A 57100-nucleotide genomic window follows, 5' to 3' on the forward strand; every position below is an offset into this window, starting at 1 on the left:
GCCTGCGCGACCTGCTCGGCGTGCACGTGCCGCGCGACGCCTGGCAGCTCGACGCGCTGCCGGCGCACCTGCGCCCGCACTACGTCGTCGAGGACGGTGCCGGCGATCCGATCGCCACCGGCCGCGACCTCGGCGCCCTGAAGGACCAGCTCGCCGAGCAGGCCCGGACCGCGCTGACCGCCTCGGTCCGGGGGATCGAGCGCAGCGGGCTGACCGACTGGACCATCGGCGAGCTGCCCCAGCTGTACGAGCAGAGCGTCGGTGGCCAGCACGTGCGGGCCTACCCGACGCTGCACGACGACGGCGACTCGGTGTCGGTACGGTTGGCGGAAAGCGTTGCCGCGCAGCGGGACCAGATGTGGCGCGGCACCCGCCGGCTGATCCTGCTCTCGATCCCGTCGCCCGCGAAGTACGTGCTGGCCAACCTGTCGAACACCAGCAAGCTGGCGCTGTCCACGAACCCGGACGGTAGCGTACCGGCGCTGCTCGCCGACTGTACCGACTGCGCCGCCGACAAGCTGATCGCCGACGCCGGCGGCCCCGCGTACGACGAGGAGGGGTTCGGCCGGCTGCGCGACGCGGTGCGCGCCCACCTGAACCCGATGGTGCTCGGCGCGCTGACCGCGGTGGAGAAGATCCTCGCCGCGCACCGCCGGGTGCTCGCCCGCGTGTCCAACACCAACAACGTGCTGCTGGTTGCCGCACTCGCCGACATCAAGCAGCAGCTGGCCGGGCTGGTCCACGCCGGGTTCGTCGCCGAGACCGGCTGGCAGCGGCTCGCCGACCTGCCGCGGTACCTGTCCGCGGTGGACAAGCGGCTGGATCGGTTGCCCGCCAAACCGCAGCGCGACCGGGAGCAGATGACCCGGGTGCGTGAACTCGCCGCCGAGTACGAGGACGCTCGCGCGCAGCGGCCGCCGAGCGCGGAGCTGACCGCGATCCGGTGGATGCTGGAGGAGCTGCGTGTCTCCTACTTCGCGCAGAGCCTCGGCACCCCGTACCCGATCTCCGACCGCCGGATCGAACGCGCCCTCGACGCCCTCTGACCCGCCCGGCGACCCTCGTACCACGTCACCACGGCTCCCCGCCGGTCGAGTTCGAGGTGTTCTTCTAGCTGGGCGGAGATGTATCGAACTTGTCCTCGGGGAAGACGCGGCCGGAGACGGTGGCGTGGGCGGCGCGGCGCAGCGCGGCGAACAGCGCCTCGCCGAGCACGGAGCCGATGATCATGGATTCGGCCAGGTTGTCGCGGTCCTCGAGGGCGGTGAGCGTGGCCAGGTCGGTCTCGGCCATCCGCAGCGCAAGGTCGGCGTAGTCGTCGACGATGGCGGCCAGTTCGGGTCGACCGAGCCGGCGCAGCATCGCCAGCACGTCGGCGATCATCTGGACGTGCACCGAATCAGTGCGGGTGTAGCCGTGCCGCCGGAGCAGGGCGGCGGTCTCGGCGACTTCGTCCTCGTCGGCGTGCGGGCCGTGGGACCGCGGCGCGACCAGCGCACCGGACAGTCGTCCGAGCATGCTGTCGGTCGGTCGCTCGGCCGAATCGATCTCGGCCAGCATGGTGCGGACGGTACCGATGGGCAGGTCGCCGACCTGGACCATGGCGCGGATCAGCCGCAGCCGCCGGGCGTGCTCGGCGGTGTACGACACCTGGTTGGCGTGGGTGCGCTCGCCCGCCGGTAGCAGCCCCTCGCGCAGGTAGTACTTGATGGTCGGCACCGGGATGCCGGTGTCCTTGCTCAGCTCTCCGATCCGCACGGCTCCTTCATACCGCATCGCCGACCGGGTTGACATGGCAGCTATCAATACTCACACTATCCGCTATGGATAGCGGAGCTATCGATAGAGTTGATGTAGACAACGGGAGACGAAACTCCATGACGTCCGTGGTGACACCCGCCCCGCCGATCAGCCCGCCGCGCCGGTCGCACCGCGTCCGGTTCGCGCTGATCGCGCTGTTCAGCGCCGGTATCGTGCTCTCCTTCGTGCCGCGCTACCTCGGCTTCGACGCGTCCGAGGCGCGCGTCGGCATCCGCACCGACGTCCCGTTCCACTACCCGGCGCTCGCGGTGCACGCGATCACCGCCGGCCTCGCGCTGCTGATCGGGCCGCTGCAGTTCAGCGCCCGGCTGCGCCGCCGAGCGCCCCGGGTGCACCGGGTCATCGGCCGCGTCTACGTACCGGCCGTGCTGGTCGCCGGGCTGGCCGGGATGGTGGTGGCGGTGCTGACGACCTCCGGGCCGATCGCGGCGACTTCGTTCGTCCTGCTCGACGTGTACTGGCTGGGCACCACCATTGCCGGCTACCGGGCCGCGCGGGCGCGCCGGTTCCGGTCGCACGAGCGCTGGATGCGCCGCAGCTTCGCCGGCGCGTTCTCTGCGGTCATGCTGCGGCTGTGGCTCGGCGTCCTGATCGCGTTGCAGCTACCGCTGCTCGGGCCGCTCTACCACGGGTCGTTCGGGCACCTGTACAGCACCGCGTACGTGGCGTCCAGCGTCCTCGCCTGGATCCCGAACGTGCTGGTCATGGAGCTGTACCTGCGCCGACAGCGGCCGGCACGCTGACCCGTGCCGCGTCGGTGTCCCGCCGGAGCGACGCCGACGCGGCGCGGCAACGGCGAGCAGTGCGCCGGCGCCTCGGTACGGGCGGTGGAAGTCGAGTGATTTGCCGGGTGGCGCGGCGCGGGTGGCGGCAATATTCTTCGGTCGGATCCGACATTTCTGCAAACTCTTGCCTATGTGTGGAGGCGGTATGTCGCACGACCGAGCCGAGCTGGATCGCCGGACGCTGCTGAAGGCCACCCTGGGTACCGCGACGGTCGCGGTGGTCGGCGGTGGGCTGGGGCTGGCCAGTGCGGCCGCCGCGGGTGCCGATCCGGCGTCGACGCGCCGTACGAGCGCGGCGGCGATCCGGCCGAACAGCGAGCTGGACACGATCATCGGTTGCGACGAGTGGGGCGCGCGGCCACCGTCCAGCGCGATCCAGCTGAGCGGCAACGTCACCAACAAGATCATCGTGCACCACATGGCGTTCCCGAACAGCACCGACTACTCCGAGGCGCACGCGAAGCAGCTTGCCCGGGACTGCCAGGACCTGCACATGGACACCAACGGCTGGGCCGACACCGGCCAGCACTTCACCGTCAGCCGCGGCGGGTACGTGCTGGAGGGCCGGCACCGCAGCCTGGAGACGCTGACCGCCGGCAAGCAGCAGGTGGTCGCGGCGCACTGCCCGGGCGAGAACGGCAACGCGATCGGCATCGAGAACGAGGGCACGTACGTGACCGTCACGCCGCCGGCGGCGCTCGTCACGTCGCTGACCGCGCTGTGCGTCACCGTGTGCCAGCAGTACGGGCTGCACGCGTACGACATCTTCGGGCACTGGGACTTCCGGGACACCGAGTGCCCCGGCATCGCGTTCTACCGGATGTTCCCCGGCATCCGCCGCTCGGTGCAGGCCGGACTCGGGGAGTCCGCGTCGTCGGCACCGGCCCGGCGCTGGCCCGACATCTGGAAGTTCGTCGGCGGGCCGGTCGTCAAGCTGGCCCAGCACCTGCTCAACGCGCGCGGCTACCAGCTCGCCGCGGACGGCGTCTTCGGTGCCGACACCGTGTCCGCGGTGCAGGACTGGCAGGCCAGGAACTCGCTGCCGGTCGACCAGGACGCGACGCTGACCACCAGGACGTGGGAGACGCTGGTCGCGCCGCTGGCGCCCGGCGACACCGGCGAGCGGGTCCTCGGGGTCCAGCAACTGTTGCAGCACAAGGGGTACGACCAGGTGTCGGCGAGCGGCACGTACGACACCGCCACCGCCGCGGCGATCGCGAACCTGCAGGGGCTGCACCACGTGACGGTGAACGGGCTGGTCGGGCTCGAGACCTGGTGTGCGCTGTCCGGCGGCATCGTGCGCACCGCACTGATGGCGGGATGACCGGTGCCGCGGCCGGCTCCTACCCCTCCCGGCCGGCCGCGGCATCACCCGGCCCTCGCTGCCGGCGGCCCAGCGGTCCACGGCGCTGCGGGTGCCGAACGTTGCCGGGCTGGCTGGCGGTCCGCGGCGCTGCGGGTGCCGGATGTTGCCGGGCTGGCTAGCGATCGGCGGCGCTGCGGGTGCCGAACGAGCGGCCCAGCGCGCGTACCTCGGCCTCCAGCTCGGGCACCATGGTGCGGGCTCCGTGTGCCAGGACCGCGCCGGCGATCGGGCCGGTGTAGAGCGTGCGCAGCGCCTGCACGGCGGCGAGCGAGCGCGGCGCGTACACCTTGCGGGCCCGGCGTTCGATGCCGTCCACGATCGACCGCGCGCAGCGCTCGACGGTGATGGTGGTGTTGAGCGGGTAGGGCAGCTTGCGCACCACGGCGCGGAACGTGCGCAGGTCCTGTCGCTGGTCGCGGACCAGGTCGGTGTCGACCCAGATCGGGTGCGCGGTGCCGACCGCCACCCCGCGGTGCGCCACCTCCAGCCGTAGCGCGTTGCCGAACTGCTCGACGCCGGCTTTGGACGCGCAGTACGCCGCCATCCCGGGCAGCACGGTGAACGCGGCGGCCGAGGAGACCAGCAGCGCGTACCCGCGACTGTCCAGCAGCGCCGGCAGGGTGGCCGAGACGGTACGCATCACCCCGATCAGGTTCACCTCGACGGTCCGGGCGAGCGCGTCCGCGGGGTTGACCGCGACCGTGCCGTTGTTGGCGATGCCGGCGTTCGCGACGACGACGTCGATCCGGCCGTACCGCCCGATCGCGCCGGCCGCCGCGGCCTCCAGCTCGGCCTGGTTCGTCACGTCGCAGCCGAACCAGCAGTGCTCGCTGCCGAGCTCGGCGGCGAGGGCGGCGAGGCGGTCGGTCTCCAACCCGACGAGTGCCAGCCGGGCGCCGCGGGCGGCGGCGAGGCGGGCGATGCGCTCGCCGATGCCGCGGGCCGGCCCGGTGACGAGCACGACCGCGTCACGCAGGGATCGACGCATCCCGGTCTCCCTTCCCTCCGGTCGCCAGCGCGACGATGCTGCGGGCGAGCAGCTGCGGGCACTCCAGGGTGAGCATGTGCCCGCAGTGCGGCAGCACCGTGAGCTGGGCGCCGTCGATGTGTTCGGCCAGGTACCGGGCGTGCCGCGGTGGGGTGAGCCGGTCGTACCGGCCGACCATGACGTGCACCGGGACCGCGTCCAGCGCGCCGAGGTCGGTCCGCTTGTCGTGCTCTCGCAGCGCCGGGACGAACTCGACCACGGTACGGATCTGGCAGCCGAAGATCAGTTCGGTGCCGACCCGGACCACCTCCGGCGCGGTGATCGGCCCGAACAGCAACGGCGCCAGCGCCCGCCGGTACGCGGGCAGGACCGGTGCGGCGAACCGGCGGGCACCGTCCACGATGGACGAACAGGTGGCCAGCACGGTGCCGACCGGACCGCCGAACAGGGTCAGCAGCCCGCCGCGGTCCGCGGCCAGGTCGCCGGCGGAGGTGCCGACCAGCAGGACGCCGTCGACCCGGTCGGCGATCAGCTCGGGTCGGGTGGCGGCGAGTGCCAGCACCGTCATGCCGCCCATCGAGTGGCCGCCGAGCAGCAGCCGGCCGTGCGGCGCCAGCTGGTCGACGACCGCGCCGAGGTCGGCGCCGAGCAGGTCGATCGACAGCGCGGTGTCGCCGCGTCCGGAGCCGCCGTGGTGCCGCTGGTCGTACGCGACGACGCGCAGCCACGGCGCGATCCGGTGCAGCTGGGCGGTCACCGGACGCCAGGCCGCGGAGTTGAGGGTCCAGCCGTGCGCGAGGATCAGCGTGGTGTGTGCGTCGGCCGGCCCGCTGACGTGTGCCGCGAGCCGGGTCCCGTCGGCGGCGATCACGGTACGGGGGTCTGCGGCGGGCACGCGCTCGTCACCTCCTGTGCGGTGCGCAGGTGGTAGCCGCGCGGGTCGAAGCGCCGGGTCAGCTGCCGGAACCGCCAGGTGAACGACGGCCACAGGGTCGTGTTGCGCCCGTTGGCGTCCAGGTACCAGCTGGCGCAGCCACCGGTGTTCCACACGGTGCCGTCGAGCCGCCGTTGCAGCCCCTCGTTGTACGCGTGCTGCGCGCCGGCGTCGACCTCCACCGCGACGATCCCGTGCTCGTCCATCTTGGACAGTGCGGTCACCAGGTAGTTGAGCTGCGACTCGATGATGTAGATCATCGAGTTGTGGCCGAGCCCGGTGTTCGGGCCGATGAGCAGGAACAGGTTGGGGAAGCCGGCCACCGTGGTGCCCCGGTAGGCGGTCATCCCGTCGGCCCAGGCGTCGGCGAGCCGCGCCCCGTCGCGGCCGGTGACGGCGTCGGCGACCGGCGGGCGGGTCGCCTCGAAGCCGGTACCGAACACGATCGTGTCGACCGGGTGGTCGACCCCGTCGGCGGTCCGCACCGCGTGCGGCTCGATCCGCTCGATCCCCTCGGTGACCAGCTCGACGTTGTCGCGAGCCAGCGCCGGGTAGAAGTCGTTGGACAGCAGGATGCGCTTGCAGCCGATCCGGTAGTCGGGCAGCAGCCGCTCGCGTAGCGCCGGGTCGGCGACCTGGCGCTGCAGGTGCCCGCGGGCCATGGCGGCGACCGCGTCGAGCAGCCGGGGCCGCAGCGTCATGCCCACGGCGAGCGTCTCCCGGGCGGTGTAGATCCCGGCGCGGGCGGCCAGCCGGGTCGGTGGCAGGTGCTCGTACAGCCAGTGTTCCAGGGCGCTGATCGGCCGGTCGTTGCGCGGGATGATCCACGGCGGGGTGCGCTGGAAGACGGTGAGGTGCTCGACCTCCTCGGCGATGCGCGGCACGAACTGGATGGCCGAGGCGCCGGTGCCGATCACCGCGACACGCCGGCCGGCCAGGTCGTGGTCGTGCCGCCAGCGGGCGGAGTGGAACGTGGTACCGGCGAAGTCGGCGAGCCCGTCGATGGCCGGCAGCTTCGGTGCCGACAGCGGCCCGGTGCCGATCACCAGCACCCGCCCGGTGAAGCTGCCCCGCCCGGTACGCACGTGCCAGCGCGCGGTGGCCTCGTCCCACCGTGCCTCGACCAGCTCGTGCCCGAGCCGCAGGTGCGGGGCCAGGTCGTAGCGGGTGACCAGGCCCTGCAGGTACTGCTGGATCTCCGGTTGCGGGGAGAACGAGCGGCTCCATCGCGGGTTCGGCGCGAACGACAGCGAGTAGAGGTGCGACGGCACGTCGCAGGCGGCGCCGGGGTAGTCGTTGTCGCGCCAGGTGCCGCCGACGTCGTCGGCACGCTCCAGGACGACGAAGTCGTGCCGGCCGGCCTGGCGCAGCCGGACCGCCGCGCCGAGGCCGGAGAATCCGGCGCCGACGATCAGCACGTCGTGGTGTTCGTCCATCGATGGCCTACGCTTCCCGCTATTGACCGTTAGTCAATAAGCTAGGCTGGCGTTGCCGCGGCGTCAAGGGCGAGCGGGTCCGATTTGCCCGCACCGCCCCGCGCACCCGTGCTGGAGAGGGAGGCATGTCGTGACCGCGCCCCGCCGTACCCGGCTCGACCCGGACGCGCGCCGCGCCCAGCTGGTCGAGCTGGGCGTGCGAGCGCTGTCGAGGGCCAGCCTGTACGACGTCAACCTGGACGAGATCGCCGCCGCGGCGGGCATCTCCCGATCCCTGCTGTTCCACTACTTCGGCTCCAAGCGGCGCTTCCAGCTCGCCGTGGTGCAGGCCGCGGCCGCCGGGCTGCTGCAGGGCACCGACCCGGATCCGGCGCTGCCGGCGGACCGGCAACTGCGCGCCTCGATCGAGGACTCGGTCGACTACGTCTCGTCCCGCCGCGATCTGTACCTCTCCCTGGTTCGCGGCGCCGCGAGCGGCGACTCGGCGATGCAGGCGATCTTCGACCGCACCCGCAGCGCGCTGGTCGACCGGATCATGGGCGGTATCGCCGAGCTCGGCGGCGACCCCGACGATCCGTTGCTGCCGATCGCCGTCCGCTCCTGGCTGGCCTTCACCGAGGAGGCGATCATCTCCTGGACGCCGGGCGGCCCGGTACCGCGGGAGCGGCTCACCGAGTTCCTGGAGTCGTCGTTCTACCGCGCCGTGCTGGCCTGACCCGGTGCGCCGCGTCGCACCCTCGCCGCGTCGGCGTACCGGCCCGGCTCGCCGCGGCTCGCGCGGCGTCGCCGGTCAGCGGGCGTCGACGGTGGCGCCGCGCAGCAGCGGCCCCCACAGCAGGTCGGTGATGTCGCCGAGGTCGGTGACGTTGCGGGCGGTGGCCGCGGCGACCAGCGGGTTGACCACCGCACGCTCCTCGGCGGTACCGGCGTAGCCCATCTCGACGCTGCCGGTGCCGCCGCCCTGGCCGAACGAGTCCGGCGGCACGTCCTTGCCCTGCACGATCGGTATCTGCGGCAGCCCGCTCACCACGCCACCGTGCTGGGCGCCCCGGTCGTACCCGTCGTCGATGGGCGCTTCCGGGGCCGGCACCGGCGGGTGGTCGGGCAGCCCCCAGCACTTCGGCCCGATGTCGGCGCCGGAGACCGGCTCGTCGCCCGGCAGGTACTTGCCCGAGTCGCGGGTGATCTCCAGCGTGATGTGCAGCCGGCCGGTGTCGAACGCGCCCTCGATGTTGCTCTGCAGCTTGACGGCCGCGGCGGTCAGGCACGGGTACTCCGGCGAGTACTCGGCGAGCACGTCCAGCAGCGGCCGGCTGACCTGGCCGAGCTGGATCAGCCGGCCCTCGTGCCGCTGCAGGAACGGCGTCGCCGTGTCGGCCAGCCCGGTGGTCTCGGACCAGAACTCGGCCAGTGCGGCCCGCTGCTCGGACACGGTCGAGGCGGTCACGGTCAGGTTCGCCAGCACCGCCATCAGGTCGGGCAGCGCACCGGTGTAGGTGTCGAGCACGCCGGCGAGCTTGCGCACGTCGGCGCGGATCGCCGGCATGTTCGCGTTCACCGTCCTGAGGTACCTGTCCAGCGTGACCAGGGTGTCGCCGAGCTGGTCGCCGCGCCCGCGCAGCGCCGCCGCCAGCGCGGTCAGCGTGGCCGAGACCTTCTCCGGCGGTACCGCCTTGAGCAGCGGCAGCGCGCGATCGAGCACCCGCTCCAGCTCCACCGCGGACGCGGAGCGGTCCTGGTGTACGACCGCACCGGCGGCGATCGGGGTGCCGGCCGGGTGCGCCGGCGGGGTGAGCGACACGTACTTCTGCCCGAACAGCGTCTTGGGCAGCATCGACGCCGACACGTTGGCCGGGATCCGCGGTACCGAACCGGGATCGAGCGCGACGGTGAGCCGGGCGGTGCGCCCGTCCGCCGCGATGTCGCGTACCTGGCCGACGACCACGCCGCGCAGCTTCACGTCCGCGTGGCGGTCCAGCTGCAGCCCGGTGTGGTCGGTCACCACGGTGACCGTGACGGCCGGGGTGAACACCTGCCGGTACGCGCCGACCGACACCGCGAGCAGCGCGGCGACCAGCAGGATGAAGCACAGCCCGAGGAACGCGCGGCCGCCCGAGCCCCACGGTTTCGCCGCCGGCCACACGGTCACCCGCGTCTCGCCGACCAGATCGCCGTCCGGTTGCCTCGGGTCCACGCGGACCACCACCCTTAGGTGTGTCTGAGGTCGTCCCCTGAATTCGCCGGCTGCCGTTGGGCGCCAACGGAGTCGGCTCGTGCTGCATACAGTTCGTCCAGCTGCCGCGCGTACGCGGCGACGATACGGTCCCGGCGCATCTTCAGCGACGGGGTGAGCAGGCCGTTCTGCTCGGTGAAGTCCTCGTCGAGTAATCGGAACCGGCGGATCGACTCGGCCCGCGACACCGTCTCGTTGGCGCGGTCGACCGCCCGCTGCACCGCCGCCTCGACGTCGCCGCCGCGCTCGGTGAACCGTTGCACCGCCTCGGGATCCAGGGTGATCAGCGCCGCCACGTACGGCCGGGCGTCACCGACCACCAGGCACTGGCTGACCAGCGGATCGGCCCGCACCGCGTCCTCCAGCGGACCCGGCGCGACGTTCTTGCCGCCGGTGGTGACGAGGATCTCCTTGGCCCGCCCGGTGATCGTCAGGTACCCGTCGGCGTCCAGCTCGCCGAGGTCACCGGTGGCGAGGAAGCGGTCGGCGCGCACCGGTGCGTCGCCACCCCAGTACCGGTCGAAGACCTGCGGGCCGCGCACCAGCACCTCGCCGCGCTCGTCGACGCGCACGGTGGTACCGGGCAGCGGCCGGCCGACGCTGCCGAACCGGGGCGCGAGGGGCGGGTTGACGGTCACCGCCGCGGTCGTCTCGGTCAGCCCGTACCCCTCGTACACGACGATGCCGGCGCCGGCGAAGAACAGCGCGAGGCGGCGGCCGAGCATCGCCCCACCGCTGATCGCGTACCGCACGCGCCCGCCCAGCGCCGCCCGCACCCGCCGGTACACCAGCAGGTCGTAGAGCGCGTGCGCGGCCCGCAACCGCAGCCCCGGCCCGCGCCCGGCGGAGTTGACCCGCCGCTCCATCGCCTCCCCGTACGCGGTGGCGATGCGCGCGGCGCGATCGAACGAGGCGGCCCGGCCGATGTCCTCGGCGGTGGCCCGGGCGGTGTGGAACACCTTCTCGAACACGTACGGCACGGCCAGCAGGAAGGTGGGCCGAAACGACGCCAGGTCGGGCAGCAGGTCGGACGGTTTCACGCTGGGGGAGTGGCCGACGCACACCTCGGCCCGCACGCAGCCGACCTGGATCACCCGGCCGAACACGTGCGCCAGCGGCAGGAACAGCACGGTGCTCGCCGGCCGCTTGGACACCGCCCGGAACACCGGGTACAGCAGCGCGGTGGCGTTGTCCGCCTCCGCCATCAGGTTCGCGTGGCTGAGCACGCAGCCCTTGGGCCGCCCGGTGGTGCCGGAGGTGTAGATGATCGTCGCCGGATCGCCCGGGGCCACCGACGCCCGTCGGGTGTCCACAGTGGATGCGTCGGTCTCGGCGCCGCGCCGGCGCAACTCCTCCAGCCCGCCCGAGTCCAGCTCGTACCGGTGCGCCAGTGCGGGCAGCCCGCCGGTCGCCGCCGAACCGTGGCCCGCTGCGCTCCGGTCGCGGCAGGCGCCCGTCGCGCCGCCCGCATCGGCGACATCGGCGCTGGCCGTACGTTCGGCGGCGACGACCGCGGCGGTGTGCTCGGCGGCGGTCACGGTGGCGGTGTGCTCGGCGGCGATGCGGTCGGCGGCAGCGACGGTGGCGGTGTGCTCGGCGGTCTCGGTGAGGCAGCAGGCCGCGCCGGAGTCGCGCAGGATCCAGGCGACCTGGACGGCCGACGAGGTCGGGTAGATCGGCACGCTGACCGCCGCCACCGAGGCGATCGCGTAGTCGAGCACCGCCCATTCGTACCGGTTGCGCGACATCAGCGCGACCCGGTCACCCGGCCGTACCCCGATCGCGACCAGGCCGGCGGCGACCTCCCGTACCTCGGTGCAGAACTCCGCGGCGGTCACGTCGGTCCAGCCGGTGCCGGTACGGCGGCGAAACAGCACCAGTTGCGGGGAGCGCGCGGCGGTGGCGTACACGCTGTCGGCCAGGCCGCCCGTGCTCGGCGGCTCGGCCAGCGCCGGGATGCTGCACTCCGCCACCATCACGTACCTCCTAGCGCGCGGCCCGCCGGCTCGTGCGCTTGCGGGCCGGTGCCGGCCGTTCCAGCAGCGCCACCACGCCCTGGCCGCCGGCCGCGCAGATCGAGATCAGGCCGCGCCGCGCGCCGCGCTCGGCCAGCAACCGGGCCATCGTCGCGACGATCCGGGCCCCGGTCGCGGCGAACGGGTGGCCGGTCGCGAGCGAGGATCCGGCCACGTTGAGCCGATCGCGGTCCAGCTCGCCGAACGCGCCGTCGAGCCCGAGCCGTTCGATGCCGAACTCCGGGTCGCGCCAGGCCGCGAGGGCGGCCAGCACCTGCGCGGCGAACGCCTCGTGGATCTCGAACAGGTCGATGTCGGCGAGCATCAACCCGTTGCGTGCCAGCAGCTTCGGTACCAGATACACCGGTGCGGTGAGCAGCCCGTCGGCGCCGTGCACGAAGTCGACCGCACCGCTCGCCGCGTCGACCAGGTGCGCCAGGACCGGGATGCGGTGCGCCTTCGCCCAGTCGTCGGAGGCGAGCAGCACCGCGGCGGCGCCGTCGGAGAGCGGCGTGGAGTTGCCGGCGGTCATCGTGTCCGAGCCGAACACGGTCCGCAGCCTCGCCAGCGTCGCGACGCTCGCGTCCGGCCGCAGGATCTCGTCTCGCCGCAACCCGAGGTAGGGCGTCACCTCGTGGTCGAACAGCCCCGCGTCGTACGCCGCGGCCAGGTTGCGGTGGCTCGCCGCCGCCAGCTCGTCCTGCTCGGTACGGCCGATGCGCCAGTGCTGCGCGGTGCGCGCGGCGTGCTCGCCCATCGACAGCCCGGTCCGCGGCTCGGCGTTGCGCGGGACCGCCGGTACGACCTGGCCGGGCCGCAGCCCGGCCAGTGCCCGCGCCTTGCCCAGCACGCCGCGGGCGCGGTTCGCGGCGAGCAGCACCGCTCGCAGGTCGTCGTTCAGCTCGATCGGTACGTTCGAGGTGGTGTCGGTGCCGCAGGCGATGCCGGCCGAGGCCTGGCCCAGCTCGATCTTGTTCGCCACCGCGACGGCCGCCTCCAGGCTCGTCGTGCAGGCCCGTTGCAGGTCGTACGCGGGGGTCGCCGGGTCCAGGCGGGACCCGAGCACCGCCTCCCGGGTCAGGTTGAAGTCGCGGCTGTGCTTGAGCACCGCGCCGCCGACCACCTCGTCCAACCGTTCGCCGGCCAGCCCGAACCGTGCCACCAGCCCGTCCAGCGCGGCGGTGAGCATGTCCTGGTTGGTGGCGGTGGCATAGTGCCCGTTCGCCTTCGCGAACGGGATGCGGTTGCCGCCGAGCACGCCGACCTTCACGGCGCAGACCATACTTGCGGGTAGACTTACTCGCAAGTAAGGATGTTCGGCATGGTCGACCGATATCAGCGCCTCACCTCCGCCGGCCCCGGGCGGGCGATCGCCCGGCGCCTCGGCCTGCCCCGCCCCGCGGTGCTGCCCCGCCGCGACCCGGCGCGGCCGGCCGCGGTGCCCGGCCCGATCGTGCTCGCCGGCCCCGCCGGACCGCACGGCCCCGCCGACAGCGACTCCGCTACGACCGGCGACGCTACCGGCCGGCCCACGCCCGGCCCGGCCGGCGACGTTGCCGGCGCGGCGGCCGGCGACGTCGCCGGCGGCGCAGCCGGCGCCCGCGCGGGCGGGGCCGGGGCGACCGGGGCCGGGGCCGGGGCCGGGGCCGACGAGAGTAGCGGTGGCAGGGCGGGCGCCGGCGGCGGCGCGGCCGAAGGAGGGGGCGAGCTGGCGGACGCGGTGCGGGCGGCACTCGCCGGAACCGGCGTCGAGCTCGTCGCCGCCGCCGAACATCCCGCCGCCCTGGTGTACGACGCGTCCGGGCTGGCCGATGCGACCCAACTCGGCGGGCTCCGCGAGTTCCTCGGTCCGCGGGTGCGGTCGGTGTGCACCGGTGGCCGGGTGCTGGTGCTGTCCCGCCCGCCCGCCGAGGCGCCGGACGTCGCGTCGCACGTGGCGCGCCGGGCCCTGACCGGGTTCGTCCGGTCGCTGGGCAAGGAGGTCGGCCGCGGCGTCACCGTCTCGCTGCTGCGCGTCGCCGCCGGCGGCGAGTCGTCGCTGGACAGCACCCTGCGCTTCCTGCTGTCGCCGCGCTCCGCGTACGTCTCCGGCCAGGTCATCGACATCGGCCCGGCCTCGGCCGGCGGCGCCGACTCGGCCGCCCCGGGCGAGCGGGCGAGTCGGGCCCGGTCGACCGGCGGGGTCGAGTCGGCCGCCTCGGTCCTAGGTGCCGAGTCGGCCGGCGGTGCGGGTCGGTCCGGCTCGGCCGGCGGTGCCGGTCGGTCCGGCTCGGGTGTCGACGATCTCGAGCGGCCGCTGGCCGGGCGTACCGCGCTGGTCACGGGTGCCGCGCAGGGGATCGGGGCGGCGATCGCCGAGACGCTCGCGGCCGACGGCGCCACCGTGGTCTGCCTCGACGTACCGGCACAGGGGGAAACCCTGGCGGCGGTCGCCAACCGGGTGGGTGGCAGCTCGCTGCACCTGGACATCACCGCCGAGGGTGCGCCGCGCGAGCTCGTCGAGTACCTGACCCAGCGGTACGACGGGGCCGACATCGTGGTGCACAACGCCGGCGTGCTGCGGGACCGGACGCTGGCGAAGATGACCGAAGGGGAGTGGGACACCGTACTGTCGGTCAACCTGCTCGCGCCGCAGCGGCTCACCGCCGCGCTGCTCGACGCCCCGGCGGCGCTTCGGCCCGGTGCCCGGATCGTCTGCCTGTCCTCGCTCAACGGCATCGCCGGGGCGGCCGGCCAGACCAACTACGCTGCCAGCAAGGCCGGCGTGATCGGCCTGGTCGAGGCGTACGCGCCGGTACTCGCGCAGCGCGGCGTCACCATCAACGCGGTCGCGCCGGGATTCATCGAGACCCGGATGACCGCGAGCATGCCGCTGACCGTGCGGGAGGTGGGTCGGCGGGCCAACAGCCTCGCCCAGGGTGGCCTGCCGGTCGATGTCGCCGAGGCGGTCAGCTGGCTCGCCGCGCCGGGTTCGGGCGGCATCACCGGCCAGACCGTCCGGGTCTGCGGCCAGAGCCTGCTCGGCGCCTGACGGGCGCCCGGCCGCAGATCGCCTTCGGGAGAAGGGAACCAGCGATGGGCGTCGCCGCCTCGTACCTGCGCGGCCTGTTGCCTCGGCCGGCCGCCACGACCGCACCGGCCACGGTGGTACGCCGGGACGGCGTCCGGATCGATGCCGCGCATCTGCTGCGCTACGCGCGGGTGTGCGGCTTCACCCTGACCGGGCCGCTGCCGCCGAGCTACCCGCACCTGCTCGGCTTCGCGCCCGCGCTGGAGCTGATGGCCCGCCGCGACTTCCCGTTCCGGCTGCCCGGCCTGGTGCACACCCGCCAGGTGCTCACCTGGTACCGCCCGGTCGAGGTCGACGAGGTGCTCGAGGTCGAGGTGTCCGCGGCGAACCTGGCCGCCCACCACCGCGGCGCCACGATCGACGTGCTCACCCGGGTGCGCGCCGGCGCCGACGAGGTCTGGCTCGGCCGTTCGACCTATTTGAGCCGTGCCGTTCATCTTTCGTCCACAGTGGACAGCCTGGAGGTGCCGGAGGTCGAGCCGCTTCCGGCGGACACCTGGTGGCGGCTGCCGGCCGGGCTGGGTCGCCGGTACGCGGCGGTGTCGGGAGACCGCAACCCGATCCACCTGTCCGCGCTGAGCGCGCGGGTGTTCGGCTTCCATGGCGCGATCGCGCACGGGATGTGGTCGGCGGCGCGATGCCTGGCGACGCTGGGCGGCCGGCTGCCCGAGCGCGGCGAGGCCACCGTGACGTTCCGCCGGCCGGTACGGCTGCCCGGCCGGGTCGGGTTCGGCGCCCGGATCGGTACCGCCGCCACGTTCACGCTCGTCGACGCGGCCGACCGGCTGCTGCTCGCCGGGCGGGTCACCCCGCTGGGCTGAGGCCGCGCTCGGGCGCGGCGTCCACTCGTCGCCGGGCCGAGTCCGAGCTCGGGCGCCGGTACGGCCGAACGCGCCGGGGGTCAGCGCGGGCGCGGCCAGTGGGTGCCGCGGAGCAGGTTGTCCAGGCCGAGCCAGGCGAAGTTCATCAACCGGGCCGCGGTGACGTCGGGATCCTCGTCCGGTCGGGTGACCGACCAGTCGGCGAGTGCCTCGCAGGCGCCGATCAGGCTGTGCGCCAGCGCGCCGAGATCGTCCGCGGTGGGGCGCCGCCGGCCGCGCGGGTGGCGCTCGGCGACCGCCCGCTCGATCAGTACCGCGACGAACTCGACGATGGCCGACCGCAGCGCGGCGACCTCGCCGGCGAACGGTTCGCCGTGCGCCGGCGCCTGCTGGTGCAGCACCCGCCAGGCGTCCCGGTGCTGCGCGACGACGGCGAAGAACGCGCTCAGCCCGTACCACAAGGCGCGGTCGGGTGGCAGGTCGGCGCCGTGCTCGTCGTCGAGGGCGGAGACGATCGCCGTGCGTACCCGGTCGGCCTCGCGCCTGATGCAGGCGAGGAACAGGTCTTCCTTGCTGCCCAGGTAGAGGTAGAGCATCGGCTTGGAGATGCCGGCCCGCTCGGCCACCTCGTCCATCGACGCGGCGTGGAAGCCCTGCCGGGCGAACACGGTCACGGCCGCGTCCATCATCTGTTGCTCGCGCACCGCACGCGGCAGCCGCTTGCGCTTGGTGGTCGCCTCCCCGCTCACTCTTGCGAGCTTAGCGGTCCGACCACTAACCTTACTCAAAAGTAGGGTTACTTGTGAGTAAGTGGGGAGAGATCGATGGTCCTGGATCTGTCCACGGTGGACTTCGGCGGCATGACACCGGAGGAGTTCGCCCGGATGGTCAAGCAGGCGTCCAAGGGCGAGCTGGAGGCCGCGATGCGCGGGCCGCACCGGCGCGCGGTGCTCGACGAGGTGTTCGGCCGGATGTCCAGCCGGCTGCGCGCCGAGCGCGCCGGCACGCTGTCCGCGGTGATCCGGTGGACCATCACCGGCGAGCCGGCCGACGAGTACGAGCAGGTGATCGACAGCGGCACCTGCACCGTCGGCGTGCCCACCGGCGCCGCGCCGCGGCTGTCCATCAGCACCGACCCGGTCTCGTTCCTGAAGCTGGTGTCCGGCAACGCGTCCGGCCCGGCGCTGTTCATGACCCGCAAGCTCAAGCTGGCCGGCGACCTCGCCCTCGGTGCCGGCCTGACCAGCTACTTCGACATCCCGAAGGCCTGAGGCAGCCCATGTTCTCGATGGAACTGACCGAGGAACAGCGCGACCTGCGCGACTGGGTGCACGGCTTCGCCGCCGACGTGGTGCGGCCGGCCGCCGCCGAGTGGGACGAGCGCGAAGAGACCCCGTGGGAGATCATCCGCGAGGCGGCGAAGATCGGCCTGTACGGCTTCGAGACGATCGCCGAGCTGTGGGCCGACCCGACCGGGCTGTCCATGCCGATCGCCAACGAGGAGCTGTTCTGGGGCGACGGCGGCATCGGCATGTCCATCTTCGGTACCACCCTGGCGGTCGCCGGCATCTTCACCGCCGGCACCCCCGACCAGCTCGCCGAGTGGGTACCGGACTGCTTCGGTGACGCCGACGACCCGAAGCTCGCCGCGTACTGCGTCTCCGAGCCCGAGGCGGGCAGCGACGTCGGCGCCATGCGTACCCGGGCGCGCTACGACGAGGCGAGCGACGAGTGGGTGATCAGCGGCCAGAAGGCGTGGATCACCAACGGCGGCATCGCCAACGTGCACGTGGTGATGGCATCGGTCGACCCGGAGCTCGGCAGCCGCGGCCAGGCCGCCTTCGTGGTACCGCCGGGCACCGCCGGCGTGGTGGCCACCCGCAAGATCCGCAAGCACGGCCTGCACGCCTCGCACACCGCCGACGTCTTCTTCGACGACGTCCGGGTGCCGGGCCGCTGCGTGCTGGGCGGCCGGGAGAAGCTCGACGCCCGCCTGGCCCGGGCCCGCGAGGCGCAGGGTGGTCGCGGGCACGCGGCGTTCGGGACGTTCGAGATGAGCCGACCGACCGTCGGCGCCCAGGCGATCGGCATCGCCCGCGCCGCCTACGAGTACGCGCTGGACTACGCCGGCACCCGCGAGCAGTTCGGCCGGCCCATCGTCGACAACCAGGCGATCGCCTTCACCCTCGCGGACATGCGCACCGAGATCGACGCGGCCCGGCTGCTGGTGTGGCGCGCGGCCTGGATGGGGCGCAACGACAAGACGTTCGACGCCGCGCAGGGCTCGATGTCCAAGCTGAAGGCCGGTGACGTCGCGGTCTGGGCCACCGAACGCGCGATCCAGATCCTCGGCGGCGCCGGCTACAGCCGCGAACACCCGGTCGAACGCATGCACCGCGACGCCAAGATCTACCAGATCTTCGAAGGCACCGCCGAGATCCAACGCCTGGTCATCGCCCGCGCCCTCACCGGCCGCCACCTCCGCTGAGCCGGCATCGCCGTGGACCGGCGGTACCGGACTACCGGTACCGCCGGTACTGGACGCTGGTGCCGGACGCCCGACGCTGGGCGTCCGGCACGGGCCGGTCAGGACTGGGCGCGCCGCCGCCGCGTCAGGACCAGCAGTGCGGCACCGCCGCCGAGCAGGGCGAGCGCTCCGCCCGCGAGCAGGCCCAGCGACGTGCCCGTCACCGGCAGGCTGCCGGAGCCGGCGCCGTTGCCGGCCAGGGTCACGGACGGCTGCGCCGAGGCCGACGACGACGGCGCGGTACTGCCGGACTGCGACGGCGATGCCGACGGCGACGTCGGCTCCTCGCTCGGCGACTGCGAGGGCGACTCGGACGGTGAGTTGCTGGGCGAGGTCGACGGCGGGCACGGCTTGCAGCCGGTGATGTCGCCCGCGTCCGCGTCGGTACCGTCACCGTCGGTGGACGCGTCGGTCCAGGTCTGCCCGCCGCAGCTGTCGGTGTGGTACGTCCACTGGTACGCGTCGCCGGTGACCTGCGCGTCGGGGCCGAAGTAGAGCTTCGGCCAGTCCGACGTCGACGCCGGCATGCCGGGGCAGTCGGTGGCGCGGGGGCCGGTGCCGTGCACGTTGCAGGCGTAGTCGTACCGGTTGTCGACGCCCTTCGTCGACGGTGGCGTCGCGCTGCTGACGGTCAGCGTGTAGTCGCCGGACACGGTGCCCTTCACGCCGCGCACCCGGTTGCCCTCGCGGGGCGAGTTCGCCGCGCCGCCGATGGTGGCGAAGGTGCCCTCGTCGTGCAGCTGCACGGTCCAGGTGGTGTCGGTGTCGCCCGGGGTGATGGTGACCGACCGGTGCAGGTTCAACCGGGCCCAGTAGCCGTGATGGCCGCTGTCGACGTCGTTGACGATGTGGACGGTGTCCTTGACGGTACCGCTGGTGTCGGCCAATGCGGGTGCGGCGGCAGTGAGGGCGAGCGCGCCCCCCGCGAGCGCGCCGACGGTCAGGGTTCGAATCTTCAACGGACTCCCTTTCTGGTGAGAGTGCTTCACGGTCTGCATCGGGCTGGCCAGATGCGCCGTATCAGCTACCAGGGAGTAGTGGCCGGTCGTCGGTACCGGCCGCCGATCGGCCCACCGGTGCCATCCGATCGGACGAGAGCCCCGAGCCGCAGGTCAATCCGCCGCACCGCGCCGGCGTGACCGGCCCCGCTGTCCGGGGCGGAAGGACACGCGCCTCCGCCGCCGGCCGACCACGCGCCGATTCCTAGGCCAGGTCGGTCCAGTCGGGGGTGAAGGTGACCGCGGCACGCAGCGCGTCGATGGTGCGCAGGCTCAGCTGCTGCGGCGTGTCGGCGAGGACGAACAGCTCGCCGTGCTCGCGGCCGAGGGCCTCGACGCCGGCGGGTGGCTCGCCGGCGCGCGTGTACACCGCCCGGTCGAGGTAGACGAGCCAGGACGCCAGCGCGGTGACGTCGCCGGCCGCGCTGCCGAGGCTCTGCGGGCGGGCCCGGCACCAGTGCGGCTGCCAGGCGCCGACGGCGAGGTCGAGCAGCCCGAGCATCCGGTCCCGCTGGTACAGCTCGGGCGCGGCGCCGGGTTGGGGGAGCGTCACCGCGAAGGTGTCCGGCACGTACTCGGAGCCGGCGCCACAGACGACCTCGACCACGGTGGAGCTGCGCTCGTCGTCCTGCCCGTTGTGCAGCAGCACGATCGAGCCGAACCGGCCGTGCGGATCGTCGTCCTGCCGGCCGTGCTGGACCAGGGCGTGCACTGCCGCCGGGTCGAGGGCCACCGGCTCGTCGTCCTCGTCGTACCACCGGGACAGGGTGGGGTCGGTCGCCGCGAGGCCAAGCAGGAACCGGCCGAGTCGGTCGGCGCAGGACGCGGGATCCTCGGTGCGGCCGCGGCGCACGCCGTCGAGCGTCCAGGTGTCGGTGCTCAGCTCGACGCCCTGCGGCCAGCGGGACCGGGTCGCGCTCATCTCACTCCTCGTTCGCGGGTCGGCGTGCACGGCACGGGACGCGAACACCCCGTGCCGTGCACGCTAGACGATGCCGGTGCGCCCCGGCAGGCGCACCGGCACCACCGGGTGGATCAGGCCGCGTGGCGGCCCTGCCGGCGCCGCCGGAACAGGTACACCAGGGCGAACCCGGCCGCCAGCAGCACCAGCCCGACCAGGATCGACGACCACAGCGGGGTGCCGGTCACCGGCAGCACCGGGCCGCCACCGCCCTGGCCCTCCGGCGGCGGCGAGGCGCCATCGCCGGCCTGAGCGACGGTCACCGTGCCGCCGGCCCAGGTCGTGTCGTCGTCCGGGTCCCGGGTCGGCGTGTCGATGGACTTGTCGACGGTCTTCGGCAGCTGCGGGTGCTTCGCGGTGAACTGCTGCTGCGACACCGGGGTCGACGGTGCCCGGGAGAAGTCCACGCCGCCGTAGTGGAACGAGTACGTCGTGCTCCCGACGACGATGCTGCCGGTGGTGGCGTTGTACTCCTTCAGGTACTGGTTGTAGATGTCCCGCGGGTTCCACGGCGTCCGGGACACCCACGGGCCGAGGATGCCCTGGTCGATCAGGCGCCGGTACATGGTGTCGTGCTGGGCGCTGACCTGGCGGTACCACTCCGCGGCGACCCGGCTCAGGTACACCCGCCGCAGCGCGGCGAACCGGCTGTCGGAGTTGATCGCCTGTTCGACCTTGGGCACCAGCAGCTGCCGCAACACCTGCTGGTTGTAGTCGGCGCGGGCCTTGGTCTGGCCGGGGCAGGTGCGCTTGCCGGTCCTGGGGTCGGTGGTGTAGAGCGTCGCGGTCTGCACCTGCAACGGCGCGTCCAGGATGTACAGCGAGCCGTTGGTCTGCCGCACGCTCGCCGGCTTCGGCGAGATCCACGCCCGGTAGGACAGGCAGTGGTCGGAGTCCGGGCCGGCCAGGTAGGTCTTGCGGAAGAACTCCGCCCCGATCGGGGTGTCCGGGTTCTGCAGCTTGGTGAACTCTCGCTTGAGGTCCAGGTCGGAGGAGAGCAGCACCTTGCCGACGTCGGTCCGGGCCAACTGCGGGTCGATGATCTTGTCGGGCTGGGCCGGGTTCAGGTTGACCCAGAACGTCGACGGCTGCAGTTCCAGCCAGACGAAGAACGCGTCCGACTGCTCCCGGGCCTGCTGCAGCGCCTTGCCGCTGAGCGACCCGGTACCGGAGTTGAACGAGTACTTGATGCCCCGTGCCCCGTGCGTGTCGTTCGCGGACAGGTAGTTCAGCTGCACCGAGGACAGGTCGATGCCGCCCGGTTTGCTGGTCGGGATCGCGCCGCGCTGCACCCCCGCACCCTCGGGGTCGGCCGGGCTGCCCGGCGCGTCGAACACCGGCGGGCTCTTCGGATCGGTGAAGTTCGACCGGATCCCCATCCGGCCGAGCGGGTCGGTCATCTTCTGGTGCGCTTCTTGCTCGGCGAAGTGCCAGTTGATCGGGGTCTTGGTCGGCCCGGCGGCGTCGATCTGCCGGGTCGCCTCCGCCATCAGCCCGCGCCGGGCCTTCAGGTACTCGCCGTTCTTCTTCTGGTAGTCCAACAGGTAGGCGTACCGGGCGGCCTTGGCGTCGAGCAGCGCGCCGCGCGGCTTGCCCGCCCCGTTGTCGGCGTTCGGGTCGTACCCGTCGAACTCGACCCCGTCCCAGGTGCCGTTGGCGAAGCGCTTCGGCGTCCAGGTGTCGATGTCGAAGCCCGGCCTGCTCCGGGTCTCCGGCTTCGGCACCCAGTAGCCCATGCCCTCGTGGCCCGCGCTCTTGAACTGCTGCTCGTACTTCCAGGCCTGGCTGCCGGGTTTGGCGCCGCCGGCCTTGTTCGGCGCCGCGTACCACTTGCCGGGCCCGCCGCCGGTGTCGGCCGCGGCGGCGGCGGTGGCCGGTGCGCACAGCACCACGCACAGCACCGCGACCACTGCGGCCAGCAACCGGGTGAGGCGAGGCATCGGCGACCGGGCGCTGCTGCGTCTGCGCAGGTCAGCACCCCGGGTCTGCACGTCCATGAATCCCCCATGCACGTCGTTAAACGGACGTGCATGTTGTATCAGGGCGATGCCATCATGATCTTGGTAATAGTCAGCGACAGCGGTCTTGCCGGAAGAAACGGGCTGAAGGCCGGGATACCGGCATCAGTGGGCCGGCGACCCGGCTACCGTGTGCGATTCCCAGCCGGCCCTGGCCGCCGGGGTGACGGGGAACGGCAGACCGGTCGGCCCCGGCGAGCGCGGCACACGGGCCCGGCGCCGCACGAAGCGGCGCCCGCGAGCCCGGCGCCGCACGAAGCGGCGCCCGCGAGCCCGGCGCCGCACGAAGCGGCGCCCTCGGGCCCGGCGCCGCACGAAGCGGCGCCCGCGAGCCCGTCATCCGTCTGCCGGCCAGGCCCGCAGCGCGAGCGCCGCGACCCGTTCGAGCTGCGCCCGGCCGACGCCGTCGCGGGCGGCCTGGGCGATGCCGGTGAGCGTGGTCAGCAGGTACCGGCCGAGGGCGGTGGCGTCGGTGTCGGCGGGCAGCCGACCGGCGGCGACGTCGGCCCGGATCTTCGCGGCGAACGCGGCGGCCTTGGCGTTGCGCACCCGCCGCAGCAGGTCGTGCACCTCGGTGTTGCCGGTGCTCGCGTCGCCGCTGGCGATCAGGCAGCCAGCGGGCAGGCCGCGACGGGTGTAGCGACTGGGGCCTTCGCGCAGCACCCGCGCCGCGGCGGCCCGGGCGGTGGGCTCCTCGGCCAGGGCCCGGTCGATGAACTCCCCGTACCGCGTGTCGTAGCGCCGCAGCGCCTCGGCGAACAGCTGCTTCTTGTCGCCGAAGGCGTGGTAGAGGCTGGGTGCGCCGATGCCGAGCTCGTCGGTCAGGTCGCGCATCGTGGTGGCCTCGTAGCCGTGCCGCCAGAACAGCCGGACCGCCTGGTCGAGCGCGGCGTCCCGGTCGAACGAGCGCGGCCGGCCGCGCGCTGCTGTTCCCATGCCCACAATTGTATAGCGATAGTTAGACAATATGCTAGGGTCCCGATCTGTAACGACCGTTAGAGAAAGGCACAAGTGATGGGTGACCTGACGGGGCGCACGGCGCTGGTGACCGGCGCCGGCCGAGGGATCGGGCGGGCGATCGCGCTGCGGCTGGCAGCCGACGGCGCCCGGGTCGGCGTGCATTACGGCACGAGCGCCGACGCGGCCGCGCAGACCGTCGCCGCGATCGAGGCCGGCGGCGGGCAGGCGTTCGGGTTCGGCGCCGAACTCGGCGTGCCCGGCGACACCGCGGCGCTGTGGGCGGCGTACGACCGGCACGCGGACGGCGTGGACATCCTGGTCAACAACGCCGGCGTGCTGGGCGGGCGGACGCCGTACGAACTGCTCGACGCGGCGAGCTACGACCACGTCTTCGCGGTGAACACCCGGGCGCCGTTCTTCCTGATCCAGCAGGGGCTGTCCCGGCTGCGCGACGGCGGCCGGATCGTCAACGTCTCGACCCGGTTCACGCACGGCGCGCGCAACCCGGACCTGCTCGCGTACACGATGTCGAAGGCGGCGCTCGACGCGCTCACCGCCACCCTGGCCAAGCAGCTCGGCGGCCGCGGCATCACCGTCAACGCGGTCGGCCCCGGCGCCACCGACACCGACATGAACGCGGCCCGGCTCGGTACCGAGCAGGGCCGGGCCGAGATCGCCGCGCTCTCGCCGCTGGGCCGCGTCGCGACGCCGGACGACATCGCCGCCGTCGTCGCGTTCCTGGCCTCGCCGGACGCGCGATGGGTCACCGGCCAGTGGATCGACGCGAGCGGCGGTTCGTTGCTCTGACCAGCACAGCGTGACGGCTCCGGGCCGTACCGTCGCAGGCTCGCGGGGAAGGTAGGCGGCGGCGGCGGTGCGGCTGGTGGTACGGAAGCATGTCCGGTGTGTCGACACAGCAGACGACCCCCCGCCGCGCCGCCCTCGTCGTCGCCGTCGTGCTCGCGCTGGCCGCGGCCGGGTGCGGACCGGCCGCGTCCGGCGCCGACCCCGGGCCGACCAGCTCACCGAACGCGGTTGCCCTGGCGCAGCTGGCGAAGCTCACCGTCCGGGCGCCGGCGAGCATGGCCGGGTACCGCCGCGACCGGTTCGGTCCGGCCTGGGCCGACGTGGACCACAACGGCTGCGACACCCGGGACGACATCCTGGCCCGAGACCTCACCGGGGTGCGCCGGGACTCCGACGGGTGCACCGTGCGCTCCGGCAGCCTGCCCGACCCGTACACCGGCCGTACCATCGCGTTCCGGCGCGGCGTGCGCACCTCGGCGGCGGTGCAGATCGACCACCTGGTGGCGCTGGCGAACGCGTGGCGCACCGGCGCCCGCGGCTGGACCGCCGACAAGCGGCGCCGGCTCGCCAACGACCCGGCCAACCTGCTCGCGGTCGACGGCCCGGCGAACGAGTCCAAGGGCGACCAGGACGCCTCCACCTGGCTGCCCCCGGCCGCCGGCTACCGCTGCGCGTACGTGGCGGCGCAGGTGCGCGTGAAGACCACCTACGGACTGTGGGTGACGCGGGCCGAACACGACGCGATCGCCCGCATCCTGCACGGCTGCGGGGGCGCACCGGCGCCGACTGCCTCGACCCGGGGTACGTCGTCACCGGGTGCGTCGGGCTCGTCGGTGCCGACCGTGCACCCCGGGTCCTGGTGCGGCACACCGGATGCGCGTGGCCGCACCGCCGGCGGTACCGCGATGGTGTGCACCGGCCCGGCCGGCGAGCGGCCCCGCTGGCGCACCCCGAACTGAGCGCTCCCGGCCGGCGCGCACCGCCGCCTCTCCGATGGCCGCGGACGTCCTCGCAGGTCGATGCCGATGGCGCGGTCTTGTCGTACCGGCCGGCTATCGTGACGCCGCAGTCAAAACACGGCACCAGATCGGTGTCGGGTCGACAGGGAGGCACACCGCGTCGATGGACGATACAGAGCCGATCCCGGTCGGCGGGCAGACCGGCGCCGACCGCGCGCGACGCAGCGGCACCGTGCTGGTCCGACCGGTGCCGATGCGCAAGCTGGCGAAGGTCCCGTTCGTGGAGCTGGCCGACGGACGGGTGCAGGGCGTGGTGTCCAGCGGCTCGGACATCGCTCGGGTGTACGTGTCGTCGGTGGCCGCGGCCGGGCACGGCCTGAGCTGCAGCACCAACAACAACCGGCCGTGCGGCGCGCTGCATGGACCGTACCCGTGCAAGCACATCAGCCTGATGCTCGCCGAGGCGACCCGGCAGTACGGGCTGCCGCGGGTCGCCCGCTACCTGCGGGTCGAGGTCGAGCCGGACGGTGCCCTGGAGTCCGCGCTCGACCCGCACCACGAGCCGACCCCGGCCGCCACCGTCTTCAGTCGATTCCTGCGCCATCTGTCCTATCTGGAGCTTCCCGAGGTCACCGAGCCGGTGCCGGAACTGCACTGGTTCGGCGGGACGAGGGCGGTCGACTGATGCTGGCTGCACAGCTGAGCACGCTGCTCGACGGCGACGGCGACGGCGACGGCGACGGCGACGGCCTCGCCGCGGCCCTCGACGTCACGGACGGCCTGGACGACGCGCTGGCCAACGGGCTGGGCCGGCTCGGCGACCCGGGGCGCGCGGTGCTGACCGCGCTGGCCGCGGCGGTCGGCGGCTCGCCGCTCGCGACCTCGGTCGGCGACGCGGTCGGGAAGCTCGCCGCGGGCACCGTGGCCGACGAATACCTGGCGGCGCTCGCGGGCGCCCGGGCAGCGCTGTTCGGCGCCGCACACGACGCGCTGCTGGCCCGGCTGGACCATGCGCTCGGCCGGCAGCGCGTCGAGTGGACGGGTGCCGGCACCGACGCGGCGGCCGTGCCGCTGGCCGCGGCCCGGTCCTGGCTCACCGAGCTGGCGGTGGCCGGCTGGCGCGGGGTGGACGAGGACCTGGCCGCAGCGTGTGCGCCGGTCGTCGCCGCGCTGCTGGTCGAGCCGCGCACCCGGCGGCTCGCGGTGCTGCTCGACGGGTTCGGCGCCGAGCTTCGCGCGTGCGCGCCGGTCGCCACGATGGAGCTGGTGCCGGTGCGCCGGTGGGGCGACCTGTGGTCGCGCGCGGTGCTGCTGGCGCAGGACACCTGGCCGGGGCCCGCCGAGCCGGCGCCGGTCTCCGGCCGGCTGCTGCCGCTCGGCGTCGACGTGCACGAGCACGCCACCGCGGTGCAGTTGCAGGTGCACGGCGTGCTGGAGAGCGCGGACGGCGTCCGGTCGGTGCGCACCTCGCTGGTCGCGGCGAAGGTCGACACGATCGTCGGCCCCGCGGTGTGGAGCCTGTTCGACGCCCCGGTGCTGCTCGGTGCGCTCGCCGAGCATCGCGCGCTGGCGCTGACCGACATGCCGCTGCTGCCCGGCGGTGACCTGCTCTGGCGGGAGGGTGCGGCGCGGCCAGGTGAGCCGGCCGACCCGTTCACCACCGCCCGGCTGATCCTGCCGACCGCGACCGCCGCGGCACCACCACCGCTGGACCGGCATCCGGCCCGGCTGGCCGAGCCGGTGCTGGTGGAGGACTACCAGGTGATCGACGGTGCGGCCGTGCTCGACGGGCACCGGCTGCGGTTCGACCTCGACCGGCTGCCCGGCTGCGGCCCGCTGACCCCGGCCCTGGTCGAGGGCTCGACCCGGTGCATCGGCCTGCTGCGGTGGGACGCCGGCGAGTGGCTGTTGCAGCCGCTCGCGGTGCAGGCCACGGTGCGGCGCAAACCCGTGGTGGCGGCCACCGGTGACTGGGCGCACGGCCCGACCGATCCCAAGGTGGCCAAGGCGGAGGCGAAGAACGACGCGGTTTCCGTGCTGCGGGAGCGCGCGGGACGGCTGCTGCGCTCATGACCGACCACGAACCGGCGCACGCCGACGCGGCTGCGGTACCCGCCGACGACGAAGTCCCGACGGACGGGTCTGGCTACGACGAAGGCCCGACGGGCGGGTCTGGCTACGACGAAGGCTCGACGGGCGGGTCCGCAAACGACGAAAGCCCGATGGGCGCGCGGTCGGTCGAGGACGATCGACCGAGGGATGCGGTGTCCGGCAACGACGAGCGCCCGACGGACGCCGGTCGCGATGCCGCGCGGCGCCAGGTGCTCTACTGGCGGCTGCTGTCGCGGGTGTTCGGCGCCGACGAGCAGCCCGCCCTGGAGACGACCAGCGTGCAACTGGTCGAGGAGCTCGGGCTGCCACCGGCGTTGACCGACCCGTCGGTGAGTCTCGACACCGTGGTGCAACGGTTCCCGGAGCTGGCTGCGGAGTTCGACGACCTGTTCCGACCCGCGCCGGCCGGGGAGCGCGACACCGCCGCCGAGGTGCGCCGGGCCGCTCTGGCCGGAAAGCTGCTGCTCAACGTGTTCGCCACCGGCAGCGGCAACGTCAGTGCCACCCAGCTCGCCGGCTGGCAGTCCGACGCGGGGTGGTTCGAACGCGCGCTCGGCTGCGAGCCGGGCCAGCTGCGCGGCCAGCCGAACGGCAGCGAGCTGGGCTGGGTGCTCGCCGGCATCGAGGGTGACCTGGTCAACCGGATGCGGCTGCGCGAGGTGCTCGCCGACCCGGTGCTGGCCAAGCAGCTGACGCCGAGCATGTCGCTGATCGAGCAGCTGCTGCGGGACAAGTCGAACCTGTCGGGCGTCGCGCTGGCCAACGCCAAGGCGCTGATCCGGCGGTACGTCGACGAGGTCGCGCAGGTGTTGCGCACCCAGGTGGAGAAGACCAGCGCCGGCACGGTCGACCGTTCGGTGCCGCCCAAGCGGGTGTTCCGCAACCTCGACATCGACCGCACCATCTGGCAGAACCTGACCAACTGGAACCCGGACGACGAGCGGCTCTACGTCGACCGGCTGTTCTACCGGCACACCGCGCGGCGCACCACCCCGGCGCGGATGATCGTGGTGGTCGACCAGTCCGGCTCGATGGTCGACTCGATGGTGAACTGCACGATTCTCGCGTCGATCTTCGCCGGGTTGCCGAAGGTCGACGTGCACCTGATCGCGTACGACACGCGCTCGCTCGACCTCACGCCGTGGGTGCACGACCCGTTCGAGGTGCTGCTGCGCACCAACCTGGGCGGCGGCAACGACGGGCCGGTCGCGCTGGCCATGGCCCAACCCAAGATCGCAGACCCGCGCAACACGGTGCTGGTGTGGATCTCCGACTTCTACGAGTTCGACCGGTCCCAACCGCTGTTCGACGGGCTGCAGGCGGCGCACCGCTCGGGAGTTCGGCTGATCCCGGTCGGCTCGGTGACCAGCTCCGGCCGGCAGGAGGTCAATCCGCGGTTCCGGCAGAAGTTCAAGGACCTTGGCACCCCGGTGATCTCGGGGCACATCCGCAAGCTCGTGACCGAACTCAAGAACTTCCTCGGCTAAGGCTAGGAGACACATCGTGACCGACGACCTGCTGCGCGCGCCCGCCGAGGTCAAGTACGCCGACGAGCTGGACTGGCTGGAGTCGGTGGACGACGGGCCCAAGCCGTTCTCGTGGCGGCTGTCGCCCAAGATGGTGCGGCTGTTCATTCTCGGCTCCGAGCGCGCCGACGGGCTGGAGCGCGAGATACCGCAGAAGTGGTTCGGCGACCGCAGCTTCGTCGAGCGCGCGATCGTCACGCTCGCCTCCGACCGGGGCCTGCTGCTGATCGGCGACCCCGGCACCGGCAAGAGCTGGCTGGCCGAGCTGCTGTCGGCCGCGATCTGCCGCAACTCGACGCTGGTGGTGCAGGGCACCGCCGGTACCACCGAGGACCACATCAAGTACTCGTGGAACGTGTCGATGGTGATCGCGAAGGGGCAGTCGCGCGAGTCGATGATCGCGTCGCCGATCATGACCGCGATGGAACGCGGCGTGATCGGCCGGTTCGAGGAGCTGACCCGCTCCACCAGCGACGTGCAGGACGCGCTGATCTCGATCCTGTCCGAGAAGTACGTGTCGATCCCGGAGCTGGACGACGACAACATCGTGTTCGCCCAGCCCGGCTTCTCCATCATCGCCACCGCGAACAGCCGCGACCGTGGCGTGAACGACCTGTCGTCGGCGTTGAAGCGGCGGTTCAACTTCGTCCGCATCCCGGTGGTGACGAACAGGAAGAGCGAGACCGAGATCGTCCGGTTCCGCACCGAGGAGCTGCTGCGCCGGCACGCGATCGAGCTGGACGTGCCGCCGTCGCTGCTGTCGATCCTGCTGCAGAGTTTCGCCGACCTGCGCGCCGCGGCGCAGTCGGCGGCCAGCGACGACGAGAAGCTGGAGTCGGCGCTGTCCACCGCCGAGCAGATCGGCGTGCTGGAGGATGCGATCCTGTCCAGCCACTTCTTCGGCGACCGCACCCTGACCGCGCAGCGGCTCGCCTCCTCGCTGGTCGGTTCGCTGGCCCGGCGCAGCCCGGAGGACCTGGCGATCCTCAACAAGTACTGGCACGGGGTGGTCGAGCCGCGCAGCCAGGCCGAGGGCGGCGAGTGGCCGGCGTTTCTCGACGGTGGCCGTGACACCATCGCGACGCTGTCATGACCGGGGCTGCCGGGAGCGGGATGCCGGCCGGCGCGCCGTTCGCGGCGCTGCGCGGGCAGCTTCGCGATGCGGCCGGTGAGTTCGGTGGCGGCGAGGTCACGGCCGACATCCTGACCGGGCTGGTCGACGACGTCGACCGGGCGTTGCGCGAGCGGCTGGAGATCTTCCCGGTCTGCCACCACTCGCCGGCCTCCGCGGTGGCGATGGCCCGGCGGTTGCATGCCAAGCAGCCCAGGGTCATCTACCTGGAACTGTGCGAGGACCTGCAACCGCTGCTGGGCGAGCTGGCCAACTGCACCCTGCCGGTCGCGTTGCAGGCATACGCATCGGAGCTGGACGGGTTCCCGGCCGAATGGGGCCCGCTGTCGGTGGTCGCGCCGATCACCGAGGCATCCGCCGAGTACCAGGCGATCTCGTACGCGCTGACCACGCCCGGGGTCGAGCTGGTCTGCGTGGACCACTCGACCGATCACGTCTTCCAGCAGAAGCCACCCGAGCGCGCCACGGCAGAACTCATGCCGGAGGACGGCGCGCTGCACGGCGACGCGGTCGGCGTGCAGCTCGGCGACCTGCGGCCACGGTTCGCCGAGCTGGAGGCGTTCCTGCTGCACCACGGCAAGGTGCGGCACTGGTCGGAGTGGTGGGACCAGTACGTCGAGCAGCCGCTCGTCGGCGCCGACCACGCCACCTACCGGCAGGTCATGGTGCTGATCGGCAGCCTGTTCCGGCGGCTGACCCCCGACCCAGCCCGGCTGTCGGAGGACGAGGCGCGCGAGCGGTACATGTGGACCCGGATCCGGGACCACCGCGCACAGTCCACTGTGGACGTGGACGACTGCCTGTACGTGTGCGGTGCGTTCCACGCGGCGAGCCGGGTCGACCAGTTCGGCGTCGACTCGACCGCGGCGTACCGGATCGTCCCGCGCACCGCCACGAGCTGGCTCTACGGGCTGATCCCGTCCAGCCACTCGGCGATCGAGGCGCAGTTCGGGCTCGCGCCGGGCTCGGTGTCGATCGCCGCGGCCATCTGGTCCCGCGCCACCAGCGGCCGCGGCGCGGTCCGGCCGTACCGGCTGAGTTCGGCGAAGTCCGGCACGGGGAAGAAGGCGGCCACGCCGCGGGCGGCGAAGGCGGCCACGCCGCGGGCGGCGAAGGCGGCCACGCCGCGGGCGGCGAAGGCGGCCACGTCGAGTGCGACCGGAGCGGCTCCCGCGTCGGGCGAGCCGGTCGGCGACATGCTGTCCGGCTTCCTGGCCGCGCCGTCCCGGCCCGGCGGCCTGGACGAAGACGAGCTGCGCGGCTGGTGCGTCGACCTGGTCCGGCTGGCCCGCCGCAACGGCTACCTGGCCAGTACCGCCGACGCGATCGCGGTGTTCGAGACCTCGGTGCTGCTGGCCGGGATCCGCGGCCGGCACCGGCCCACCCCGTACGACTTCACCGACGCGGCGGTCACCTGCATCGAGAAGGACACCGTGCCCGGCCGCCGCGACGTCGCGACGCTGTGCGGGATCCTGCTCGGTGGCGACCGGATCGGCCGGGTCGGCTACGACGCGCTGCCGCCACTGGCTCGCGACGTGTACGACCGGCTCATCCCGCTCGGGCTCGATCTGGCCGCCCGCACCCAGAAGCGGGCCCTGCTCGATCTGGCCGGGCAGCCCGAACTGCGGCCCTGCTCGGACCTGCTGTGGCTGTTGCGCCGGCTGCTGCCGGACGGTGCGGTCCGGCCGATCATGGGCGAGCGCACCCTGGGCGAGAGTTCGGTTCAGGAGAGCTGGGACCTGGCGCTGGGCCGCAACCAGCGGTCGCTGATCGAGCTCGGCTACGACGGGGTCACCGTCGAGCAGGTGCTCGAACAACGGCTGCGCCGCGCCGCCTGGGACCCCATGGCCACCGCCGGTACCGCGCTCGCCGCCGTCGAGGACTCGATCCTGTTCCTCGCCAACCGCCGGTTCACCGAAGAGCTCGGCGCCCGCGCGGTCGGCCTGCTCGCCGCCGAGCGCACCGTCGCCGGCGCCCCCGACGTGCTGCGCCGCATCCGGCGCCTGCTCACGTACTACCGGGGTGCCGGGTCGGTGCTGCCGGACTGGGTGCAGGAGTTCGTCACCGCCGGCTACGCCCACTACTGCACGCTGCTGCCGGTCGCCACCGTCGACGAGGACACCTCGGTCCGGCAGGTCGCCGCGATGCTCGGCTTCCTGTTCAGCATGGAGAGCCTGGCGCTGTCGCTCGGCTGCGACCGGGCCCAGCTGGAGCTGGCGGTGGCGCAGTCGCATCCGGAGACGCCGGCCACGATCGCGCTGCTCTGGGCCGCGCGGTACCAGCTCGGCCTGCTCACCCTGGCCGACCTGCGCTCCCGCTGCGACGAGCTGCTCGGCAACCCGCTGACGGTGCCGTCGTTCCCGGCGTACCTGAGCGGGTTCGTGCAGGCGCTCGACCCGGCGCCCGCGCTGACCGGGTTTGTGGTGGAGGCGCTGTCCGGCGCGTTCGCCCGGCTGCCCGACGAGGTGCTGCTGCCCTGGCTGCCGAGGCTGCTGACCACGCTGCGGGCGGAGGCGGCCGAGCTGATGCCGCTGCTGGTGCGCGAGGCAGGTCGCACGTTCCCCGGTTCGCTGCCTGCTCTCGACACGTGGACCCCGCCGTGGGTCGGGGCGCCGCCGGCACCGGAGGCGTCGGTACCGGTGGTGGCGGGGCCGGTGGTCGACCTGCTCGCCGACCGGCCGGACACCTGCAACGCCGTCGCCGCCCTGCTGGGCAGCACCGATCCCTGGTCCGGCACGGCATCCGCGCCACCGACCGGGCTGCTCACCGAGCATCCCGCCACCGCCGCCGCGATCGCCGCACTGTTCGACTGAGCCGGCGCCGGGGCACCTGGATGTGCGGGCGGGGCCGCGACGGGCGGGCGTGCCGGGCCCGGACGCCGCGGCTCTCTGTCCACGATGGACGGCGTACCGGTAGGGGATGACGCCTGGGGGGAGACCCGTACGCCGGGTGGTGGACGGCGGTTCGCTCGCTGGTTCGATGCGCGCGACCGGGCCCGGCTCCTAGGGTCGGTCCGCATGAGGAAACGAATTCCGGCCATGGCGGCCGGCGCGGCCGCGATGACGACGGTGTTGCTGGCTGGACCGGCGGCGGCGATGTCCGGCGGGCAACCGGTGCCGGCACCGGATCCGGCACCATGGGTCGCCACCCTTGCCCTGACCGGGGACGGGTCGTTGCTGCAGCGGGCCGGCTGCGGTGCCGCGCTGATCGCGCCGGACCGGGTGGTCACCGCCGCCCACTGCGTCGACCAGGTGGATCCCAGCAGCCAGGAGGTGCACGTCGGCGCGCGGGTGCTGTCGACCGACCCGGGGGAGACGCGCCGCATCGCCGGCGTCAGCGTGCGGCCCGGCTACCGGATCATCCCGTCGCCGGCCAACCCGGACGACCCGAACGACTCGACCGCCGCCGACGATCTCGCCCTGGTCCTGCTGGACCGCCCGGTCACCGACATCGCGCCGCTGCCGGTGGCCGACCGGCGGCCCAACCCCGGTACGCAGGTGTCGCTGTTCGCGCACGGCACCACCGGACATGCCGGCGCGGACTTCCGCGACGACGTGCTGCACCGCGGCGACCTGACCACGCTGCCCGCCGGAGACTGTACGGCGCGGACGCCCGGCCCGGTCGACACGGCGTCGGTGTGGTGCGCGCAGGACACCGCCGGTACCGGCGTCACCGGCTGCTTCCAGGACAGCGGCAGCCCGCTGGTGGCCTGGACCGGGGACGGAGCGCGGTTGGTGGGGCTGTTCAGCTTCGGCGGTGAGACCGCGGGCAAGACCTGCGGTACGCCGTCGGCACAGTACGCCGCGGACACGACCGGCCTGCGCCGGTGGCTGTTCGCACCGCGCCCGTCGCTCGAGCCGTACCCGGCGAGTGCGCCCGGCGTGAGCGGCTCGGCGACGGTGGGCGGCACGCTGCACTGCACGCCGCCGGAGTGGAGCCGGTCCCGGGGCGGCCGGCCCGAGTCGATCGGGTACGGCTGGGCGACGGTGACGTGGGCCGGCCCGTTCGAGCTGCCGACGCCGATCGAGGGTGCCGGCACCGACACCCTCGCCCTCGGCGCGGACCTGGCCGGGGAGCAGGTTGCCTGCGTGGTGACGGCCCGCAACCCGGCCGGCGCGGTGACCGCCCTGTCGGCGCCGGTGCCGGTCGCATCGTAGGGTGTGCCGGTGATCGAGGTGACGGCGTCCCGCGAGGTGCCGGTCACGGCGGAACGGGCCTGGGCGGTGGTGGCCGACTACGGCCACGACCCGCGATGGCGCCGTGGCGTGCGCACGATGGCGCCGCAGCCACCCGGCCCGGTCGCGGTCGGTACCACCACCGCGGAGGTGCTCCGGTTCGCCGGCCGCACGTACCGCAGCGGCGGGCTGGTCACCGAGGTCGACGAGGGGCGCAACTTCGCCTGGCGGACGACCTCGGGCCTGGTCGCGCACGGCAGTCGGACGGTGCGGCCGCTCGGCGCGCGGTCGGCGCGGGTGACGCTGCGCGCCACGGTACGGCCGGTGGGCGCGCAGCGGCTGCTGGCCCCGCTGTTGCGGCCGCTGCTCGCCCGGACGCTGCGCGGCGATCTCGATCGCCTGGCCGCCCTGCTGGCCGCCGATCACTGACGCCCGCCATCCGCCGACCGCCGCCCGCCGACCGCCACCGCTGAGGGCCGCCGGCCGCCGACCCGCCGCCCGCTGACGGCCGCTGCCCGCCGGCGATCGGGTCGGTGGGCACGGTGGCGAACGACGGACCGACCGGGTCGGGACGCGGTCAGCGCCGGGCGTAGTGCGCGATGATCACGCCGGTACCGGTGGTGACGCTGCCGGTGAGTTCGAGCTCGGTGAGCGGCGCGGGACCGTCGAACAGCCGCATGCCGCTGCCGAGCGTGAGCGGGTGGATCAGCAGGGTGTAGCGGTCGATCAGGCCGGCCGCGTGCAGGCTGCGGACCAGCGAGGCGCTGCCGTTGATGCTCAGGTCGGTGCCGGGCTGCTCCTTCAGCGCGCCGACCGTCTCGACGGCCTCGCCGCGCAGCAGGATCGAGTTCTGCCAGGCGTTCGCGTCGGGCAGCGACCGGGACACCACGTACTTGGTCGCCGCGTTCATGTGCGCGGTGAACGGGTTGCCGTCGGTCGCCCGCCCCCACGCGGCGGTGAAGTCCTCCCAGGTGCGGCGGCCGAACAGCATGTCGCCGGGCCTGGCCATGCCCTGGGCGAGTTCCCGGCTCATCACCTCGTCGGTGTACCGGGGGCCCCAGCCGCCGTGGGTGAAGCCGCCGCGGGTGTCCTCGTCGGGCCGGCCGAGGCCCTGGACGACCCCGTCCAGGCTGATGAACATGGTGACGCTGATCGAACGCATCGTTCCTCCCGCGGTTCCGGCCGGAGTCACCCGCCGGGGCGCGGGCGACGGCTGAACAGACGACCGGCGGGCCGGGAACTCATCGGTGCTCGCCGGGGTCTTCGGTGGCCGGCGGCGAGCCGGGAGTTCGGCCGGGGTCGTACTCGGCGGCGAGCAGGCCGAGCAGTACCTCGTCGGCGAAGTCGCCGGCCACCCACAGCGACCGGCGGAGCAGCCCTTCCCGGACGAAGCCGACGCGCTCGGCGGCGTGGAGCATCCCGGCGTTGTCGGCGAGCGTCTCGACCTGGAGCCGCTGCAGGCCGAGCGTCTCGAAGCCGTACCGGCACAGCACCCGGACCACGTCGGTACCGAGACCCCGGCCGCGATACCCCGGGCGCAGCGACATGCCCAGGTGCGCCCGGCGGTTGTGCGGGTCGATGCCCCACAGCAGGGCGGAACCGGCGAGCTCGTCGCTGGCCAGTTCGACGACCGAGAACCGGGCCGCGTCCGCCGAGGGCTCGGACACCGCGAACGGGGAGGCGGTGTCGGCGGCCGGGCGCCAGGGCCGGGTGTCGGCACGGGATCGGATCGCGACGTCGTCGTACAGCTCGGCGTGCAGGACGGCGACGTCGGCCTCGTGCCGGGCGCGCAGGCTCACCTTCGTACCTCGCAACATGACCGCTTCCTACCCGACGGCGGCGTCGAACGGCACCGAATTTGCCCATCGCGCGGCACCGTCCCGGGTGCACACCCCGCAGACCACGACATACGTCGACCCTGAGTAACCATTCGTGGCGTGCTTCGTTGCGTTCGGTGAGATCAACGGCCTGATCAAGGAGAAGTATGCGTACGTCCCGCGCGCTGGCGGTGGCCGCACTGGCCGCCGGGACCGTCCTCGCACTGGGGTCGCCGGCCGTCGCCGGTTATTCGACGCCGCCCTGCGCCGGCAACGGCTACGGCCACCCGTCCTGCCCGTCGACGCCCGGTCCGTCGACGCCCGGCGGTTACGGCTCGCCGAGCCCGTCGATGCCGTCCTCGCCCAGCCCGTCCTCGCCCGGCGGGTACGGGTCGCCGAGCCCGTCGCCGTCGACCACCAGCGCCAGCCCGTCACCCAGCAGCAGTGCTTCCCCGAGCGGCAGTGCCTCCCCGAGCGGCAGTGCCTCACCGTCGGCCTCGGTCAGCACGGTGCCGTCGACCAGCCCGTCGACGCCCACGTTGCCGGTCACCGGTGGCGGCATCGGGCTGCTCGCCGGGGCCGCCGCGGTGCTGCTCGCCGCCGGCGGCTGCGTCTGGTTGCTGGCCCGCCGCCGCCGCGCCTGACCGTACCCTGAAGGCGGGGCGCCCGGCGGCGCCCGAGCCCGTGGAGGGGGGACGGGATGCCGCGACGGCGGAGTGCGGGCACCGACCAGCCGATGCGGGAGTACCGGCGACGCCGCGACCCGACCCGTACGCCGGAGCCGATGCCCACCGCCACACCGGCCGGCGGCCACGGCGACACGTTCGTGATCCAGCAGCACGACGCCACCAGCCTGCACTGGGACCTGCGGTTGGAGCGCGACGGCGTGCTGGTGTCCTGGGCGGTGCCGCGCGGCCTGCCGGCCGAGCCGGGGGTCAACCGGCTCGCCGTGCACACCGAGGACCACCCGCTGGAGTACTCGACGTTCGAGGGCACGATCCCGGCCGGCGAGTACGGCGGCGGCACGATGACGATCTGGGACACGGGGACGTACCAGACCGAGGAGTGGCGCGCCGACAAGGTCACCGTGGCGCTGGCCGGCAGCCGGGTGCAGGGCCGGTACACGCTGTTCGCCACCGACGGCAAGAACTGGCTGATCCGCCGGCTCGACCCGCCGCAGGATCCGGACCGAGCGCCGATGCCGCGCGAGATCGAGCCGATGCAGCCGGTCCGGCAGGCCCACCCGCCGCGCGAGGCGGACCGGTACGCCTACGAGTTCGACTGGGGCGGCAAGCGGGCGGTCGCGTTCGTGTCGGGAGGGCGGATCCGGCTGCACGGCGCGGACGGTACCGAGATCGAGTCGCCGGCCGGCCTGCCCCGCGCCGCCCGGCGGCTGGGCGCGCGACCGGTGGTACTCGACGGGGAGCTGGTCACGCTCGCGGCCGACCGGGTGTTCGTCGGCTTCGACCTGCTGTACGACGACGGGATCGACCTGACCGGGTGGCCGCAGCAGCAGCGGTGGGACCGGCTCGACGCGCTGCCCTGGTGGGGCGGCAGTTGCCAGCTCGCGCCCCGGTTCGACGACCCCGCCGCGGTTCGCGCGACGGCCCGGGAACGCGGCCTGCCCGGCATCGTCGCCAAGCGCCGCGACGCCCCGTACCGACCCGGCGCGACCTCGGCGGCCTGGAAGCGCATCCCTGCCTAGGGTCTGTTTCGCAAGTCCCGCGTGCCGGCTGCGGCGGCCCCGTTTGCCCGCTCGCGGCGTTGTCGGACAGCCCGTGTGCAAGCCCGGCACACGAACTGCCCTCCGCCTTGCGAGCAGACAAACGCGACTCGCCTCGCTCGGCCGGGGGCTCCGAAACAGACCCTAGCTTGAGTTTTAACCTTGGTGGGCGGTGTGGGGCACCCTGGTTGATCATGGAAGCAGCCCTTGGTTGATCATTCCTCTTGCGACAGTAGGAAGATCAACAGCAAGGGCTGCGGTGATCAGTGTGCCTCAACCATATCGTCGGGTCGTCGGCGGGCAGTTGAGCCGGTTCCGGCGGGACTTTTATGCGTGTTTGACGTCCCGGGCCGATGGCCTGTTCGAGGCGTGTGACGCCTTGTTGTGTGTCGATGGGCCGGTGCGGTCGTTGCCGGAGTTGTCGCTGGCCGGAGTCCACCGCCGTGGTCACGGTGGTCTGTATGGCGCGCTGGCGGCTGGCCGTATCGACTCCGATCGGTTGCGGCAAGCGATGTTGGGGTGCACGTTGCCGCGGGCGGGTGATGGGCGGATCGTGCTGGCGGTGGACGTGACGTGTTGGTTGCGGCCCGAGGCACATACCAGTCCCGGCCGGATGATGTGTCATACCTACGGTCGTGGCAAGGATCAGCACATCGGGGTGCCGGGCTGGCCGTGGTCGGTGGTGGTGGCGTTGGAGACCGGACGGTCGTCATGGACCGCGCCGTTGGACGCGGTCCGGTTGGCTCCGGGTGAGGACGCGGCGGCCGTGACCGCTTACCAGCTACGGCGGGTCGTGACCGGCCTGATCGAGGCAGGGCATTGGGATGCCGGTGATCCGGAGATCCTGATCGTGGCCGACGCCGGCTACGACGGTCCCCGCCTGTCGTTCGTGCTGGCCGATCTGCCGGTGCGGGTGCTGGTGCGGATGCGTTCCGACCGGGTCCTACGCCGAGCGGCTCTGTCTGATCGTCGGCATACGGTGGGCCGGCCGTGCCGGCACGGCAGCGAGTTCGTGTTCGGCCAGACGGCAACCTGGGGCGAGCCCGATGTCCAGATCTCCACCGACACCAGGCATTACGGGCCGGCGCGTATCCGTGCTTGGGACCGTCTGCATCCGCGGTTGACGCACCGCACCGCCTGGGCCGCGCATACCGGCGATCTGCCGGTGCTGGAAGGCACCGTCATCCGCCTCGACGTCGAGAGGCTGCCCTCGGGCGCGATCCCGAAACCGGTGTGGCTGTGGCATTCGGCCACCGACCTGGACCCTGGGCAGGTCGACCTGGCATGGCAGGCGTTCCTGCGCCGCTTCGACATCGAGCACACCTTCCGCATGCTCAAACAGACCCTGGGCTGGACCTGCCCGAAACTACGCGACCCGGCCGCGGCCGAACGCTGGACATGGCTGGTGCTGGCCGCCTACACCCAACTACGCCTCGCACGAAACGTCGCGGCGGACCTGCGTCGGCCGTGGGAGAAACCCCTCCCGCCACAGCGGGTGACCCCGGCACGCCTCCGGCGAGGGTTTCGATACCTGCACCCGCGGCTGCCTCCTCTAGCGGCTGCGCCGAAACTCTGCCGGCCCGGGCCAGGACGCCCAGCCGGGCACCCCAACCAACGGCCAGCCGCCCGCCATGACGTGCACACGGCGTCCAGACCGGACCGACCCAAACCGCATCGCCACAAACCTAAGAAGCCGTCGGCCACGCCACGACCCCGACGAACAGGTTAAAACTCAAGCTAGGGGCACTTCCGGCTGGCGAGCTGACCCGTCCCGCCGGCCGATGCAACAGGACCGGGCGGCTTGTCAGCTTCGGTGTCCGGTACACGGCGGTGAGCCAGGAGACCTGCCTGATCGCCTGGCCCGACCCGGCGCACCGGGACCGCCTGCTGGTCTTCGATCGCAGGGCGGTCCGCTGACCACACCCGGCGCCGTCCCCGGGCTCGGCGCGCGTCGCGGGGCCGCTGCCCACCGTGCCCCCGGCACCGTGGCGCACGGGCTACCGTCGGTACCGTGGCTGCTCGGTCACCGTGGTCGGGCACGACGGAGGGCGGACGATGAGCGGACAGGGCTCCGACTGGACGCCGGACGGGGTGGACGACTCCCGCCCGAACGCGGCCCGGATGTACGACTACTTCCTCGGCGGGGCGCACAACTTCGAACCGGACCGGCAACTGGCGGACACGCTGCTGAGCATCGCGCCGGAGATCCGCGACATCGCCCGGGCCAACCGGGCGTTCCTGCAGCGTGCGGTGCGGTGGCTGGCGGCGGCCGGGATCGACCAGTTCCTCGATCTCGGCTCCGGGATCCCGACCGCCGGCAACGTGCACGAGATCGCCCAGCGGCTCGACCCGAACAGCCGGGTGGTGTACGTGGACACCGAGCCGGTCGCGGTCTCGCACAGCAAGCTGTTGCTGGCCGATGCCCCGCACGTCGCGGTGCTGCAGGCGGACCTGCTCGACCCGGCCGCGGTGTTCACCTCGCCGGAGGTGACCGGGCTGCTCGACCTCGACCGGCCGATCGCGATCCTGCTCGTCTCGGTGCTGCACTTCTTCGGCGACGAGCAGCGACCCGGTGCGCTCGTCGCCGACTACCTGGCCCGTACCGCGCCGGGCTCGTACCTGGCCATCTCGCACGTGACGCCGAACGAGCACAGCGAGCAGGTCCGGACGCTCTACCAGCACACCACCGATCGGCTGTACCCGCGTTCGAAGGCGGAGATCGCGGCGCTGCTGGACGGGTTCCCGCTGGTACCGCCGGGACTGGTGCGGCTGGGCGACTGGCACCCCGACACGATCGTGGCCGGCGCCGAGGCCGACCGGGCCGCCTCGTATGCGGCGATCGCCGAGCGCCGCTGACCCGGCGTGCGGGGCGTCCGCCGGCCGACGTTCAGGCGAGGTCGGCGCAGCGGGCGGCGTGTCGTCGGATCAGATCGTTCCACTCGTAGCGGCCCGCGCCGCGCTGCTGGACCAGGTACATCGCCGCCAGCGTGTCGAGCATCCGGGACGCAACGTCCGCTGACCCACCGAACACCGCTGGCGCATCCTCGACCCGCAGTTCGGTGCCCGGGTAGCGGCCCAGCTGCCGGTACGCGGCGGCGGTCTTCGCGTCGAGCGCCCGGTACGACCAGTCCAGGACGGCGGCGAGATCGGTGTCGGTGCCTTCGTGCGTCGACAGCACGTCGAGGCCGCTCACCGTCGTTGGCTCGCCCGGCATGGCGACCCCGGTACGGGCGATTCGTTCACCGATGATGCGCAGTGCCAGCGGCAGCCCGGCGCACCGTTGCACGAGATCGGTTGTGACCTGCGGGGTTAGTGATCCAGGGGAGAGACCTGCGGCGGCGCACAGCAACTCGGCAGCCGCGTCCGCCTCCAGCTCGGCCACCTCGACGCGGTGCGCGCCGTCCCGGGCGACCAGACCGCGCAGCTGCTTGCGGCTGGTGACCACGGTGGCGGCGGTGGACCCGCCGCCGGGCAGCAACGGTCGGATCTGGTCGCTGTCGCGGGCGTTGTCGAGGACGACGAGGACCTGGCGCTCGGCGAGCATGCTGCGCAGCAGGGCCCCGGCCGACCGGATCTCGGTCGGTACCGCGTCGGTCGGTACACCCAGTGCGCCGAGCAGGATGGCGAGCGAGTCCTCCACCCGCAGGGGCGGTGCGTCACCGTAACCGCCGAGATCGAGGTAGAGCTGTCCGTCCGGGAACCGGCCCCGGATCCTGTTGGCCCACCAGAGCGCAAGCGCCGTCTTGCCAGCGCCCGCCGGACCGACCACGGCTGCCAGGGTGCTGTCCCCGGCCGCCAACCAGTCGTCGAGCGCCGCCAGTTGAGGGTCCCGCCCGATCAGCCGACCGCTCGGCGCGGGCAGCTGGCGCGGTGGAACCTGCGCGACCGGCGTCGAACCGGAGGTGCAGTGCACCGGCATCGGCGGACCCGGCTCCCGGGCTGGTACGGCCGATTCGGTGCGCAGGATCTCCGAGTGCAGATCGCGAATCGTGGTGCCAGGATCGACGCCCAGCTCGTCGCGCAGCACCTGCCGCAGCTGCTGGTAGACCATGAGCGCGTCGGCCCGCCGACCGCTGCGGAACAGCGCGAGCATCAACTGGCCGGCCAGGGTCTCGCGGAACGGGTTGGCGCGCACCAGATCCGACAGTTCGACGATGAGCTCGGCGTGGCGACCGAGCCGCAGGCAGAGTCGGGCCCGTTCTTCGTGGGCATCCAGGTACCGGTCGGTGAGGTGGTCGATCGTGTGCCGGTACAGCGCCGACGCGTCGAGGTTGCCGAGCAGTGGCGGGCGCCACAGGGCGAGCGCCTCGCTCAGCAGGTCCACCGCGGCCTCCGTGGCGCCACGCAGTTCCGCGTCCGCGGCGGCGGTGGTGAGCTGGTCAAACAGCAACAGGTCGTGATGCGCCGCGTCGGTAACCAGCTGATACCCGGAACCCTGGGTCTGGATGACGGAGCGGCCGAGCAGCTGGCGGACCCGTGAGATGCCGTTGTGCAGCGCGGAGCGGGGATGACTCGGTGGCTGGTCGCCCCACACCCACTCCGCAAGCCGGTGCCAGGAGACGACCTCGTTGGGCGACAACAGAAGCCCGGCGAGCAGCGTCAGGACACGGTTGCCGCCCAGGGGTACCGGCTGGCCGGCACGCCAGGCCTGGACCGGTCCGAGAACCCTGAATTCCAGCTCTGCCACGGCACCATCATCCTCGGGGGAAAGTCTGCGTTTCGTGCGCACCACGTGGATGAAAGCGGGCAGCGCGCTATGTGCCAGATGTGCCTGATTCATGACGAAGTGGCGAGGTGAGGGCCGCAAGGCTGTGTGTGGCCAGGCGCCGTGCTGTCTCGTCGGTCAGGTCCGCCGCGGCCGCCGCGGCGGCGGCCTCCCGCCGGCCGGCTGCCCTGGCGCGCGCGAGTACGGCTGCGCGTAGGCCGGGGTCGTCGCGGAGCGTCGATTCGGAGACGTGAACCCCGCCGACCTGTGCGGGTACCGCGGTGAACCCGCCGGATCGCATCGCCGCCCAGGTGGTGTCGAGCCGCGTGGGTTCGCCGCGAACCGCGAGTACGTCCTCGGTGTGCAGGAACGCCCGGCCGTAGCGATTCCCGAACTCCTGCATCGCCCGCACGGTGCTGGCCACGCCGCCGCCGAGGTACGTCCCGATGCGGGCGGGGAACTCGAACAGGGAGCCGTAGACGTCCAGTGCCACCTCGGGCCCGCGACCGCGCGCCCGTAGGTGCGTCAGGTCGGCGAGCCAGTCGGCGAATGCCCAGGACACTTCGGGCGCCGACTCGGCGATCAGGCGCGACGCCTGCGCAAGCAGAAAGTCGCCGGACAGCACCGTAGCGGTCTGCGCCCAGTCGATACCGCGACCGGAGGGTCGGGCGCCGGGCTGCCAGAGGAACGCCAAGGCACCGAGCATGGCGAGCTCCACCGCGGCGGCGGTGGTGGCCCGGCGGGACGGCGGTACCCGGGTCGAGGCCGTCAGCCCGGCCAGAAACAGCAGCGCGGGGCGGAGTTGCTGACCTCCCAACGTGCCGTCGGATGTGGCCAGCTGGGCCAAGAACGGCCAGGTGGTCTGCACCGTTCGGACCAACACCTCGTCGCAGGCGAGCAGAAACGGCATGGCAAACGACGCGTCGACGGGGTCGAGGTCTGCACCCGTGGCCACGGCGCCGGTGACCCCGGACGGCAGCAGGACGGCTCGCCGCGTCTTGGCGAAGAACGGCTGGTCGCTGTCGGCGGCGGCGGACAGCACGCGCCAGGTCAGGTGATGTCGCCGGGTCGCATGTCGGGCGATCTCGAAGCGACCCAGGAACCTGGCGGCGGCGCGTTGCACGTAGTGGCGTCGCGCCGCTGCGGGATCGTCCGGATGCGTGCCGATCGCGGCGGCAGCGAGGCGTGCGCTGTGCACCGCGTAACCCAGGGTTTCACCAGTAAACGGGTTGGCCAAGCCGGCCGCCGCGCCGATCAGGAGTCCGTTCGCCGCGACGAGCCGTTGCCGGGAAAAGCCGGTGTGTAGCCGACCGGCCTGGGCCTTTCCCGCGTCGGTCAGTCCGGCGTACCGGGCATCCAGCTCGGTCAGTGTGGCCCGGCCGACGGCCAGCAACTGCGCCGGATCCAGCGGCCGAGTCGTCGGCACCGGGCAGGCCACCCCGAGCGTCCCGGCTCCGGCACCGGTCGGCAACAACCAGACACTCACCGGTACTCGTTGCTGCATGGTCGGCACGGCCAGCGCCAGAAGCACGGCGTCGGTGTCATCCGGCATGCCCGACACCCGGACCGACACCATCGAGCCGGTCGGTTGGCCGCCCCCGCTGGGGGAGTTCGCCGCGCCCTCCCGACCGCCGTTCGGTGCGCACCCGACGGCGAGTACCAGGTGCCGGGCCTGAACCGACACCAGCACGGAGAGGCCATCGACCCGGATTCGATGCACACCGTCGAGCTGGCCAGTGACAGTTCCCACGCCGGGGAGGGGCTGGGCACCTGCCTCGATCGCAGCCGTGCGCAGGGTCGCTCGCAACGCACCGACCGGCATGACACGGCCGCCGGTGCCGGTGACCCGCCGGCACGAATCCGGTCGCAGCCGCAGATCGACCGCATCGACGTGATGCCCCGCGAGCTCGATGTCCAGCGACGACAGATCGGCCTCCGCTGGACCACTCACGTAGAGGTCATGATCGGCGGGCGCCGGGGGGTGGTCGATCAGCAACACCGACCGCCCGGCCCGGGCGAGCACCGTCGCGAGGACACATCCGGCCGGGCCGGCGCCGAGGACGGCGACGTCGGCGATCATGCCGATTCGGGCCAGATCATGGCCGCCACCTCAGTCAGCGAGGTACGCCGCGGCGAGTCGACGCCGTCGAGCGCGGCCAGCGCGATCTGGTAGCGGTCCTGGGCAAGCTCATGCGCCGCGGCGAGGCCACCACTCGCGGTCACGTGCGCCCGCACCGCGGGCAGGTCGTCACGGTCGAACGCCGGATCGAGAAGCAGCGTGGCAAGTTCGCCGGTACCGTCAGCGGCCAGCGCGAACAGGGTCGGCGCACCGAACAAGCCGAGCAGATGATCGGTCCCAACGGGCTTGCCGGACTCGATCGTCGCCAGGTCCAGACAGTCGTCGAGGATCTGGAACGCCACACCGAGCTCGGCGCCGAAGCGCCCGGACGCGGCCAGCGTGCCGGAGTCCGCGCCCGCTGCAGCGGCACCGAGCGAACAGCTGAGCCGGAACAGGTCGCCCGTCTTGCGTTCGACCAGTTCCAGGTAGTCCGGGAGGGACAGGTCGATGTCGAAGGCCCGCTCCACGTCGAGGATCTCCCCGTACGCGAGTCCGGCCGCGGCGCGTGCGACCACCGTTTCGAGGCCGTCACCGAGTTCCGCCGCCTCCCGGCCGGCCAGCGCGAAGCACGCCAGACCGGCGAGGGTCGCGAGCTCGTCGCCCACCGTCGCTCGGGCGCTCGGCGCACCGCGCCGGCTCGTACCCCGGTCGACCACGTCGTCGTGCAGCAGCGATGCCAAGTGGAGCAGTTCCACCAGCGCCGCGAGCCGGACGAGATGAGGGTTCGTGGCGCCGACCGCGGCGGCGTGCAGGAGCACCGAGCGCAGCCGCTTGCCCGGGCGCTCGGCGAGCGCGCGCACTGGTGTACCCAGTGGTTCGGGCACTGCCGCGGTAAGTTCGCCGAGCCGGGCCCCCGTCAGCGCGATGAACTCCGCGCGCGCCCGCGCTGAGACCGTTGCCGTCACGTCCATCCGACCGCCCTTCTGCCGCGTCGGGACGACGCCGGTTGCGAGCACACCAACCGGCTCTGTCCGTTCGCTGTCGGATCTCTCCCGGCTGTCGACGGGTGGGGGCGGGCGGCGCCGGTACCGACGGCGCACTGACAGTCGCCTGGCAGCGTGCCGGCACACAATCGGCGCGTTCGGCCGGCCGAAAGGAGAAACAGTGCGACGAAACCTCCGACCGAGAGTCCCGTTCCGGGTGATGACGATGGCTGCAGCTGCGCTGCTCGCCGTCGTCGGGCTCGCCGTCGCGCCGCCTTCGGCGTCGGCGGCGCCGCCACCGATGCCGCTCGTAGCGCCGCCGCAGCTGCCCGACAACGCACGGCCGGTGTGCGGTCCCGTGCTGCCCGGCTACGTGCACTGCGACGCGTTCGTACGCACCGACAGTGCAGGGTCCGATCCCACCGACCCGCAAGAACCGGCGGCCGGGGAACCGGTACCCAGCGCGTACCGACCGGCGGACCTGCAGGACGCCTACGGCCTCCCGTCGGCCACGGCCGGCGGCGGGCAGACCGTCGCGGTCGTCGACGCATACGACGATCCCAAGGCGGAGTCGGATCTGGCGGTCTACCGGGCAGCCTTCGGGCTGCCGCCGTGCACGACCGCCAACGGCTGCTTCCACAAGGTCAACCAGCGTGGTGAGACGAAGAACTACCCCGCGCCCGACAGGCACTGGGGAATGGAGATCTCGCTCGACCTTGACATGGTCTCGGCGATCTGCCCCCGGTGCCACATAGTGTTGTGGGAGGCGGATCAAGCCTCGCAGGAGGATCTGGCGGCTGCCGCCCACCTGGCCGGTTGCGACTGCACCTCGCCGGCCGGCACCAACTACGGCGCGCGGTACGTGTCCAACAGCTACGGCGGTCCCGAGGCGGGCTTCAGCGCCAGTGTCGACGACTCGTACAGATCGGACAAGGGGACGGTCTACACGGTGTCGTCCGGCGACAGCGGTTACGGGGTGGAGTATCCGGCGTCGTCGAAGTGGGTGACGGCCGTGGGCGGGACCTCGTTACTGCCCGCGGACAACGCCCGCGGCTGGGACGAGATCGCCTGGCTCTACGGCGGTTCCGGGTGCTCGACATACGTGGCGAAGCCGGCGTGGCAGCACGACGGCGGGTGCAGTGGCCGCAGTGTCGCAGACGTCGCCGCAGTCGCCGATCCCACTACCGGGGTCGACATGTACGACAGCTACGAGACGGTTGACTACAACGGTCCATGGCTGGTCAACGGTGGTACCAGCGCCGCGTCACCAATCATCGCCGGGGTGTACGCGCTCGGTGCGAAGGTGTTGCCCGGCACGATCCCATCGACCTACCCGTACGCGAAGTTCACCCAGCTCAACGACATCGTCGGCGGTACCAACAGCTTCGAGAACTGCTCTCCCGAGTATCTGTGCAACGCCGGGCCGGGATACGACGGCCCGACCGGGTACGGCACGCCCCACGGCGTGGCCGCGTTCCAGGAGTGATGGGTGGTGCGCACCGGGACCGCCGGTGCGCACCAGCGCTCAGCCCGCGACGACCGGGCCGACGATGTTCACCGACGGCAATGTTGCGAGCTGGTCGTAGACGGTCTGGAACACGCCCGGGTCGTTCATGTAGTCGATGATCTGCTGGTAGTTCATGCCCACGGTGTTAGCGACGACGCCGGTCAGGAGGGTGTAGGCCACCTGCGCCTCGTCCTGGTCCAGCACCGGTTGGATGCCGGCGCCGCCGGTCATCCCGGCGAACATGAACTCGAGGTCGTCGATGTTCTCCTGGGTCATCGTGGCGCCGGAGTCAGGGTTGGCCAGGACGGTGGCGACCAGGGTGCGGTACTTGTCGTAGTACTCCTTGGCGTATCCGATCGCGACGCCCTCGGCCTCCTTTCCACCGAGCCGGTCGATGACGGTCTGCTGGTTGAGATAGATCGCGCCGATGAGCAGGTTGCCCAGCGGGCTCTGGGCGAGAAACTGGTCCCTGGCCTGTGAGGTCAGGTCGTTGTCGTCAGCCAGCGGCAGGTCGTAGTAGTGGCCGACGGTGGCGAGCAGCTCGCAGTTCGACGTGGGCGGCTCGGGCTCCTGAACGAATGTTCGCCCGTTGCCGCCGGCGAGAACGAGGGCGCCGGAGTCGCCGGGTAGGCAGAACGCCTGGGACCAGATCTGGTCGGTGAGAGTGACGTACTTGAAGCCGTAGTCGATCTTCACGATGGCTGCGAGCGCGGTCACCATGCTCGAGGTGTAACCGGACGCGTGGCCCACCTTCTCGATGTGCGAGAACAGTTGCGGTGCCGCGATGCAGCTGTGCTCGTCGTCGGCGACCGACAGTTCGACGTGCAGCGCGTCGACGATGTGATCCATCCGGGAGATGAACGAGTTGACGTGTCGTTGTAGGGGGTCGGTGTCGCTGGCGGTGATCATGCCGATAGCCGGATGGGTGGCGGAGATCGGCGCCATCAGGCCGTCGGCGACGCCGAGGTCGGCGGTGACGCCGGAGTTGAGTACCCCGATCGCCGCGTCGACGGTGGCGGTCGTGCCCAGCTCGCTGAACCGGCGTACGGTGCCGATCGCGTCGTTACTGCCCCCACCGTCCTGCCTGGCCGGCTGGTAGATCGCCTCGCCGAAGGCCGGCTGATCGACCCGGGCGAGCACCGAGTTCGATGACAGGAAGCAGATCCTGCCGTCGTTGTTGTCGAGGTCCCGGACGAAGCAGCCCAACGTGCCGGACAGCGAGCCGGTCGCGTTGGAGATCCCCGCACCCTGGACCGGGTCGGTGAACTTCTTCCGGATCGGGTCGTTCACCGCGTTCGGTTTCGCCGCTCCGGCATCCGGGCCGGGCCGATAGGACGCGTTCGCCACCGCGGGCAGGCCGGGATGCCGCAGCGGGCGGACCTCGACCACGTCGACGCCCCACCGGCGCCCGTCGACCTCGATCGTCGCCGGCACCATGCGGTGCAGCGGGATCTGCCCCTCCGCCAGCTTCTTGCGCACCATGGCGATCACGACAGGTTCGTCGACGTAGTCGCCGGCGCGGTGCCGCATCCCGATCGCCGCACCGGTGAAGTGCGGGTCGTCCCGGAAGACCCGGAACAACTTGCGCTGCGCGCGGATCAGCGACGCCTGTACGTCGGCGTCGAACACCATCGGTTCCAGTTTCATCGGATCCTCCTGGCCGGGCTCGGCACGCGGTCGGGTCCAGCCGGTAGGCGCCGCAGCCCGCCGATCCACAGCTGCGCAGCGGAATCGGAGTTCGGGTCGAAGTGGGTACTGATGGTGGCGACAGCCAACGCGACCGTGGCGGTCACCGTGGTGGCCTGGTCGCCTCTGGCGAGCGCGGTGATCGCGCCGCGCAGCGCCGGGTCGTCGGCCGGATCGGCCTCGATCAGTGCGTTTGCGCCGGCCTGAACGAGTTTCGACCGGGCGCTACCGACCTTTCCCCACGCGGTCTGCAACCGTGCCATGGTGGCCCGGGACACGGCAGAGCCCGACTCCGCGAACGACGGGAACGGGATCGGGTACACCGCGCCGGCTGCTGCGATTCGTAGCACCATCTCGCACTGTTCGGCGGACAGAGCGCCGGCCGACGCGTCGGCCGGCGCTCCGCCCGTGCCGACCGCCACGGCGGTCGTCATCGCGGCGGTGGCAGCCAACAGGGCACGACGGGTGAGCCGGCGTGCCGACGGACCTGCTCGTTCTGGTGTGGCTGAGCTCATCGAGACCATCTCCCGCAACCAGTCCTGGTGGGTCCAGTCATGGATGCCACTGCCGGCTTTCGGTCCGCTGTCAGCTCACTCCGAATCCGGTACCAGCGGACGTTTCGGCTGGTGGGAGTCGGGTCGGATGCCGGCGGGACGAGGCCGCTCCTAGCTGAAGGCGGTGAGGGTCAGGTGCAGGGCGGTCGGCGCGCCGTCCTCGATGTACGAGGCGAAGCCGCCGACGTCGTCGAACGGGAACCCGTACGCCCTGCCGTCGGTCATGTGCGCGTGCATGATCCGCGCGTAGTGGTTGGTCGGGTCGGTGGCGTAGAAGCCGGCCGGGTCGTCGGTCGGCTGGCTGGCCGAGGCGAGCAGGGTGGAGCGGTTGAAGCCGGCGCCGAGCGCCGCGGCCACCGGGCCGGTCAACCCGTCGTTCGGTGCGGCGAGCGCGCCGGCGCAGAAGAACACGTCCGAGGTGGTCGGCTTCGAGATGGGGGCGACCGCGCCGTCGAAGGTGAACACACCGCCGGTGACCCGGCCGGTCCGGTCGGCGCCGCCGGTGTGCACGGTGAGCGTCTCGCCGGCGTACTTCGACCAGACGTCGTCGAGGTAGCCGTCGAAGTAGTCGGCGGCGAACCGGCCGACCTCGATCCCGTGCCCGGGCGCGATGACGCGCAGGTCGTCGAGCACCAGCGAGCCGAACCCGGCCTGGGCGGCCACCTCGGCGAAGATCCTTCCTCGTCCGCCGGCTTCCAGCGTCCCGGTGGTCTGGTCGGCGGCGCCGACCAGGTGCACCGACGACGGCACGCCGAACATGTCGACCTGGGTGTTGTTGCAGTGCATCCCGGAGCCGTCGTAGGTGAACTCGAAGAAGTCGTGCAGCACCGGGTAGTTCGGGTCCGACTCGACCCAGCCGGCCGGGTACGCCAGCGCCGGGTTGCCGTTGCCGTCCGGCACCGCCTTGAACCTCAGCGGGTCGCCGAGCGCGAAGTAGATCCGGCCGGACATGTGCGGCAGCGCGATCGTCGTGTCGCCGCTGCCGGCGAGCGGGATCGAGTAGTCGGTGTAGCCGTCGGATCCGTTGTCGGACAGCGACACCGGGATCAGGTTGCCGCCCGCGTCGGCGTGCGCCTGGGCGCCGGTGGCGAGGTCGGTGCCCACCACGTACAGCCGGACGGCGTCGTTGCCGGCCGCGCCGGAGTCGTTGGTGACGGTGACCGCCAGGGTGCCGTCCGCGAACGGTCCCCGGGTACCGGCGGCAGCCACCGACGGCGCGCCGAACGCGGCGACCAGCGGCGCTCCGATCGCGCCGAGCGCGAGGCCGCGCAGCAGCGATCGGCGGGGTACGGGGGTGTCGGACATGCCCGCTCCTTTCGCTTGTCTGTCCACAGGGGACTTGTCAGGTTGCTGTGCCACCACTGGATTCGCGGACCACCAGCCGGGTCGGCAGCAGGACCGAGCGGGACGGTTCGGTGGCCGGTGCGGCGGCGAGCTCGGCCAGTACGGCCGCCGCGGTGGTGCCGAAGCGCCGGTAGTCCTGGGCGATCGTGGTCAGGCCGGGCCGGACCATCGCCGCCGCGTCGATGTCGTCGAAGCCGACCACCGCGACGTCGCCCGGAAGCGTACGGCCGGCGTCGGCCGCGGCCCGCATCGCCGCGATCGCCATCGCGTCGCCGGCGACGAACACCGCGGTCGGCGGGGTCGGCAGGTCGAGCAGCCGGCGCATGCCGGCGGCACCGGAGGCGGCGAAGAAGTCGCCGGTCACCTCGTACCCGGGCCGCCGGCGCAGCCGCCGCCGGGCGAGCTCGGCCCGGAAGCCGGCGAGCCGTTCCGCCGCCGGCCACAGGTCCAGCGGGCCGGTGATGGTGGCGATCCGCCGGTGCCCCAACGCATGCAGGTGCGCCACCGCGTCGGCCGCGGCGGTGCGGTTGTCCGATCCGACGCTCGCGGTACGCGGACCGTCGAGCGCGAGGTCGAGCCCGACGCACGGGACCGGCGTTGCCAGCAGCGCCCGTACCTGCGGGGTGTGCTGGTCGACGCCCATCATCACGATGCCGTCCAGGGTGTACTGCCGGGCGAGCCGGACGTAGCCGTCCTCGTCGTCGGGCGGCACGATCGGCAGGAGGATCAGCCCCTGGCCGCGGTCGCTGAGCGCCGCCTTGAGCCCGATCAGCACCTCCTGCAGGAACGGGTGCTGTCGCCCGCCGCTGCGGTAGCCGGTGTCCCACAGCAGCCCGATCAGCCCGGACCGGCGGCTGGCCAGGGTGCGCGCGGACGCGTTGGGGCGGTAGCCGAGTTCGGCGGCGAGTGCGACGATGCGGGCCCGGGTCGCGGCGCTGACCTCGGGTCGGCCGTTGAGCGCGCGCGACACGGTCGCGGCCGAGACGCCGCTGCGGCGGGCGAGCTCGTCGATGTCCACAGGACGCACTCCCGACATAACCGACGTAAGCGCTTCCGGTCCAGTAAAGAACCCTTACCGAAGCCCTGTCAACCCCGGCCCACCGCGCTCGTGGACGCAGGTTCGCGCTCCGGCGGGCGGGGCGGCTACGCGGACGCGGCTGGCCGCGTACCTCGGCGGTGCCGGTCGGCTACTCCGGTCGCAGGTACCGGCGGAGCACGTCGGCCTCCGCCCGCAGCCGGTCGGCCGCCTCGGCGCGCCCGCTCCGGGCGTACCCGGTCGCCGCGTCCACCCGCTCGGCCACCTCGGCGGCGACGATGGCGTGCAGGTCGTCCGCCGTCAGCTCCCGGCGCGCCGCCTCGGCCGCGCCGACGCCGACCACCGCGCCCGCCACGTGCTCGGCGTCGGAGGTCGGCGAGTCCGGTGCCGGTACCGCCTCGGCATTGTCGATCGCGGCCAGGGCCGACCGCAGCGCGGAGACGGCGACCCGGTCCCGGGCCTTGAGTGCGGCGGTCAGATCGCGGCGCAGGGTGGTTCGCATGGGCCGCGACGCTAACCGCGGCTCCCGCCGGTGGCAACGCTTTTCCGGCCGGCGACGAGGCCGCACGGAGCCGGTCGGCCGGCGCTCAGAGCTTGGCCTGGCACGGTTCGGGCCGGGGCGCGGCGATCTCGGGGTGGATGTCGCGGTGACGCGGCCGCCGGGCCCGGCGGGACAGCAGGTGGCCGGCCAGGGCCGCGAGGAGGCCGGCGAGTCCGGCCGCCGCGAAACCGGCCGCCGGAGCGGAGGCATCGATCGTCCAGCCGACGACCGGGGCGCCGAGCGCGACGCCGGCGCTCATCGCCGACGCCTGCAGCCCGGTCGCCTCGCCGCGCACCCCGGCCGGGGCCAGCCGGCTCACCGCGTCGGCCACGGTGGACAGCGTCGGTGCGGTGAGCAGACCGGTACCGACGACGGCCAGGCACAGCCAGGGCCAGCTGGGGGCGAGCCCGGCCAGTACGGTCGCGACGCCGAGCAGGCCGAGCAGCAGCCAGGTCGGCAGTGGCCGGTTCAGCATGCCGTAGCAGAGCCCGCCGGTGACCGAGGCGAGGCCACAGACGGCGACCACGAGGGAGGCCCAGGAGACCTGGCCGGCCTGGCGCAGCGTGGCCACGATGGCGAGGTCGATGCCGCCGAGCAGCAGGGCGATGCCGAACGCCAGCACGAGTACGGCGATCATCCCGGCCCCGAGCCACTCGCGGCGCGGCGGCCGCGGTGCCGTACCGGCGGGTGCCTCGTCGGGCGAGCGCAGCGGCGGGTCCAGGGCGGCGAGCGCGGCGCCGCCGACCACGATGGCGCCGCCGATTCCCCACGCCATCGTGGCGGGGGACAGCGTCGCCGCGGCGAGGATCACCGCGGCCGGGCCCACCAGGTACGACAGCTCGCCCTGGACCGACTCCAGCGCGAACGCCGGCCGGCGCTGCCCGCCGGTGCTCAGCGCGGCGATCGCCTGCCGGGTCACCGCCTGCGCCGGGACCATCAGCAGGCCGGCGACGAACGCGGCGCCCAGCAGCACCGGGTACCGCAGGGCCGGTAAGGCCAGCCAGAACCCGGCCTGCGTGACGACGGTGGCCAGCAGCGCGGTACGCAGGCCGCGCCGGTCGATGAGCCGGCCGAGCAGCGGCCCGCCCAGCGCCAGGCCGGCGGTGAGGGAGGCCGGGACGGCGCCGGCGGCCGCGTAGCCGAGGTGCAGGCCGAGCACCACGTACAGGGTCAGGGCCATGCCGGCCGCCGTGATCGCGGTGCGGGCGAGCAGCGAGACGGCGAGCAGCGGTGCCATTCCCGGCACCCCGAGCACCTGTCGGTATCCGGTCACCTCCGTGACGCTAGATCAGACCCGAAGCCATAGGAACTGGCGATCTGATTAGGCGTGCTATAACTGATTGTTATGGCACGAGAGTTGGAGACCGCACTGCTGCGCTCGTTCGTCACCGCGGTGCGGGCCGGCAGCATCAGCCGCGCCGCGACCCAGCTCGGGCAGACCCAGCCCGGAATCAGCCAGCAGCTGCGCAAGCTCGAACGCGCCGTCGGCCATCCGCTGCTGCACCGGTCGTCGGCGGGCGTCGCGCCGACGCGCGCCGGCGAGGAACTCCTGCCGTACGCGGAGCGCATCCTCGCGCTCGCCACCCAGGCGCTCGCCGAAACCGGGCACGCGCTCAGCGGCCACTGCGGCATCGGGCTGCTGGAGGACCTGGCCGCCTCGCACCTGCCGCAGGCGCTCGCCGACCTCGCCCGGCTGCACCCGGACGCGACGCTGGAGGTGCTCAGCCTGTCCAGCGCGACGATGCGCGAGGCGTACGACGCGGGCCGGGTCCAGCTCGTCCTGGACGAGCTGCCGTACCTGCCGGGCCCGCCGCGGTGGACGGTGCGCCGCCCTCTCGCCTGGGCGGTCGGCCACGGCGTCGAGCTGACCGCGGATCCGCTGCCGGTCGTGCTGTTCTCCGGCACCTGCACCTGGCGCAGCTCGGTACTGGAGGCGTTGTCCCAGGTGGACCGGCGCTGGCGGATCGCGTTCGAGAGCGACAGCCTGGCCGGCGTGCTGGCCGCGCTGCGGGCCGGGCTGGGCGTCTCGGCGCTGCTGCCGGCCAACCTCGAGCCGGGCATGGTCTGCCACGACCAGGCAGCCCTGCCGGCGCTGCCCGACGTCGAGCTGGGCCTGACCCGGCACCCGCGCACCGACGGCGATCCGCTGATCGACGCGGTGGCGGCCGTCCTGCGCCGGATGGTCTGAGCCGGGTGAGCCCGGATTCCGGACGGCCTGGCCCGGGGTGAGCCCAGGTTCCGGCCGGTCCGGGCGGCGGGACGGTACGAGCCCGGTGGCCCGGTTCCGAGGGTCTTGGCGGCAGGACGGTCTGGTGCGGACGCTGTGCGCGCCACCGTCCGAGTGCTCGGCGCCGCAGGGCGGGTCTACCGGGCGGCGAGCAGGGTGTGGATCGCGTCGACGGCGGTGGTCAGCCCGTCCTCGGCGCGCATCGCCGCGCCGACGGTCGCGGCCCGGCCCCGGTAGCGTGCCGTACGAGCGGCGGCGATCGCGCGGGCCAGCCCGGCGGCGGTGATCCGGCGGATGCCGCTCGCGGCGGGTGCGGTACCCAGTCGCTGCAGTTGCCGCGCCCAGAAGAACTGGTCGGCGGCGAACGGCAGGACCACCGAGGGCACCCCGGCCCGCGCCGCCGTGTGCGTGGTGCCGGAGCCGCCGTGGTGCACCACCACCGCGGTACGGGGAAACAGCCAGTCGTGCGGGACGTCCCCGACGACGCAGAAGTTCGCCGGCAGCTCCAGGGCATCGGCGCCGCTCCAGCCCGGCGCGAAGACCACCCGCTCGCCGGCCGCGGCGGTGACCACGACGTCGAGCAGGGCACGCTGGTCGAACCCGGCCATGCTGCCGAACCCGACGTAGATCGGTGCGTCGCCGGCGGCGAGGAACTCGGCCAGCGCCGCCGGTGGCGACCACTCGTCGGCGGGCCGGAACCACTGCCCGCACAGCCGGGCGTCGGCCGGCCAGTCCGCCGGCCGCGGCAGCAACGTCGGCGAGATCCCGTACAGCATGGGATGACCGGCCCACGGCTTGCGTCCCGGCGGCAGGCCGACGGACGCCCGCGCGGCGTTGGTGGCGCCGCGAAACGAGCGCCACAGCACGGCCTCGACCAGGCGGTAACTGGCCCGGTTGAGCCGGCCGGGCAGCCGCCGCGGTGGCAGGAACGGCGACGGGAACGCGGCGGTGGCGGTGAGCGGGATCATCCCGGCGCCGAGCGCTGGCAGGTGGAGCTTCTCCGCGGCGGAGAACCCCACGTACGCGGCGAGGCCGGCGACGATCAGCGCGTCGCAGCCGGCCGCCGTGTCGAGCACCTGGTCCAGCCAGGCGCCGGTGTTGTCGTTCGCGAGCCGGGCCAGCGCCCGGGTGGTGGACTGCAGACCGTTGCGCCGGGTCACGGCCGAGACCACGTCGCTGCCGGGCCGCAGCGCGGTGCGGATGTCGCCGGCCAACGCCACGCTGCGCACCCCGAGCTCCCGGGCGCTGCGCAAGGTACCGCCGTCGGCCAGCAACGTCACCTCGTGCCCGGCGTCGCGCAGCGCCGCGCAGAGCGCGGCGATCGGCCGGGTGTCGCCCTCGGTGCCGTAGGTCGCCGCCACCAGCTTCATGCCGCCACCAGCCTCATGCCGCCACCCAGTCTCATGCTGCCTTCGCGATCTGCCGCACCGTACCGCGCGGGCGGTCGCCCGCCGGACGTGGCACGGCCCCGGCACCGGGGGCGGGGTACCGGGGTACCGGGGTACCGGGGTACCGGGGCCGTGCGTACCCGACGTCAGGGGCGGGTACGGCGGCGCCGCGCCGCCAGGGTGAGCACCGTGCCGGCGGCCAGCAGCACCGCGGCGGCCCCGCCGATCAGGCCGAGCGAGGTGCCGGTCACCGGCAGCCCGCCGCTGCCGCCCGCGGCCAGCGTGACGCTCGGCTCGGTGGACGGCGACTCGGAGGCCGAGCCGGACGGCGACGCCGACGCCGATACCGACGCCGACGGGGAGGTCGGCTCGTCGCTCGGCGAGGGCGACGGCGAGTCCGGGGCCGACTCCGACGGAGACGGCGACGCGGAGACGTCGATGCAGGTGTTCAGCGCCGCGGTGGTGCGCGCCGACTGCGCGCCGGAGCTCGCCTTCACCTGCATCCTGGTCACCACGTTGTGCCGCAACGGCCCGTACACGGCGAACGTGAACGTGTCGGTGACCACCAGCTGGTCGGTCGTCTCCGGGCAGTACACGTACGACGCGTTGGCCTTGCACGTGCCGTCGCTGCCGTGCCCGGTGAAGCTGATCGGGCCGGTCCAGTACAGCGCGAAGCTGCCGGCGGGGTTCGCGGTGCTGGACTGGCGGGAGGTGACGGTCAGCGTCACCGTGTCGCCGGCGTAGGCGACCTTCGTGTCGAAGCTGGCCGACACCGCGATCGTGCCGTTCGGCGCCGGGCTCGCGCTGGGGCCGGGATCGCTGGTGGCATCCGCGAGCGCCGGTGCCGCCGCGGTCAGGGCGAGCGCACCGCCGACCAGCGCGGTGACGGCGAAGGTACGAAGCTTCATCGAGTCCCTTTCGAGGTGGTCGAGGTGGTCGGGGCGGTCGCGCCAGCGGCGGACGTATCCGTTACACGCACGACCCCCGTCGCCGGTGGCGCGGCAGCGCCCGGGTGAACCGAGCCGTACCGTCGATGTCAGCGCAAGGGCACCACCACCGAACGACCACACCGTCAGCCGGAAGGACCCGTCCGATGCCCAGACCTCCTGCCGTCGGCGCCGCCGCGCCGGACTTCGAGCTTCCCGGCATCGTCCTGTCGACCTCGCCGGCGCCGGAGATCCGTCGGGGTACGTACCGGCTGTCCGAGCGGCCCGCACGGCCACTGCTGCTCGCCTTCTATCCCGGCGACGACACCCCGGTGTGCACCCGCCAGCTGTGTTCGTACTCCGCAGGGCTGGACGGCTTCGCGTCCGTCGGAACGGACGTGTGGGCGATCAGCCGGCAGGATCTGGACTCGCACGAGAGTTTCGCGAGTGGCCGGGGGATCGAGCTGCCACTGCTGTCGGACCTCGACGGCACCGTCACCGCCGCGTACGGCATCGCGGTGCCCGGCCTGGGCCTGCGCCGGTCGGTGTTCCTGGTGGACGTGGCGGGCATCGTGCGGTGGCGGCACGTCGGCCTGGTGGGGCTGAGCTTCCCGTCCCGCGAGGACCTGCTGGCGGCCGTACGGTCACTCGACCGCTGACCACGGGCGCGGCAACCGGGTCGGCCGACCGCCCCGCGCGGCGGCCAGGCTCGGCGCCGACGGCCCGGCGCGTTGCCGTCGGCCGAGCCCCGTAGCATGTCGATGCTGCTGGAGCGCACCCACCGGGAGATCGAATGCGGAAGCCAATCCCCGTCACGGTCTTCGCGGTCGCCCTTGCGCTCGGCGTGACCGGATGCTCGGTGGCGACCGGGCACGCGTCCACCGGTGGACCGGTGCGGATTCGTTGCGCCGAGCCGCAGAGCGGCGGGACCCTGCCGACCCACCGGCTGACCTTCGCCGG

General features: G+C 73.0%; 49 protein-coding genes and 2 pseudogenes (2 of these 51 cut by a window edge). 25 read left to right on the forward strand and 26 right to left on the reverse strand.

Translation table 11 applies throughout. The annotated features are described in order from the left end of the window. A protein-coding gene (hrpA, locus tag Asera_RS16810) for an ATP-dependent RNA helicase HrpA (RefSeq protein WP_244843913.1) crosses the window boundary here: on the forward strand, positions 1-1046 show its 3' end. 3082 nt of this gene lie to the left of the window's left edge; the window shows 1046 of its 4128 coding nt (coding positions 3083-4128); its start codon lies beyond the left edge, outside the window; the stop codon is at positions 1044-1046. Positions 1047-1110: 64 nt separating this feature from the next. Here the strand turns inward: hrpA and Asera_RS16815 are convergent, their stop codons facing one another. Next, positions 1111-1758, reverse strand: a complete 648-nt coding sequence (locus Asera_RS16815; protein WP_030445570.1) for a MerR family transcriptional regulator — start codon at positions 1756-1758, stop codon at positions 1111-1113. A 119-nt stretch (positions 1759-1877) separates the two neighbouring features. Here Asera_RS16815 and Asera_RS16820 point away from each other — a divergent pair, with 119 nt between their 5' ends. Both Asera_RS16820 and Asera_RS16825 read left to right on the forward strand, forming a co-directional pair. Continuing rightward, positions 1878-2564 (forward strand): DUF2306 domain-containing protein, encoded by a 687-nt coding sequence (locus Asera_RS16820; RefSeq protein WP_051802057.1) that lies wholly within the window; start codon positions 1878-1880, stop codon positions 2562-2564. A gap of 187 nt (positions 2565-2751) precedes the next feature. After that, a complete protein-coding gene (locus Asera_RS16825; protein ID WP_030445572.1) occupies positions 2752-3930 on the forward strand; it encodes a peptidoglycan recognition protein family protein in 1179 nt (392 codons plus the stop codon). Positions 3931-4087: 157 nt separating this feature from the next. Here the strand turns inward: Asera_RS16825 and Asera_RS16830 are convergent, their stop codons facing one another. The 3 genes from Asera_RS16830 to Asera_RS16840 are packed head-to-tail and all read right to left on the reverse strand — an operon-like array spanning position 4088 to position 7330. Continuing rightward, a complete protein-coding gene (locus Asera_RS16830) occupies positions 4088-4960 on the reverse strand; it encodes an SDR family oxidoreductase (protein WP_030445573.1) in 873 nt (290 codons plus the stop codon). After that, entirely contained in the window at positions 4941-5855 is a 915-nt protein-coding gene (locus tag Asera_RS16835; protein WP_051802058.1) for an alpha/beta fold hydrolase, read from the reverse strand. The genes Asera_RS16830 and Asera_RS16835 overlap by 20 nt, the downstream gene beginning before the upstream one ends. Continuing rightward, positions 5828-7330: a flavin-containing monooxygenase gene (locus tag Asera_RS16840; protein WP_051802059.1), complete on the reverse strand. Its 1503-nt coding sequence runs from the start codon at positions 7328-7330 to the stop codon at positions 5828-5830. The genes Asera_RS16835 and Asera_RS16840 overlap by 28 nt, the downstream gene beginning before the upstream one ends. Before the next feature lie 130 nt (positions 7331-7460). Between Asera_RS16840 and Asera_RS16845 the strand changes: the two genes are divergently transcribed. After that, positions 7461-8045, forward strand: a complete 585-nt coding sequence (locus tag Asera_RS16845; RefSeq protein ID WP_030445576.1) for a TetR/AcrR family transcriptional regulator — start codon at positions 7461-7463, stop codon at positions 8043-8045. Positions 8046-8120: 75 nt separating this feature from the next. On the opposite strand, the gene Asera_RS16850 is transcribed toward Asera_RS16845, so the two are convergent. The 3 genes from Asera_RS16850 to Asera_RS16860 are packed head-to-tail and all read right to left on the reverse strand — an operon-like array spanning position 8121 to position 12848. Continuing rightward, positions 8121-9524, reverse strand: a complete 1404-nt coding sequence (locus tag Asera_RS16850) for an MCE family protein (protein WP_212804615.1) — start codon at positions 9522-9524, stop codon at positions 8121-8123. A gap of 14 nt (positions 9525-9538) precedes the next feature. Continuing rightward, complete coding sequence (locus Asera_RS16855) at positions 9539-11539, reverse strand: AMP-dependent synthetase/ligase (protein ID WP_084131192.1); 2001 nt, start codon at positions 11537-11539, stop codon at positions 9539-9541. A 10-nt stretch (positions 11540-11549) separates the two neighbouring features. Continuing rightward, entirely contained in the window at positions 11550-12848 is a 1299-nt protein-coding gene (locus Asera_RS16860) for an acetyl-CoA C-acetyltransferase (RefSeq protein ID WP_425305945.1), read from the reverse strand. A gap of 51 nt (positions 12849-12899) precedes the next feature. Between Asera_RS16860 and Asera_RS16865 the strand changes: the two genes are divergently transcribed. Both Asera_RS16865 and Asera_RS16870 read left to right on the forward strand, forming a co-directional pair. Beyond that, the gene (locus Asera_RS16865; protein WP_035296147.1) at positions 12900-14609 is read left to right on the forward strand and encodes an SDR family oxidoreductase; all 1710 of its coding nucleotides are present in this window, start codon (positions 12900-12902) and stop codon (positions 14607-14609) included. A gap of 44 nt (positions 14610-14653) precedes the next feature. Beyond that, complete coding sequence (locus Asera_RS16870; RefSeq protein WP_051802062.1) at positions 14654-15469, forward strand: MaoC/PaaZ C-terminal domain-containing protein; 816 nt, start codon at positions 14654-14656, stop codon at positions 15467-15469. A gap of 80 nt (positions 15470-15549) precedes the next feature. On the opposite strand, the gene Asera_RS16875 is transcribed toward Asera_RS16870, so the two are convergent. Next, positions 15550-16158, reverse strand: coding sequence for a TetR/AcrR family transcriptional regulator (locus Asera_RS16875; RefSeq protein ID WP_211255545.1), 609 nt, complete (start codon positions 16156-16158; stop codon positions 15550-15552). Positions 16159-16293: 135 nt separating this feature from the next. Here Asera_RS16875 and Asera_RS16880 point away from each other — a divergent pair, with 135 nt between their 5' ends. Together Asera_RS16880 and Asera_RS16885 are read left to right on the forward strand one after the other, a co-directional pair. After that, positions 16294-16740 carry an SCP2 sterol-binding domain-containing protein gene (locus Asera_RS16880; protein ID WP_030445581.1) on the forward strand — a complete coding sequence of 149 codons (447 nt, stop codon included), beginning with the start codon at positions 16294-16296 and terminating at the stop codon, positions 16738-16740. A gap of 8 nt (positions 16741-16748) precedes the next feature. Then, positions 16749-17957 (forward strand): acyl-CoA dehydrogenase family protein, encoded by a 1209-nt coding sequence (locus Asera_RS16885; protein ID WP_030445582.1) that lies wholly within the window; start codon positions 16749-16751, stop codon positions 17955-17957. Positions 17958-18055: 98 nt separating this feature from the next. On the opposite strand, the gene Asera_RS16890 is transcribed toward Asera_RS16885, so the two are convergent. The 4 genes from Asera_RS16890 to Asera_RS16905 all read right to left on the reverse strand — a co-directional run bounded on the left by Asera_RS16890 (position 18056) and on the right by Asera_RS16905 (position 22909). Beyond that, a complete protein-coding gene (locus tag Asera_RS16890) occupies positions 18056-18955 on the reverse strand; it encodes a hypothetical protein (protein WP_030445583.1) in 900 nt (299 codons plus the stop codon). Between the two features lie 244 nt (positions 18956-19199). Next, positions 19200-19916 (reverse strand): Imm52 family immunity protein, encoded by a 717-nt coding sequence (locus tag Asera_RS16895; protein ID WP_030445584.1) that lies wholly within the window; start codon positions 19914-19916, stop codon positions 19200-19202. A gap of 113 nt (positions 19917-20029) precedes the next feature. Then, complete coding sequence (locus Asera_RS16900) at positions 20030-21952, reverse strand: Tox-REase-5 domain-containing protein (RefSeq protein ID WP_030445585.1); 1923 nt, start codon at positions 21950-21952, stop codon at positions 20030-20032. A 357-nt stretch (positions 21953-22309) separates the two neighbouring features. Then, positions 22310-22909: a TetR/AcrR family transcriptional regulator gene (locus Asera_RS16905; RefSeq protein ID WP_030445586.1), complete on the reverse strand. Its 600-nt coding sequence runs from the start codon at positions 22907-22909 to the stop codon at positions 22310-22312. A 78-nt stretch (positions 22910-22987) separates the two neighbouring features. On the opposite strand from Asera_RS16905, the gene Asera_RS16910 reads away from it, so the two are divergent. The 10 genes and pseudogenes from Asera_RS16910 (at position 22988) to Asera_RS16950 (ending at position 34073) form a co-directional block, all read left to right on the forward strand. Further along, positions 22988-23740, forward strand: coding sequence for an SDR family oxidoreductase (locus tag Asera_RS16910; RefSeq protein ID WP_030445587.1), 753 nt, complete (start codon positions 22988-22990; stop codon positions 23738-23740). 98 nt (positions 23741-23838) lie between these two features. Then, positions 23839-24699: an HNH endonuclease family protein gene (locus Asera_RS16915; RefSeq protein ID WP_211255535.1), complete on the forward strand. Its 861-nt coding sequence runs from the start codon at positions 23839-23841 to the stop codon at positions 24697-24699. Between the two features lie 253 nt (positions 24700-24952). Further along, entirely contained in the window at positions 24953-25384 is a 432-nt protein-coding gene (locus tag Asera_RS16920; protein WP_211255546.1) for a hypothetical protein, read from the forward strand. Next, positions 25384-26772, forward strand: coding sequence for a hypothetical protein (locus tag Asera_RS16925; RefSeq protein WP_030445590.1), 1389 nt, complete (start codon positions 25384-25386; stop codon positions 26770-26772). The genes Asera_RS16920 and Asera_RS16925 overlap by 1 nt, the downstream gene beginning before the upstream one ends. Positions 26773-26921: 149 nt before the next feature. Further along, on the forward strand, positions 26922-28298 hold the full coding sequence (locus Asera_RS16930) for a vWA domain-containing protein (protein WP_084131294.1): 1377 nt from the start codon (positions 26922-26924) through the stop codon (positions 28296-28298). Between the two features lie 16 nt (positions 28299-28314). Then, positions 28315-29430, forward strand: a complete 1116-nt coding sequence (locus Asera_RS16935) for an ATP-binding protein (RefSeq protein WP_030445592.1) — start codon at positions 28315-28317, stop codon at positions 29428-29430. A 20-nt stretch (positions 29431-29450) separates the two neighbouring features. Then, positions 29451-30510, forward strand: a pseudogene (locus Asera_RS33965) (DUF5682 family protein); the annotation flags it as partial. A 119-nt stretch (positions 30511-30629) separates the two neighbouring features. Further along, positions 30630-32282, forward strand: a pseudogene (locus tag Asera_RS33970) (DUF5682 family protein); the annotation flags it as partial. A 204-nt stretch (positions 32283-32486) separates the two neighbouring features. Then, positions 32487-33626 (forward strand): S1 family peptidase, encoded by a 1140-nt coding sequence (locus Asera_RS16945; RefSeq protein WP_212804617.1) that lies wholly within the window; start codon positions 32487-32489, stop codon positions 33624-33626. A gap of 9 nt (positions 33627-33635) precedes the next feature. Beyond that, the gene (locus Asera_RS16950) at positions 33636-34073 is read left to right on the forward strand and encodes an SRPBCC family protein (RefSeq protein WP_169745822.1); all 438 of its coding nucleotides are present in this window, start codon (positions 33636-33638) and stop codon (positions 34071-34073) included. A 148-nt stretch (positions 34074-34221) separates the two neighbouring features. On the opposite strand, the gene Asera_RS16955 is transcribed toward Asera_RS16950, so the two are convergent. The 3 genes from Asera_RS16955 to Asera_RS16965 all read right to left on the reverse strand — a co-directional run bounded on the left by Asera_RS16955 (position 34222) and on the right by Asera_RS16965 (position 36011). Beyond that, positions 34222-34806, reverse strand: coding sequence for a dihydrofolate reductase family protein (locus Asera_RS16955; RefSeq protein WP_030445596.1), 585 nt, complete (start codon positions 34804-34806; stop codon positions 34222-34224). 79 nt (positions 34807-34885) lie between these two features. Further along, positions 34886-35461: a GNAT family N-acetyltransferase gene (locus Asera_RS16960; protein WP_030445597.1), complete on the reverse strand. Its 576-nt coding sequence runs from the start codon at positions 35459-35461 to the stop codon at positions 34886-34888. Positions 35462-35789: 328 nt separating this feature from the next. Continuing rightward, positions 35790-36011 (reverse strand): hypothetical protein, encoded by a 222-nt coding sequence (locus tag Asera_RS16965; protein ID WP_030445598.1) that lies wholly within the window; start codon positions 36009-36011, stop codon positions 35790-35792. A gap of 186 nt (positions 36012-36197) precedes the next feature. Here Asera_RS16965 and Asera_RS16970 point away from each other — a divergent pair, with 186 nt between their 5' ends. From Asera_RS16970 to Asera_RS16980, 3 genes are all read left to right on the forward strand, one after another. Beyond that, on the forward strand, positions 36198-37166 hold the full coding sequence (locus tag Asera_RS16970; RefSeq protein ID WP_035296150.1) for a DNA polymerase ligase N-terminal domain-containing protein: 969 nt from the start codon (positions 36198-36200) through the stop codon (positions 37164-37166). Positions 37167-37443: 277 nt separating this feature from the next. Beyond that, a complete protein-coding gene (locus tag Asera_RS16975; protein ID WP_030450043.1) occupies positions 37444-38913 on the forward strand; it encodes an NF041680 family putative transposase in 1470 nt (489 codons plus the stop codon). A 326-nt stretch (positions 38914-39239) separates the two neighbouring features. Next, positions 39240-40040: an SAM-dependent methyltransferase gene (locus Asera_RS16980; protein ID WP_030449808.1), complete on the forward strand. Its 801-nt coding sequence runs from the start codon at positions 39240-39242 to the stop codon at positions 40038-40040. Positions 40041-40071: 31 nt separating this feature from the next. Here Asera_RS16980 and Asera_RS16985 read toward each other — a convergent pair whose 3' ends face one another. From Asera_RS16985 to Asera_RS16995, 3 genes are all read right to left on the reverse strand, one after another. After that, positions 40072-41871: an AfsR/SARP family transcriptional regulator gene (locus Asera_RS16985; protein WP_051803078.1), complete on the reverse strand. Its 1800-nt coding sequence runs from the start codon at positions 41869-41871 to the stop codon at positions 40072-40074. Positions 41872-41938: 67 nt separating this feature from the next. After that, complete coding sequence (locus Asera_RS16990; protein WP_030449806.1) at positions 41939-43969, reverse strand: NAD(P)-binding protein; 2031 nt, start codon at positions 43967-43969, stop codon at positions 41939-41941. Beyond that, a complete protein-coding gene (locus Asera_RS16995; protein WP_051803077.1) occupies positions 43966-44919 on the reverse strand; it encodes a polyprenyl synthetase family protein in 954 nt (317 codons plus the stop codon). Before Asera_RS16995 ends, Asera_RS16990 begins: the two co-directional genes overlap by 4 nt. 238 nt (positions 44920-45157) lie before the next feature. On the opposite strand from Asera_RS16995, the gene Asera_RS17000 reads away from it, so the two are divergent. Then, positions 45158-46417, forward strand: a complete 1260-nt coding sequence (locus tag Asera_RS17000) for a S53 family peptidase (RefSeq protein ID WP_211255815.1) — start codon at positions 45158-45160, stop codon at positions 46415-46417. A gap of 39 nt (positions 46418-46456) precedes the next feature. Here Asera_RS17000 and Asera_RS17005 read toward each other — a convergent pair whose 3' ends face one another. The 6 genes from Asera_RS17005 to Asera_RS17030 form a co-directional block, all read right to left on the reverse strand. Then, entirely contained in the window at positions 46457-48085 is a 1629-nt protein-coding gene (locus Asera_RS17005; RefSeq protein WP_030449803.1) for a chymotrypsin family serine protease, read from the reverse strand. Beyond that, a complete protein-coding gene (locus Asera_RS17010; protein ID WP_157035216.1) occupies positions 48082-48558 on the reverse strand; it encodes a hypothetical protein in 477 nt (158 codons plus the stop codon). Before Asera_RS17010 ends, Asera_RS17005 begins: the two co-directional genes overlap by 4 nt. Positions 48559-48789: 231 nt before the next feature. Then, entirely contained in the window at positions 48790-49983 is a 1194-nt protein-coding gene (locus Asera_RS17015) for a beta-1,3-glucanase family protein (RefSeq protein ID WP_030449801.1), read from the reverse strand. 37 nt (positions 49984-50020) lie between these two features. Continuing rightward, positions 50021-51058, reverse strand: coding sequence for a substrate-binding domain-containing protein (locus Asera_RS17020; protein WP_030449800.1), 1038 nt, complete (start codon positions 51056-51058; stop codon positions 50021-50023). Positions 51059-51209: 151 nt separating this feature from the next. Next, complete coding sequence (locus Asera_RS17025) at positions 51210-51560, reverse strand: GatB/YqeY domain-containing protein (protein ID WP_030449799.1); 351 nt, start codon at positions 51558-51560, stop codon at positions 51210-51212. Between the two features lie 85 nt (positions 51561-51645). Further along, a complete protein-coding gene (locus Asera_RS17030; RefSeq protein WP_035298796.1) occupies positions 51646-52872 on the reverse strand; it encodes an MFS transporter in 1227 nt (408 codons plus the stop codon). A gap of 72 nt (positions 52873-52944) precedes the next feature. On the opposite strand from Asera_RS17030, the gene Asera_RS17035 reads away from it, so the two are divergent. Further along, the gene (locus Asera_RS17035) at positions 52945-53787 is read left to right on the forward strand and encodes a LysR family transcriptional regulator (protein ID WP_030449797.1); all 843 of its coding nucleotides are present in this window, start codon (positions 52945-52947) and stop codon (positions 53785-53787) included. 176 nt (positions 53788-53963) lie between these two features. On the opposite strand, the gene Asera_RS17040 is transcribed toward Asera_RS17035, so the two are convergent. Together Asera_RS17040 and Asera_RS17045 are read right to left on the reverse strand one after the other, a co-directional pair. Continuing rightward, positions 53964-55196, reverse strand: a complete 1233-nt coding sequence (locus Asera_RS17040; protein WP_030449796.1) for a glycosyltransferase — start codon at positions 55194-55196, stop codon at positions 53964-53966. 164 nt (positions 55197-55360) lie between these two features. Beyond that, on the reverse strand, positions 55361-56122 hold the full coding sequence (locus Asera_RS17045) for a hypothetical protein (RefSeq protein WP_051803076.1): 762 nt from the start codon (positions 56120-56122) through the stop codon (positions 55361-55363). Between the two features lie 185 nt (positions 56123-56307). On the opposite strand from Asera_RS17045, the gene Asera_RS17050 reads away from it, so the two are divergent. Further along, positions 56308-56799: a peroxiredoxin family protein gene (locus Asera_RS17050; protein WP_030449794.1), complete on the forward strand. Its 492-nt coding sequence runs from the start codon at positions 56308-56310 to the stop codon at positions 56797-56799. 134 nt (positions 56800-56933) lie between these two features. Next, positions 56934-57100: the 5' end (the start) of a TolB family protein gene (locus Asera_RS17055; protein WP_030449793.1), read on the forward strand. 793 nt of this gene lie beyond the right edge of the window; the window shows 167 of its 960 coding nt (coding positions 1-167); it begins with the start codon at positions 56934-56936; its stop codon lies off the right edge, out of view.

The sequence above is a fragment of the Actinocatenispora sera genome (assembly GCF_018324685.1).
GTDB classification, from domain to species: domain Bacteria; phylum Actinomycetota; class Actinomycetes; order Mycobacteriales; family Micromonosporaceae; genus Actinocatenispora; species Actinocatenispora sera.

Excerpts from the sequence above, each read along its gene's own strand:
- Asera_RS16820 (WP_051802057.1), top strand. The coding sequence starts at position 1,878 with ATGACGTCCGTGGTGACACCCGCCCCGCCGATCAGCCCGCCGCGCCGG.
- Asera_RS16825 (WP_030445572.1), top strand. The coding sequence starts at position 2,752 with ATGTCGCACGACCGAGCCGAGCTGGATCGCCGGACGCTGCTGAAGGCC.
- Asera_RS16830 (WP_030445573.1), bottom strand. The coding sequence starts at position 4,960 with ATGCGTCGATCCCTGCGTGACGCGGTCGTGCTCGTCACCGGGCCGGCC.
- Asera_RS16840 (WP_051802059.1), bottom strand. The coding sequence starts at position 7,330 with ATGGACGAACACCACGACGTGCTGATCGTCGGCGCCGGATTCTCCGGC.
- Asera_RS16855 (WP_084131192.1), bottom strand. The coding sequence starts at position 11,539 with ATGGTGGCGGAGTGCAGCATCCCGGCGCTGGCCGAGCCGCCGAGCACG.
- Asera_RS16865 (WP_035296147.1), top strand. The coding sequence starts at position 12,900 with ATGGTCGACCGATATCAGCGCCTCACCTCCGCCGGCCCCGGGCGGGCG.
- Asera_RS16870 (WP_051802062.1), top strand. The coding sequence starts at position 14,654 with ATGGGCGTCGCCGCCTCGTACCTGCGCGGCCTGTTGCCTCGGCCGGCC.
- Asera_RS16875 (WP_211255545.1), bottom strand. The coding sequence starts at position 16,158 with ATGATGGACGCGGCCGTGACCGTGTTCGCCCGGCAGGGCTTCCACGCC.
- Asera_RS16880 (WP_030445581.1), top strand. The coding sequence starts at position 16,294 with ATGGTCCTGGATCTGTCCACGGTGGACTTCGGCGGCATGACACCGGAG.
- Asera_RS16885 (WP_030445582.1), top strand. The coding sequence starts at position 16,749 with ATGTTCTCGATGGAACTGACCGAGGAACAGCGCGACCTGCGCGACTGG.
- Asera_RS16895 (WP_030445584.1), bottom strand. The coding sequence starts at position 19,916 with ATGAGCGCGACCCGGTCCCGCTGGCCGCAGGGCGTCGAGCTGAGCACC.
- Asera_RS16900 (WP_030445585.1), bottom strand. The coding sequence starts at position 21,952 with ATGGACGTGCAGACCCGGGGTGCTGACCTGCGCAGACGCAGCAGCGCC.
- Asera_RS16905 (WP_030445586.1), bottom strand. The coding sequence starts at position 22,909 with ATGGGAACAGCAGCGCGCGGCCGGCCGCGCTCGTTCGACCGGGACGCC.
- Asera_RS16910 (WP_030445587.1), top strand. The coding sequence starts at position 22,988 with ATGGGTGACCTGACGGGGCGCACGGCGCTGGTGACCGGCGCCGGCCGA.
- Asera_RS16920 (WP_211255546.1), top strand. The coding sequence starts at position 24,953 with ATGCGCAAGCTGGCGAAGGTCCCGTTCGTGGAGCTGGCCGACGGACGG.
- Asera_RS16925 (WP_030445590.1), top strand. The coding sequence starts at position 25,384 with ATGCTGGCTGCACAGCTGAGCACGCTGCTCGACGGCGACGGCGACGGC.
- Asera_RS16930 (WP_084131294.1), top strand. The coding sequence starts at position 26,922 with ATGGGCGCGCGGTCGGTCGAGGACGATCGACCGAGGGATGCGGTGTCC.
- Asera_RS16945 (WP_212804617.1), top strand. The coding sequence starts at position 32,487 with ATGAGGAAACGAATTCCGGCCATGGCGGCCGGCGCGGCCGCGATGACG.
- Asera_RS16955 (WP_030445596.1), bottom strand. The coding sequence starts at position 34,806 with ATGCGTTCGATCAGCGTCACCATGTTCATCAGCCTGGACGGGGTCGTC.
- Asera_RS16960 (WP_030445597.1), bottom strand. The coding sequence starts at position 35,461 with ATGTTGCGAGGTACGAAGGTGAGCCTGCGCGCCCGGCACGAGGCCGAC.
- Asera_RS16970 (WP_035296150.1), top strand. The coding sequence starts at position 36,198 with ATGCGGGAGTACCGGCGACGCCGCGACCCGACCCGTACGCCGGAGCCG.
- Asera_RS16980 (WP_030449808.1), top strand. The coding sequence starts at position 39,240 with ATGAGCGGACAGGGCTCCGACTGGACGCCGGACGGGGTGGACGACTCC.
- Asera_RS16990 (WP_030449806.1), bottom strand. The coding sequence starts at position 43,969 with ATGATCGCCGACGTCGCCGTCCTCGGCGCCGGCCCGGCCGGATGTGTC.
- Asera_RS16995 (WP_051803077.1), bottom strand. The coding sequence starts at position 44,919 with ATGGACGTGACGGCAACGGTCTCAGCGCGGGCGCGCGCGGAGTTCATC.
- Asera_RS17000 (WP_211255815.1), top strand. The coding sequence starts at position 45,158 with ATGGCTGCAGCTGCGCTGCTCGCCGTCGTCGGGCTCGCCGTCGCGCCG.
- Asera_RS17005 (WP_030449803.1), bottom strand. The coding sequence starts at position 48,085 with ATGAAACTGGAACCGATGGTGTTCGACGCCGACGTACAGGCGTCGCTG.
- Asera_RS17010 (WP_157035216.1), bottom strand. The coding sequence starts at position 48,558 with ATGACGACCGCCGTGGCGGTCGGCACGGGCGGAGCGCCGGCCGACGCG.
- Asera_RS17015 (WP_030449801.1), bottom strand. The coding sequence starts at position 49,983 with ATGTCCGACACCCCCGTACCCCGCCGATCGCTGCTGCGCGGCCTCGCG.
- Asera_RS17020 (WP_030449800.1), bottom strand. The coding sequence starts at position 51,058 with ATGTCGGGAGTGCGTCCTGTGGACATCGACGAGCTCGCCCGCCGCAGC.
- Asera_RS17025 (WP_030449799.1), bottom strand. The coding sequence starts at position 51,560 with ATGCGAACCACCCTGCGCCGCGATCTGACCGCCGCACTCAAGGCCCGG.
- Asera_RS17035 (WP_030449797.1), top strand. The coding sequence starts at position 52,945 with ATGGCACGAGAGTTGGAGACCGCACTGCTGCGCTCGTTCGTCACCGCG.
- Asera_RS17040 (WP_030449796.1), bottom strand. The coding sequence starts at position 55,196 with ATGAAGCTGGTGGCGGCGACCTACGGCACCGAGGGCGACACCCGGCCG.
- Asera_RS17045 (WP_051803076.1), bottom strand. The coding sequence starts at position 56,122 with ATGAAGCTTCGTACCTTCGCCGTCACCGCGCTGGTCGGCGGTGCGCTC.
- Asera_RS17050 (WP_030449794.1), top strand. The coding sequence starts at position 56,308 with ATGCCCAGACCTCCTGCCGTCGGCGCCGCCGCGCCGGACTTCGAGCTT.